Origin of the sequence: Streptomyces sp. NPDC020489 (assembly GCF_044386545.1) — a bacterium.
GTDB lineage: Bacteria > Actinomycetota > Actinomycetes > Streptomycetales > Streptomycetaceae > Streptomyces.
The window spans coordinates 215,524-269,987 of record NZ_JBIRUZ010000013.1 but is presented as its reverse complement, the minus strand read 5'-3'; the positions used below and the strand labels follow the sequence as shown (position 1 = coordinate 269,987).

Below are 54,464 nucleotides of genomic sequence, written 5' to 3'. Positions count from 1 at the left end.
AAGCGGGCCCGGGAGCACAGGAGCCGGGGCGGTCCCGCGATCAGGCCGATCCTGCGGTGGCCCAGCGCCAGCAGGTGCTCGGTGGCCGCCATGCCGCCCGACCAGTTGGCGGCGCCGATGGTGGGGGCGTCCAGCGTGGGGGAGCCCGCCGGGTCGACGACGACCAGGGGGACGCCGAGGATGCGCAACTCCTCGTGCAGCACCGGCTCCAGGACCGAGGTGACCAGGATGACGCCGTCGGAGGCGCGGGCCCGGAGGTTGCGCATCCATTCCCGGGCGTCACCGGAGCGGCCGTGTATCGCCGAGACCACGGTGCCGACGCCGGCCGCGTGCGCCACCTCCTCGACCCCGCGGATGATCTCCACCGCCCAGGGGCTGTCGAGGTCGTTGAAGACGAGGTCGAGCAGTGCGGCCTTGTTGCCGGAGGAGAGCGCGCGCTTGCGGTAGCCGTGGCGTCGGAGCAGTTCCTCGACGCGGGCCCGGGTCCGGGGGGAGACGTCGGAGCGGCCGTTGACGACCCGGGAGACGGTCGGCACGGAGACGCCGGCCTGCCGGGCGATCTCGGTGATGGTGACCCGGCCCCCGGCCCCCGCACCCCCCTCGGTGCCGACCTCGTGTGCTGCCAACTCCCCACCTCCGTCGACGGATCGAAACTTCCAGGAGTCTTCCGGAAAACGGGCGGCGATGGGAAGGGCGTACCGGAACGGAGTGGGAGGGGTGTGTCCGGACCAAGGGGGTGGCTCGGGCCGGAACCGAGGGGGAGCGTGTGCCCGGTGGTGACCGCGCGCCGCACGGTGCGCTACGCGCAGTGATCGCCACCGGACACGTGTCGGGGCCGGTGCGCAGCGTGGCTGCGACCGGCCCCTCGATCGGCCGGGCGGTCGGTCAGCCGCCCGGCGTCGCCTCAGGCGGCGGTCATCACCTTTTCGGTTCCCAGTGGGCGGTGCGGGTCGATGATCTTGCCGTCGGGCAGAAGCTCACCGGTGTCCTCGAAGAGCAGAACGCCGTTGCACAGCAGGCTCCATCCCTGCTCCGGGTGGTGCGCCACGAGTCGGGCGCCCTCCCGGTCGGCGGACTCTGCGGTCGGACACGGTGGCTGGTGCTGGCACATGGGTGGGATCTTTCGCTTTGTCGTGGTTTTCATGGCCGCCCCCGTTGTGATAAGTCGGTCGGAACCAGTGTTGCCCCACGGGCGCCAATCCGCAGGCATTTCGCGGCACCGCCCCTCACAGGTTCATGACGCGTCACCCGGGCGGACGGTTCATCCCAACTGCGCTGTCTGTTCGGGTGGTTCGGGATGGCCGGATGGGGCTAGTCCGGACGGGGTGCGGGCAGGAAAAAGGCTCGTACGAGCCCTGTCGCGCTCGTACGAGCCTGCTTTCTCGATCCGGTGTGCGGCTGGGGCTCCTGCTTTCTCGATCCGGTGTGCGGCTGGGGCTTCGGAGGTCAGGCGAGCTGCCCCAGCAGGGGGGCCGGGGTCGCGCGATGGCTCAGGACGGGGAGCAGTTCCGCGACGCGGTGCGGCCGGTGGGCGGCGATGCCGGGCGGTGCGGGCGCGAGGGGGATCAGCAGGTCGGTGGCGGCGGGGTGGCCGGTCGCGGCGTCGGCGGCGGGGTCGCCGTGCAGCCAGAGGGTGAGCATGTAGAGGCCGGGGACCGACAACAGGCGGGGCTGGTAGGGCTGTTGCATGGTCTCGGCCTGGCGCAGGGCGCGCTCGGTCGAGGCGATGTAGGGGCCCTCGAAGAAGTGCGAGAAGGCCCAGCCGTCCGGGGTCAGCCGGGTCTCGGCGGCGGCCACGGCACGGTCCTGGCAGCGGATCAGAAAGCGCCAGCCGGTCAACCGGGTGGCGGAGGCCCCCGCGGCGGTGATCTCGTCCAGGACGTGGACCGGCAGGGGCAGTTCGGGTGTCAGGGGCCCCTGGGCGGTGCGGAGGGAAGGGGTTCGGGCCTCGCGGACGGCGGTGGGCGAACCGAGTGCGGTGAGGACGGAGCGAAGTGCGGGCGCGGGAGCCGGGGGGACATGCAGCGGCATGATGGGTCGCCTCTCATTCGACAGGCACAGGGGCGCGAGGGCGTGGGCGGACGGCGCTGTCAGCTCGCGGGGTCAGACAGGCGGGGGCCGGGTCCCGGTGCGTGGGGTGTGCGTGAGAGCTGCCGTACGTCACCTCGACGGCAGTTCGAACAGACCGTGGGCGCCAACCTTCTGCCTCGCTCGCGGAGTTTATACGACACGTGTTCAGACGGTGTTTCGTCTAGACGTATCCGGTGTGAAGAGCAAGGGCCCATTCGGTCGGCGATACGCGGAAATCATCCCGATTCTCGGTGGCGACACGCGTGATGACCTGGCTGAATACCGGGCAAGTGGTCGGCTAATTGTCGTCGGCGTTTTTCACGAGGCGTGGGGGGAACCCGAAACTGCGCAGTGCCGCATGCCCGGTGAATGTGCCGCAGGTCACGTGCGACAGCGTAGCGGGCGCCGGGCCGGCGCGGGGACGTTATCGATCGTCTCCACGGGGCATCATCCCACGTGACCCGACATCGGCGGCCGGATCCTCGGCCCGCCGCCCAGCCCAGGAAAGGACGCTTCGATGGGGGAGAAGGTCGCGGCAGGCCGGTTCGACCTGTCCGATCGGCAGCTGTACCGCGACAAGCTCCGCACGTGCCTGACGGGACTGGAGCGCTTGCTGGCGGAGAAGCGGTTCGATCGCCCGAAGAACCTCATGGGGCTGGAGATCGAACTGAATCTCGCCGGTACCGACGGCATGCCGAGAATGCTGAATGCGGAGGTCCTGGAAAGGATCGCCAGCCGAGATTTCCAAACAGAACTCGCCATGTTCAACCTGGAAGTCAACATAGCCCCACACGCTTTGGGGGGCCGGGTATTCGACCGGCTCGCCGAGGAAATCCGCACGTCCCTGGCATATGCCCATCGGAAAGCGGGGGAGGTCGACGCCGGAATCGTGATGATCGGCATTCTGCCGACGCTCGACCGGGACGACGTGGTCTCCTCCAACCTCTCCGACGTCGACCGCTACGCGCTGCTCAACGACCAGATCGTCGCGGCCCGCGGTGAGGACTTCGTCCTGGACATCGAGGGGGTCGAGCACCTCGTCTGCACCTCGAAGTCCATAGCGCCGGAAGCCGCCTGCACCTCCGTGCAACTGCACCTCCAGGTCACCCCGGGCCGCTTCGCGGACGTGTGGAACGCCGCGCAGGCCGTCACCGCCGCGCAGATCGCCGTGGGGGCCAACTCGCCGTTCCTGTTCGGGCGGGAGCTGTGGCGCGAGTCGCGGCCGCCGCTGTTCACGCAGTCCACCGACACCCGCCCGCCCGAACTCCAGGCGCAGGGCGTCCGGCCGCGGACCTGGTTCGGGGAGCGGTGGATCTCCTCGGCGTACGACCTCTTCGAGGAGAACCTGCGCTACTACCCGGCCCTGCTGCCGATCTGCGACGACGAGGACCCGCTGGAGGTCCTCGACGCGGGCGGGATCCCCCGGCTCGCCGAGATGGTCCTGCACAACGGCACCGTCTACCGCTGGAACCGCCCGGTCTACGACATCGCCGACGGCGTCCCGCACCTGCGCGTGGAGAACCGCGTCCTGCCCGCCGGCCCCACCGTCACCGACGTCATCGCCAACGCGGCCTTCTACTACGGCGTGGTCCGCGCCCTCGCCGAGGAGTCACGGCCGGTGTGGACCCGGATGCCCTTCGAGGCGGCCGCCGCCAACTTCGACGCGGCGTGCGAGCACGGCATCGAGGCCCGCTTCGACTGGCCGCGGCGCGGGCGGTACGGCGGCATGGCACAGGTCGACGCCGTCACCCTCGTCCGGGACGAACTGCTGCCGCTCGCCGCGGCCGGCCTGGACGCCTGGGGGGTGGACCCCGCGGACCGCGACTTCTACCTGGGCGTGATCGACGAGCGGTGCCGGCGGCGGGCCAACGGGGCGACCTGGCAGGCGGCCACGTACCACCGGGCGCTGGAGACGGGCCTCGGCCGGGATGCCGCGCTGGCCGCGACCACTCGGCGCTACGCCGAGCTGATGCACCTCGGAGAGCCGGTGCACACCTGGCCGGTGGGGCTCCCGGAGCCGGCGCCGCTCGGGTGAGGCGTGCGGGGGCGAGGGTGCGGCGGCCGGCTCAGCCGAGCCCGCTGCCCTTGGCCCCCGCCGCCACGATCGCCTCCAGGATCACCTCGTGGATCTGCGCCGGGTCCGTGACCTCCTGGCCGGTGCCGCCGGTGGCCCGCGCGATCTGCTGCGCCTCCTCGCGGTCGGCGTCCGGGCCGACCGCGATCATGATGAGGGGGACCGGCCGGTCGGGGTCCACGAGCTGCTGGAGCCGGCTGACGAGGACGCCGCGGGAGATGCTGCCGGGGTCCTGGTTGACGCCGTCGGTCAGCACGACCAGGGCGTTGAACTTGCCCTCGGCGTAGGAGGACGTGGCTTCCTCGTAGGCGGCGAGGGTGGTGTCGTACAGGCCGGTCGCGCCGTTGGGCACCGGGGCCAGGTCGCTGAAGGCCGCCGACAGCCGGTCGCGCTGGGTCGCGCCGTCCTTGCTGTCGCCGAGGCGGCCGGTCGGCACCAGGACGCGGTAGTCCCGGTCACCGTCCAGCTTCGTGGAGAACTGCCACAGGCCGATCTCGTCCTCGGGCGTGAAGGTGGCGAGCGCCTGGAGCAGGGAGGCCTTGGTCACGTCCATGCGGGACCGGCCCGTGCCCGGGACCCGTTCGGACATGGAGGACGAGGCGTCCACCACCGTGGTGATCCGCGCGCTCTGCACCGTGATCGTCCAGGTGCCCAGCGCCTCCTGGAGCGCCACCTCCGAGGCGGGCTTGAGGGCGTACTGCCCGTACGGCTGCGGGGTGCTGCCACCGGCCCGCGTCACCAGTGACCGCGGCACCTCGTCGGCGGAGGTCCGGAAGCCGTACTTCTCCATGAGCCGCCGCTGCTCGGGCTTGTGCAGGTAGTTCATGAACCGCAGCGCCGCGCGGCTCTCGTCGGTGGTCAGCTCCGTCTGGTCGACCAGCAGATAGGGATAGTCGAGCCGGGGCGAGCCGTCCTTGGGGTAGAAGAGGTCGAGGCCCTCGCCGTTCGTGCCGGAGTTGTACGCGAACGCCGCCTGCTCGCTGAGAATGAGCGCCTGGTTGCGCTTGGGGTTGCCCCGCTCGGTGCCCGAGGAGTCGCGCGGCAGGGTGTCCAGGACCTGGGTGTCGCTGTCGACGGTGCGCTGGGAGAGGGCCTTCATCATGGCCGCGGCCTGGGTGTCGCCGCCCTTGACCTTGGCGGCGCCGGAACTGAGCTGGGTGAGCGCCAGCAGCCCGGTCGCACTTCGCGCGGGGTCGGCGGCGCCCAGCTTGACGGAGTCGGCCCGCATCGTGGCGCCGACCAGTTCGATCCAGCTGTACGACTTCCGCGGCCAGCCCAGTGACTTCGCGGCCTGCGGGACCATCGCCACCCCGACCGGGCTGGAGGCGAGGCTGCCGGCCGGGGTGACCTCGGTGGCCCTGGTGTTCGCCGCGATCCGCTTGACCCACACCTCCGAGTCGGGCACCCAGACCTGGACATCGGTCTCGCGGCCCGCCAGCAGGGTGTCGGTGAGCTTGGCGGAGTCGCGGGCGGTCACCTCGACGTCCACGCACCGGCCGTCCGAGGTGAGGCTGCTGTCCCGGGCCCGCTTCGCCGCGGCGCGCAGGGCGGGGGCCATGTCGGGGGAGGCGGCGAGCCTCAGGTCCACCGCGTCGTCCTGGCAGGAGGAACCGAAGGAGAGCAGTCCGCTCTGCACCGCGGCCGCCGTGCCGCCCGCGGCGGCCAGGACGAGCACCGTCACCAGGGCCACCGTACGGCTGCGGGCGCGCGGGCGGGGGTCGCTGCCGCCCGCCCCGTACTGATCGGGCAAGCTGTGACGTCCCATGACGGTGGTGCCCCTCCCTGTCGTACCTGCTGCCGGTCCCACGGCCGTAGGGCAGGCAAAGGGGAGGTCAGCCCCGTACGGTGTCCGTCCCCCAACGGCCTGTCGCGCACGATCTTCGCAACTTCTTTCGAGACCCTAGCGGGGCGGCGATGGGGATGGGACGGGATTACTGAATTGGAGTCAGGTGTGCAGGGAGAGGCGGGCCTCATGGCCGATTCTTTTCCGGAGAAGGGCCTTTCGCGACGGATCCTCCGTGACGAGACACTGCTCGTTCTGGGGCTTTCGCTCGGTGCGAGCGGAGTGTCCGCCCTGATCAGCTTTGTCGGATCGGTCACCAGACCGGGCGGCCTCAAGGACCAGGCGGCCACCCTCAACGCCTCGGCCGCGCCCGGTCGCCCCTGGCTCGATCTGGCCTGGCAGCTCTTCGGGATCGCCTCGTCCCTCGTGCCCGTGGCCCTCGTCGCGCACTTCCTGCTGCGCGAGGGCGGCAGCCTGCGCACCCTCGGCTTCGACCGCACGCGGCCGTGGCCCGACCTCGGCCGCGGCGCGGCGATCGCCGCGGTGATCGGCAGTACCGGAATCGCCTTCTACCTGGCCGCACGCGGCCTGGGCTTCAATCTCACGGTGGTGCCGGAGGCGCTGCCGGAGGTGTGGTGGAAGTACCCGGTGCTGATCCTGTCCGCGATGCAGAACGCGATCCTCGAAGAGGTCATCGTCGTCGGCTATCTGCTGCGCCGACTGGGGCAGCTGGGCTGGACGCCCGTGACCGCGCTGGTGGCCAGTTCCGTACTGCGCGGGTCGTACCACCTCTACCAGGGCATCGGCGGCTTCATCGGCAACATGGTGATGGGCGTGGTCTTCGTCCTCCTCTACCGCCGGTGGGGCCGGGTGGGTCCCCTGGTGGTGGCGCATTCGCTGCTCGACATCGGGGCGTTCGTCGGCTACGCGCTGCTGGCCGGGAAGGTGGGCTGGCTGCCGACGGCGTGAGCGGCCGGCAGCCCGGTGCTCAGACCAGCAGGTCGCCCTCGATGGTGGTGACCGCTCGGCCGGTGAGCAGCGTGCGCTCGCCCACCACCCGGGTGCGGACCCGGCCCGCGCGCGGCGAGGCCTGCAGTCCGGTCAGATCGGTCCGGCCCAGGCGCTCGGACCAGAACGGCGCCAGCGCGGTGTGGGCGCTGCCGGTGACCGGGTCCTCGTCGATGCCGACGTTCGGGAAGAAGCAGCGCGAGACGAAGTCGTAGCCCAGGCCGGGGTTCTCGGCGCGGGCGGTGGCGATGATGCCGCGCTCCGAGTAGGCGCCCAGGGCCCTGTGGTCCGGCGTCAGGGCGTGCACGGTCTTCTCGTCGGCGAGCTCCACCAGCAGGTCGCCCACGTTCGGGCCGGTGTCGAAGGCGGACAGCGGTGCGGCGCCGAGGGCCGTCCCGACGCCGTCCGGGACCTCGACGGAGGTGAGCGGGGCGGTCGGGAAGTCCAGGGTGATCGAGCCGTCCTCGCCCGGCGTCGCGACGAGGACACCGCTGCGCGTCGCGAACCGCACCGGGCCCTCGTGGGCGCCCGTGGTGTGCAGGACGTGGGCCGTGGCCAGCGTGGCGTGCCCGCACAGGGCGACCTCCGTCCTCGGCGTGAACCAGCGCAGCGCCCAGTCGGCCGCGCCGCCCTCGGGAAGGCGGTGCGCGAAGGCCGTCTCCGCGTGATTGACCTCCAGAGCGATGTTCTGCATCTGGTGGTCGTCCGGGAAGGCGTCCAGCAGCAGCACCCCGGCCGGGTTGCCGGCGAAGGGGCGATCGGTGAAGGCGTCGACGATTCGGATACGCATGACGCCGACGCTAGAGGGCCGAGAATCCGCGGGCCAAGGCCAATTCCGGGTCACTGGACCGATTTGAGGACCGGGAGGCCGGTGCGAGCGCCGCGGCACCGCCGTGAGGCAGGTCTGGACGCGCCTCGGGTCGTCAGCGCGTCCCGCTGAGGCACGTCTGGACGCGCCTCGGAGACGGTGCGACCGTCGTCAGCGCGTCCCGCGTCCCGCGTCCACGAGGTTTTCTGGAGGCCGTCATGTCCCAGCCGTCCGTTCTCGCCGCGCTGCTGTCCGGGCTGCGGAGCGGTGCGATCAAGGTCGTCGATCTGACGGCGCCGCTGTCGTCGCGGACGCCGGTGATCCGGTTGCCCGAGGAGTTCGGGCAGACGCAGGTGTTCGAGCTGGAGGAGATCAGCCGGTACGACGACCGGGGGCCCGCCTGGTACTGGAACAACTTCCGCACCGGCGAGCACACGGGCACGCACTTCGACGCGCCGAACCACTGGGTCACCGGCAAGGACCTCGCCGACGTGGCCTCCGTGCCGGTGGGGCGGCTCATCGCGCCCGCGGCCGTGCTGGACTTCTCCGCCCTGGCCGCCGAGGACCCCGACTTCCTCGTCGAGGTGGACCACATCAAGGCGTGGGAGGCCGACAACGGGCCGTTGCCGGAGGGCGGTTGGCTGCTCCTGCGCACCGGCTGGGACGCGCGCTCCCACTCCCAGGAGGAGTTCCTCAACGCCGACGAGAACGGCCCGCACACCCCGGGCCTGTCCCCGGAGTGCGCCCGCTGGGTGGCCGAGGAGTCCCCGGTCATCGGCCTCGGCACCGAGACGGTCGGCACCGACGCGGGCGCCGCCCACTCCTTCGACCCGGTCTTCCCGTGCCACTCCCATCTCCTGGGCAACGACAAGTACGGGCTCACCCAGCTGCGGAACCTGGCCGAGCTGCCCGCCACCGGCGCGGTGGTCGTCGCGGGCCCGCTGCCGATCCTGAAGGGCTCCGGTTCCCCCGCCCGGGTGCTCGCCCTGGTGGAGCGGTCATGAAGGTCGCCGAGGCCGTCGGGCGGGCCCTGACCGCGGCCGGCGTCGAGCAGGTGTTCGGCGTGGTCGGTTCGGGCAACTTCCACCTCACCAACGCCATGGTGGCCGCCGGCTCCCGCTATGTCGCCGCCCGCCACGAGGGCGGCGCCGCCACCATGGCCGACGCCTACGCCCGCACGAGCGGGACCGTCGCCGCGCTGAGCGTGCACCAGGGGCCCGGCCTGACCAACGCCCTCACCGGCATCACGGAGGCCGCCAAGAGCCGTACCCCGCTCCTCGTCCTCGCGGCCGAGGCGACCCGGCGCACCTCCAACTTCCACGTCGACCAGGGGGCGTTGGCGGAGGCGGTGGGCGCGGTCACCGAGCGGGTGACGTCCCCGCACGCCGCGGTCGAGCAGGCCCGCGCCGCCGTACGGCGTACCCTGCACGAGCGCCGTACCGTGCTGCTGAACCTCCCCCTGGACGTGCAGGTCCTGGACGTCCAGGACACCGCCGCGATCGCCGTGGCCCCGCCACCTCCGCGAGCCGCCGTCGAGCCCTCGGAGTCCGATGTGTCGGCCCTGACCGCGGCCCTGGCACGCTCCCGGCGCCCGGTCTTCGTGGCCGGCCGCGGCGCCCGCTCACCCGGTGCCCGAGAGGCACTCACCGTGCTCGCCGACCACCATGGCGCGCTGCTGGCGACCTCGGCCGTGGCCCACGGCCTGTTCCACGACAACCCCTGGTCGCTCGGGGTCTGCGGCGGATTCGCCGCGCCCCTCGCCGCCGAACTGGTCCAGGGCGCCGACCTGATCGTCGGCTGGGGCTGCGCCCTCACCCTGTGGACCACGCGGCACGGCCGCCTCATCGGTCCGGACGCCACCGTCGTCCAGGTCGACGACGACGTCCGCGCCCTCGGCGTCCACCGGGAGATCCACCTCGGCGTGGTCGGCGACGTGGCACGGACCGCGCGGCGCGCCCTGGACGCGGGCGGCGCGCCACGGGAGGGGTATCGCGCCGCGCCCGTCGGCGCACAGGTGCGGTGGCGGGAGGTGGGGCACGAGGACGAGAGCACCCGGGACCGCATCGACCCGCGGACGCTGAGCATCGCGCTCGACGACATCCTCCCGGCGCAGCGGGTCGTCGGCGTGGACTCCGGGAACTTCATGGGTTACCCGACCGCGTATCTGTCGGTGCCCGACGAGAACGGCTTCTGCTTCACCCAGGCCTTCCAGTCCATCGGCCTGGGCCTGGCGACCACCATCGGCGCGGCCCTGGCCCGCCCCGACCGGCTGCCGGTGGCCGCGCTCGGCGACGGCGGCGCGCTGATGGGCGCCGCCGAGCTGGAGACCGTGCGCAGGCTCGGGCTGCCGATGGTGGTCGTCGTCTACGACGACGAGGGGTACGGGGCGGAGGTGCACCACTTCGGACCGGACGGCTTCCCGCTCGGCACGGTCACCTTCCCGCCGACCGACATCGCCGCGATCGCCCGGGGGCACGGCTTCGAGGCGGTCACCGTCCGCTCCCCGGCCGACCTGAAGGCGGTGGCGGACTGGGTGGCGGGGCCGCGGTCGGCACCGCTGCTGGTCGACGCCAAGGTGACGGCGGACCACGGGGCGTGGTGGCTGGAGGAGGCGTTCCGCGGGCACTGACGGGGCGCCGCGACGGCAGAGCAGACGGGCGAGGGGCCGCGTGCCGGGTGAGTCTCCGGCACGCGGCCCCTTCCCATGCCGCGTGAGCATGGCGCTATCGGCAGCGCTATCGGCAGGGGCTTGTCATGCGACCTGTTCCGATATATCGTTGACGCATCGCGACAGATCAACGATGGATGGAGTGATGGCGATGCGTTCCCATGGATTCGAACGTGGACACGGTGGACCCGGGCCGCGCGGTCGTGGTGGTTTCGGTTTCGACGGACGGCGTGGTGCCTTCGGCCCCTTCGGGCCGGGCGGCGGCCCCGGTGGCTTCGGCGGACCGGGCTTCGGTCCGGGACCCTGGGGGCCCCGAGGGCGCGGTGGACCGAGGGGGAGGGCGCGGCGCGGTGACGTACGCGCGTCGATCCTGGCCCTGCTCAGGGACCGGCCCATGCACGGGTACGAGATGATCCAGGAGATCGCCGAGCGCAGCGGTGGGGCGTGGAAGCCCAGCCCGGGTTCGGTGTACCCCACCCTCCAGCTGCTGGAGGACGAGGGCCTGATCGTCAGCGAGAGCGAGGGCGGCAAGAAGCTGTTCGCGCTCACCGACGCGGGCCGCACCGCGGCCGAGGAGGGCCCCGACGCGCCCTGGGAGGAAGCCTCCCGCGGTGTCGACTTCGAGGCGCTGAACGAGATCCGCCAGGCCGGCTTCGGTCTGATGGAGGCCTTCGGTCAGGTCTGGAAGACCGGCAGCAAGGAGCAGCGCGAGAAGGCCCTCGCGGTCATCACCGACGCCCGCAAGAAGCTGTACCTGATCCTCGCCGACGAGGACTGACGGCCGTGACCGCCGGCAAGGCGGGCTTGCGGCGACCGTGCGAAGGCGCCCCGCGGAGCGATCCGCGGGGCGCCTTCGTGTTCCCCTCGGGCCCTGTCGTGCGCGGCTCTCAGGTCACGAGCCCGGCCAGCTTGCGCAGCGACTCGTCGAGCGCGGCGGTCGCCGAGTCCTTGAGCCTGCCCGCCATCAGCGCCACGGCGGCACCCGTGAACTCGCCGTCGATGCGTACCCGCGTGGCGTCGCCGTCCGGGGTGAGGGTGTAGCGGTTGGCGACGGTCACCGCCATCGGCCCCTTGCCGCGAATGGCCAGCACCCGTGCCGTCTCCAGTTCCTCGATGGTCCACTCGACCTCGGCCGGGAACCCCATGAGCCTCATGTTCTCCTGGAAGGTCCCGCCCACCTCGAGGGCGGAGGGGCCGCCCTGCGGGAAGTCGGTGTGCGTGGCGTTCCACTCCCCGTACGAGGGCCAGTCCGTGAGCCGCGCCCACACCTTCTCGGCCGGTGCCTCGATGCGTGCCTCCGCGCTGACTTCGGCCATGCGACCACCCCTTCGACTCGGGCTACGGTGTCGCGGAACGTAGCCGCAGGGCCCGGAACATTCAATGCTGATGAACAGTCAGAAACCGTGGAGGGGGGCGAGGCGGTCGCCGGTGCTCAGCTCACCCGTCGTATCTCCGCCGCGTCGAACAGGTCCCAGGCCCGGGGGAAGGCGGACTCGTCGTGGCAGTGCCACGCCTCCCAGAACAGGTCGGCGAGCAGCGCGTCCTCCGGGGCGTACACCCGGTACACGTACTGTCTGCCGTCGATGGCCGGCAGTGCCACCAGCCAACACCTGCTCTCCATGCACGTGTGGGACGAACGAGGGGGCACGACGGTTGCGCACCGGCACTGCGTGCGGCGCCGCCCGCCGGTGCCGGACGCGGCGTGATCTCCTCCTCAGGGAGGAGATTCCGGCCCTCGGGGTCCACTCTCCGTGGGACGCGAACATGGTTCCCGCCGGGGATGACCCGCGCCGCCGCGACTGATGGAGTGGGGAACGTGCCACCCCACACACCCCGGCAGTCCCTGGACGAGCCGGGCAGCAACCGCTCTGACATCGATGCCAGGCTCGGCGAGACCCTGGCGACGGTGGTCTCCGGAGCGCGTCGGCGAGCGGTCCGGGACGGCGACCGGCAGATCGACACCGCCCACCTCCTGCACTCCCTCCTGGAGCACGACGCCGAAGTGCGCGCCGTCTTCGAGGGCGGACCGCAGCTCGCCCGACTCCTCGGCTATCTCGTGCAGCGCAGCATCGGCTACGGCCTGCGCTGGCAGGGCAGCGTCGAGGACTCCGCCGCCGTCCCCGTGGTGACCGGTCCGGACGGCCTCTCGCCGCTGGCCGCGGCCGCCCTGCGCCACGCCGGTGAGCGTGCCGCCCGCCGCGGCGGCGACGGCGCCACCGGCACCGACCTGCTGGTGGCCCTGGTCGCCGACCCGCAGTCCCGTGCCGTCGAGGTGCTGGCCCGCGCGGGGATCGACGCGGCCGCGGTGTCCGGCGGGCGGGAGGGCGGGGTGCTGGAGGCGCGCTGAGCGACGGACAGGCCGGCCGGTCCAGCCGCTGAGACAGGTGTCATCGGGGATGACGCTCATGTCAGCGCCTGTCATCATGGGCCGGTGCATACGACTGAGAGCAGGGGTGGCCACCACGGCAAGGGCGTCGGGCTCGGGCTCGCGCTCGCGTCCGCGGTCGCCTTCGGAGGATCCGGCGTCGCGGCCAAACCGCTGATCGAGGCAGGGCTCGACCCACTCCACGTGGTGTGGCTAAGGGTGACCGGCGCCGCCCTGGTGATGCTGCCGCTCGCCGTCCGCCACCGCGCCCTGCTGCGCAGTCGCCCCGCGCTGCTCGCCGGGTTCGGGCTGCTCGGCGTGGCCGGTGTCCAGGCGTTCTACTTCGCCTCGATCTCCCGCATACCTGTCGGGGTCGCGCTGCTCGTCGAGTACCTCGCCCCGGCCCTCGTCCTCGGCTGGGTGCGGTTCGTGCAGCGACGGCCGGTCACGCGGGCCGCCGCGGCCGGTGTGGTCCTCGCGGTCGGCGGCCTCGCCTGTGTCGTCGAGGTCTGGTCGGGGCTGAGCTTCGACGCCGTCGGCCTCCTCCTCGCGCTCGGCGCCGCCTGCTGCCAGGTCGGCTACTTCGTCCTGTCCGACCAGGGCAGCGACTCCGGGGCCGACGCCCCCGCCCCGCTCGGCGTCATCGCGTACGGCCTCCTCGTCGGCGCGGCCGTGCTGACCGTCGTGGCCCGCCCCTGGACGATGGACTGGTCCGTGCTCGGCGGCACCGCCGAGATGAACGGCACCTCGGTCGCCGCCGCCCTGCTGCTGTCCTGGATCGTCCTCGTCGCCACCGTCGTCGCCTATGTGACCGGCGTCGTCTCCGTGCGCCGGCTCTCGCCGCAGGTCGCCGGTGTGGTGGCCTGTCTCGAAGCGGTCATCGCGACCGTCCTGGCCTGGGTGCTGCTCGGCGAGCACCTGTCCGCCCCGCAGATCGTCGGCGGCGCGGTCGTCCTGGCCGGTGCCTTCATCGCGCAGTCCTCGACGCCGGCCAGGGGCGCCTCGGAGCCGCTGGCGAGCGGCGGCCCGGAAAGGGAGTTGTCCGCCCGGTCGACGGCTGTCTAGGCTGCCGATCATGCACCTGCTCCGCGTCATCGCGCCGCCCGCCGCCTGAGGCGGGCCCTCCGGAACCCACGCCCGGCCGCCGGCCGGGCGTCACGGTGCTGCCCGCAGACGAAGTCCACGGACCCCGCTGAGCCGGGTCCCTCACTTCTGCGTGTCTGCGGAGACGACAAGTGTCGAACGCTGTTTCCGGCCTGCCCGTCGGGCGAGGCCTTCTCTGTCTGATCATCGCCGGTGTCGCCTGGGGCACCGCGGGCGCGGTCGCCGCGCTGGCCTACGGGGTCAGCGACCTGGGGCCGATCGCCCTGTCCTTCTGGCGGTGCGTGTCCGGGCTGGTGCTGCTGACCGCCGTACGCCTGGTGCGCCCCCGGGCCCGCCTCGCCGTACGCGAGCCGCTCCGCCGCAAGGCGCTGCGGGCCGGAGCGACCGGTCTTGGGCTCGCCGTCTTCCAGACCGGCTACTTCGCGGCCGTGGCGGCCACCGGACTCGCCGTGGCCACGGTCGTCACCCTCGGCGCGGGCCCCGTCCTCGTCGCGCTCGGCGCGCGGCTGACCCTGGCGGAGCGGCTGGGGTCTGCCGGTGCCGTCGCCGTCGGTGGCGCGCTGGCCGGACTCGGGGTGCTGACGCTCGGCGGCACGGGCCCGTCCGTACGGCCGTGGGGCGTGCTGCTCGCCCTGGCGTCGGCGGCCGGGGGTGCCGCGATGACCCTGCTCACCCGCCGCTGGGGCCGCGAGGACGGGGCGGACGGCATCGACACCTCCGTCGGGGTCTTCGCGGTCACCAGCGCGCTGCTGCTGCCGTTCGCCCTGGCCGAGGGGCTGGTGCCGCGCACCACCGAACCCGGGCTGCTGCTCTGGCTGCTGGCCTACCTCGCGGCGGTGCCCACCGCCCTCGCCTACGCGCTGTACTTCGCGGGCGCGGCCGCGGTGCGGGCGGCCACCGTGTCCGTGATCATGCTCCTCGAGCCGGTCAGCGCTGCGGGGCTCGCCGTCGTCCTGCTCGGCGAGCACCTCACGGCGCCGACGGTCGTCGGCACCCTGCTGATGCTGGGCTCCGTGACGGGGCTAGCGGTGGCGGAGGCGCGGGGGGCGGGGTGGGGCTCTGGGTGAGGCCGGGGCTCGGGGGCTTGGTGTCGCCGCTTCCACAGCAGGCGGCGGCACCTGTCGCGTCGAGGGCATGGAGGGGTGAACGTCCAGGGCGCACTCCGCCAGGTCCGCAGGTCGGCACCCTGACATGTGTCAGGGCCGCGGTGCCCCCGGCGCTGTCTATCGTTCGAACTCGCGCCACAGCAGTCCCGGCCGAAGTCGCTCCACCGGTCTCGTCACGAAGCGGGACGCAGGGGGGACGTTCAGGTCAGACACCTCAGGTACCCGCCCCACAGGGCGGAACGGAAGGGCAGGACATGAAGAGCCTCTGGAAGCGCGCAGTCGCCACCGGAACAGCGGGGATCGCTCTCGCCGGCGGACTCGGTCTCGCGGCCGCCTCACCCGCGTCGGCGGCGGAGGGCAACGTGCTGCAGTGCAACACCTGGATCTCGGACAATCGCGCCTACGGCAACTGCTACAACCCCGGGACGCAGCTGCACGCCTTCTCCGTGCGCGCCATCTGCGGCTGGTCCCCGGACTCCTACTCGAACTGGGTGTATGTGTCGCCGCGCACGAGCAGCAGCATCGGTGTCGGCTGCGGCCCGTTGAGCACCGGCGTCGGCGGCGTGGCGATCGAGTACGGCGGCTGATCGTCCCGGGACGCCGAGATCCATCGGGCGTCCGCTGAAAGGACGATGACGATCGTGGTTTCCGGCCCTGTCGCGTGAGCGGCGGGGCCGGACTCGTCACGTGCTGATCGGCGAGCTGGTCGACGCGCTCGTCACGGGCGCGCCTCGGCTGCCTGGCCGCCCGCTGCCCGACCCGCGACTCGGGGCGAGGGCCGTGAACGCGGTGGGCGTCCTGGCCCGGGTCACCGGGCAGGACGTCGAGCAGACCGGCAGGGTGTGGTGCGGGGGGACCGGCTCACAAGGCCCTGAGGTAGTCCGGGAGTTCGGTGTCAGGGGCGAGGAGGGCGTCGGCGACCGGGGTCTCGTAGCCCTTGCGCAGGGGGACCACGCCGGCCCAGTGGGGGAGGTCGAGGTCCTCGGGCTCGTCGTTGACGCCGCCCGTGCGGAGCTTGGCGGAGACCTCGTTCAGGTCGAGCCGGATCACCGCGGTCGCTGCCAGCTCCTTCTTGTTGGCGGGCCGGGAGTCACGCGACCGGCCGGCGACGACGTGGTCGACGAGCGCGTCGAGGGCGAGGCGCTTCTCCTCCGGGTCCGTCACGTCGTGCGCGGTGCCGTGCACCACCACCGAGCGGTAGTTGATCGAGTGGTGGAAGGCCGAGCGGGCCAGGATCAGCGCGTCGACATGCGTCACCGTCAGGCACACCGGCAGGCCCGGTTCGGCCTTGCCGGTCATCCGCAGCGGCCGCGAGCCGGTCGAGCCGTGCACGTACAGGGTCTCCCCGACCCGGGCGTAGAGCGTGGGCAGCACGACCGGGGCGCCGTCCCGGACGAAGCCGAGGTGGCAGACGTAGGCCTCGTCGAGTATCGCGTGCACGAGCTCCTTGTCGTACGCGGCCCGGTCGGGGGAACGGGTGGGGACCGTGCGGGCGGTCGCCGGGTAGGTCGTCGGCTCGGTGGTCGGCTGCTGGGTCCCCTGCATGGTGTGCTCCTGATCCGGTGGTCGAGTCGAGTCGTCCCGAGGCGCGGTGACGGTGGTGCGGCGGTTGCCATCTGTATTGCACTAGTGCATAGTGTGCTTTGTGCTAGGAGGATACAAGATCGAGGGGCGGCGTGCAGCCGAGATTGCGGCGAGCGTCGAGCGCGCGGTCGGTGCCGGTGACCTGAAGGCGGGGCAACTGCTGCCACCGATGCGGGAGTTGGCTGTCGAGCTGGGAGTGAACCCCAACACGGTCGCGGCCGCGTACCGGACCCTGCGGGAGCGCGGGGTGATCGAGACCGCGGGGCGGCGCGGCAGCCGGGTGCGGGCCAAGCCGGCCACGACCGGGCGCGAGTCCATCCGGGTGGATGTGCCGGCGGGCGTGCGGGACGTGGCGAACGGCAATCCGGACCCGGGGCTGCTGCCACCCCTGGCGGGCGTCTTCGCGGCGGCCGCCGAGCGCAACGACCGGGAGCCGGTTCTGTACGGGGATGACGCCGTCGAGCCGGAGCTGGCGCGCCTGACGCGGGCCGCGCTGGACGCCGACGGGGTGCCGGACGGGCCCGTCGAGGTCGCGTGCGGCTCGCTCGACGTGATCGAACGCGTCCTCGCGGTCCACCTCAAGCCGGGCGACACCGTCGCCGTGGAGGACCCCGGCTGGGGGAGCCTGCTCGACCTCGTCCCGGCGCTCGGGCTGCGCACGGCGCCTGTCGGGGTCGACGACGAGGGGCCGCTCCCGGACGACGTACGCCGAGTGCTGGCGGCGGGGGCGCGTGCGCTCGTCGTCACCGACCGGGCGCAGAACCCGACCGGCGCCGCGGTGAGCGCGGCACGCGCGCGTGCGCTGCGGGCGGTGCTGAAGGAGCACCCTGACGTGCTGCTCATCGAGGACGACCATGGCCACGGCATCGTCGACCTCCCGCTGCACCCCCTGGCCGGCACCACCCGCACCTGGGCCTTCGTCCGCTCGGCGGCCAAGGCCTACGGCCCCGACCTGCGGCTCGCCGTGTTCACCGGGGACGCCGTCACCGTCGACCGCGTCCGCGGGCGGCAGCGGCTCGGGCCCGGCTGGGTCAGCCGGATCAGTCAGCGCGCCCTCGCCGCGTTGTGGGCCGACGGCGCGGTCGACCCGAAGACGGTGGCCGGGGCCTACGGGGCCCGCCGGGACTCGCTGATCGCCGCGCTCGCGCAGCGGGGGATCGCCGCGCACGGCCGCAGCGGCATGAACGTGTGGATCCCGGTGCCGGACGAGACCGGTGCCGTGGCCCGGCTGCTGCACGCCGGGTGGGCGGTGGCACCGGGTGCCCGCTTCCGGTTGGGGGCGGCGCCCGGCATCCGGGTCACCGTCTCGACGCTGACGCGGGAGGAGACGGTACGACTGGCGGAGGCCATCGCCGCGGCGGTGGGGGCGGGGCCGGGGCGGGGGGTCGTCTGAGGCCCTGGCGTCACCGTCCCGCGGCGTCCGGTGCGCACTTCTCCAGAGGGGGCGCCCCCGGGCGGTCGGGGAGGTCGGGGGTCGGTTGGGGCGGGGTCGGGACGTCTCCGTTCGGCTCGGGCCGGGCGGGGTGCTCGTTGTCCGGTCGGCGCGGGGTCCGCGTGCCTGTGACCGGGTGCGATCGCGGGCCCCTCGGCCGGGGCTTCGCCTGTGTCAGAGCCGCCCCCGCCAGCACGATCACCGCGCCGACCGGAGTGGACCAGGTGAGCGTCTCGCCGAGGAGGGCGACACCCGCGACGGTCGCGATGACCGGGATGAAGTAGGTGACCAACTGGGCGGTGGTCGGGCCGACTTCCGCGACCAGTCCGTACTGGAGGAGCACCGCGAGCCCGGTGCCCAGGGCGCCCAGGGCCGCGATCGCCAGCAGGGGGGTCACGGCGAGGTGGGTGGGGATGCCGGTGAACAGCGGCGTGACCAGAGCCAGTTGTGCGGTGGCCAGCAGCAACTGCCCGCCCGTCAGGGAGAGGTGGGACAGACCGGACCCGGCGAGGGTGCGACGGACGTAGATCCAGCCGACCGGGTAGCTCAGCGAGGCCAGCAGGGCCAGCGCGGTGCCCCGGGCGTCCAGGCCGTCGAAGCCCTGCCAGGCGCCGAGGACCGTGAGCACCCCGAGGAAGCCGACGCCGAGACCGGCCACCCTCAGCCGCGACGGCCGGTCCTCCGACAGCGCGACCAGCGACAGCGCCATGCCCCACAGCGGCGAGGTCGCGTTGCAGATGCCCGCGAGCGTGGACGGGATGGTCAGTTCCGCGTAGGCGAAGAGGGAGAAGGGGAGCGCGTTCAGGAGGAACGCGGCGACCGCCAGGTGCCCCCAGGTGCGTGCCCCGCGCGGCAGCCGCTCCCGGCGGACCGCCATCGCCGAGGCGAGGACCACCGTCCCGAACGCCAGTCGGCCCAGAGTGACTTGGAAGGGTGCGTAGTCCTCGGTACCCACCTTGATGAGCAGGAAGCTGAAACCCCAGATCAGCGCGAGGGTGGCGAAGCGCAGACGCCAGTCGAGGGCGGGGGGTCGGGGTGCGGTGGTGGTGGCGGTGGTCATGCGGTCCACTCCGGCGGGGTCATGAATGCCTTCTGGCGAGGTCGTGATGTCGTGATGTCGTGGGTGCGTGATGCGCGTGGGCTTGCTGGGCTTGGTGGGGTCGTGAGGTCCACTCTCGCGGTGCGAATCTCGTAGCACAATCGAGAATTTCGACCCGGTATCTCGTAGCATCGCTTACATGTTGAACCTGGAGCGCCTGCGCACCCTGGACGCCCTCGCCCGGCACGGCTCGGTGAGCGGCGCCGCCGAGGGGCTGCACATCACGACGTCCGCCGTCTCGCAGCAGATGGCCAAGCTTGAGCGTGAGGTCGGCCAGCAGCTCCTCGCCAAGAACGGGCGGGGTGTGCGGCTCACGGACGCCGGCCGGCTGCTCGCCGAGCACGCGGCCCGCATCCTGTCCCAGGTCGCACTCGCCCAGTCCGATCTGGAGGCCCAACGCGGCCAGGTGGTCGGCGAGTTGCGGCTCTCGGCGTTCCCGACCGCCGCGCGCGGACTGTTCCCCGTGGCGCTCGCCGCCCTCAGGTCGGACCACCCCGCGCTGCGGGTCCGCTCGTGCGAGCTGGAGCCGGAGCACGCCATCGCGGGCGTGATCCGCGGCGACCTCGACCTCGCGGTGGTGCTCGACTGGTACAACAAGCCGATGCCGCTCCCGGACGGCCTGGTCAAGGCGTCCGTCCTGGACGACCCGGCGGACGTGGCGTTGCCCGTCGGGCACCGGCTCGCCGACCGCGACGAAGTGGATCTCGCGGAGTTCGCCGAGGACGAGTGGATCACCTGGGGCGAGGGCGAGTTCTGTCACGAGTGGCTGATGTTCACCCTGCGCTCCAAGGGCATCGAGCCCGTCATCGGCCACCGCGCCGCCGAGACCCACACCCAACTAGGGCTCGTCGCCGCCGGGTTGGGCGTCTGCATCGCCCCGCTGCTGGGGCGCCACCCGGTACCCGAAGGGGTCGTGACCGTCCCGCTCAAGCAGCGCGTCCGCCGGCATGTGTACGTCGTCTGGCGCGCGGACGCCGACCGCCGCCCGTCGATCAGGGCAGCGGTCGAGGCGCTGCGGAGGGCGGCGACGACCCTCGGCTGACCTCCCCGCAGGCCTCGCGGCTCCTACAGCGCGGCCAGCTTCCGGAAGTCCCACGACACGATCTTCTCCGGCGTCAGCCGCATCCACGCGTGCCGCCCGTCGTGCGGCATCTCGTCGAGCCCGAAGTTCTTGCGCGCGAACAGCGTCTCCGGGACGTCGAGTTCGGCGTAGAGGTCGCCGACCCGCGGCGCCTCGCCCACGAACTCCACGGCCCCGGTCAGCTCGACGCCCCGCAGTTCGTCGTACTCCTCGCCGGTGTCGACCACGATCGCGACCCGGGGATCGCGGCGCAGGTCGGTCCAGCGTTTGCTCTTCACCACCGAGTACAGCCACAGCGAGGTGCCGTCCCAGGCGAACCAGAGCGTGCTGACGTGCGGCGCGCCGCCCGCGGACACGGTGGCGACCCGGCAGGTGCGCTGGCTGGTCAGGAACTCGTCCAGCTCGCCCGGCGTCATCATGATCTTCCGGCCCCGGCGCTGCTGAGTGACGGTCATACGGCCCCCTCTTCCTTCTCCCACGTCGTGCCAGAGGAGAGATCCTCTGACATCACGTCAGAAAAGGATGCGGTGTCTTCCGTCCCCACGCAATGGTGGTTACGCTCGCCCGCCCCACCACCGGCGACCTGGGGGCGACCGTGCCGTCGAACGAACAGCTCCGCGAGCTCCTCGATCCGCGCTCCACCGTGCTGTTGACCGTCGAGTGCCAGCAGGGCGTCGTCGGCACGGACAGCGCGCTGCCCGAACTCGCCGAGGAGGCACGCCGATCGGGCGCCCTCGCCCACGTCGCCCGACTCGTGGCAGCCGCGCACGACAGCGGCGTCCAGGTGATCCACGCGATCGCCGAACGCCGTCCCGACGGCCGCGGCGCCAACCGCAACGCCCGGCTGTTCCGCGCCGCCGAACGGCTCCCCGTCCAGCAGCTGTCGGGCACCGGCGCGGTCCGGGTCGCGGCGCCGATCGAGGTCCGCGAGGAGGACCTGGTCGTACGGCGACTGCACGGGCTGTCGCCGATCCAGGGCACCGACGTCGACCCGCTGCTGCGCAACCTGGGCTGCCGCACGCTCGTCGTCACCGGTGTCTCCGCCAACGTGGCGGTCCCCAACGCCGTGTTCGACGCGGTCAACCGCGGTTACCACGTCGTGGTGCCCGCGGACGCCATCGCGGGGGTGCCCTCCGACTACACCTCCGCGATGATCCGCAACACCCTCGCGCTGGTCGCCACGGTGGCGAGCACGGCGGACGTCCTGGACTGCCTTGCCCGGCGACGCGGCCCGGCCGCGCCCGAGTTCACGCCAGCGTGATCGACTCCCCGCTCACGCTGATCTTCTCCTCGGGCAGCGGCTGGGTCGCGGGCCCCTTCTTCACGCTGCCGTCGGTCACCGAGAACTCGCTCTTGTGGCAGGGACAGGTGATGACCCCGTCGCTGATCCCCGTCACCGCGCACCCCTGGTGGGTGCACTTGGCCGAGAAGGCCTTGAACTCGCCCGCGGTGGGCTGGGTGACCACCACGCCCGCCTCCTTGAAGATCTTGCCGCCGCCCTCGGGTATGTCCGAGGTCTTCCCCAGCTCGGTCCCCGAGGAGGCCGAGGAGGACCCGTCGTCCGACCCGCACGCGTTCAGTGAGAGGGCTAGCCCCGCCGCCCCCACCGCCGCCACGACGGTGCGGCGGCTCGGTGTCGAGGTGGGATGAAGCGTCTCGCCGGCCATGGTCACGTCCCTTCCAGGATGTCTCTGAACTGCCCAGGGGTACGGACCCGGCGTGCCGGTTGTTCAGTCACGCGTCGGTAACCTGGGGCGATGCTCAAGGAAGCCATCGCGACCCGCTACATCACGCCCCTGCGTGAGGGCGGCTCGCTGCCGGGACTCGTCGAGGCCGACGACCTCGGGACGTACGTCATCAAGTTCACCGGCGCCGGTCAGGGCCGCAAGACGCTGGTCGCCGAGGTGGTCGTCGGCGAGCTGGCCCGCCGGCTCGGCCTGCGGGTGCCCGGGCTGGTCACGCTCGACCTCGACCCCGTGCTCGGCCTCGGCGAACCCGAGCAGCAGGTGCAGGACCTGCTGCGCGGCAGCGGCGGCACCAACCTCGGCATGGACTTCCTCTCCGGCGCGCTCGGTTTCGACCCCCTCGCCTTCACGGTGAGCGCCGAGGACGCCGGGCGGATCGTCTGGTTCGACGCGCTGGTCAACAACGTCGACCGGTCCTGGCGCAACCCCAACCTGCTGATGTGGCAGGGCGAGTTGTGGCTCATCGACCACGGCGCCACCATGATCTGGCACCACAACTGGCCCGGCGCCGAGGCCTCCGCCGCCCGCCCCTACGACGCCTCGGACCACGCTCTCGCCGGCTTCCGGCCGGATGTCCGGGCGGCCGCCGCGGAGTTGGCCCCCCTCGTCACCGCGGACCTTCTCGCCGAGGTCACTGCCGAGGTCCCGGACGTCTGGCTGGCCGACGAACCCGGCTTCGACACCCCCGACGAGCTCAGAAACGCCTACGCGCGGCCCCTGCTGGCCCGCGCCACCCTCATCCACGACCGCATCCAGGGGATCAAGTGAGCGAGCGCCACATCCACATGGCCGGCAGTGTGGTCGAGCGGCACATCATCAAGGGGGGCGAGGGCGGCGGCCGGGACGTCTTCGAGTACGCCCTGCTGCGCCTGGTCCCGCGCGTCGAACGCGGCGAGTACGTCAACGCCGGTGTGCTCGTCTACTGCCGGGCCAAGGCCTACGTCGGCGCCCGCACCCACCTCGACGAGGCCCGGCTGCTGGCGCTGGACCCGGCGGCGGACGTGGCCGGGGTGCGGGCCGCGCTGAGCGCGGTGGAGCGCGTCTGCGAGGGCGGCGACGCCGCGGGGCCGGCCGGCGCGGACGACGCCGGGCGGCGCTTCCGCTGGCTGGTCGCGCCCCGCTCGACGGTCGTGCAGCCGGGGCCTGTGCACACCGGGCTCACCGCCGATCCGGTGGCCGAGACGGAGCGGCTCCTCGACCTCCTGGTCAGGTAATGGATCACACCCTGGCCGCGCGGCGTTGACACCGGGTGCCAGGCCTTCTAGCGTCACGTCTGCCGAAGGTACTAAGCGGTCGCTCACCGATCGGGCCGCACATTCTTCAAGGGCGAGGAGAACGAGCAATGTCCACCACTGAGCAGCGGGTAGCCATCGTCACGGGCGCCGCGCGCGGCATCGGTGCCGCCACCGCCGTACGACTGGCCGCCGAGGGCCGCGCGGTCGCCGTGATCGACCTCGACGAGGCCGCCTGCAAGGACACCGTGGAGAAGATCACCGCGGCCGGCGGCAAGGCGATCGCGGTCGGCGCGGACGTCTCCGACGAGGCCCAGGTCGAGGCGGCCGTCGCTCGGGTCGTCACCGAGCTCGGCGCCCCGACGATCCTCGTCAACAACGCGGGCGTGCTCCGCGACAACCTGCTGTTCAAGATGAGCACCTCGGACTGGGACACCGTCCTGGGCGTGCACCTGCGCGGCTCCTTCCTGATGACGAAGGCCGTCCAGAAGCACATGGTCGACGCCGGCTTCGGCCGCGTGGTCAACCTGTCCTCCTCCTCGGCGCTCGGCAACCGCGGCCAGGCCAACTACTCCGCCGCCAAGGCCGGCCTCCAGGGCTTCACCAAGACTCTCGCCATCGAGCTCGGCAAGTTCGGCATCACCGCCAACGCCGTCGCCCCCGGCTTCATCGCCACCGACATGACCGCCGCCACCGCCGCCCGCGTCGGCATGGGCTTCGAGGAGTTCAAGGCCGCCGCCGCCACCCAGATCCCGGTCGCCCGCGTCGGCGAGCCCGACGACATCGCCAACGCGATCGCCTTCTTCACGAACGAGGCCGCCGGCTTCGTCTCCGGCCAGGTGCTGTACGTGGCCGGCGGACCGCTCGACTAGGGATCACGGACATGACTGAACTTCCTGAGCTCTCCGGCAAGGTCGCCCTCGTCACCGGCGCCAGCCGCGGCATCGGCTACGGCATCGCCGAGGCCCTCGTCGCCCGCGGCGACCGCGTCGTCATCACCGGCCGGGGCGAGGACGCCCTGAAGGAGGCCGTCGAGCAGCTCGGCGCCGACCGTGTCATCGGCGTCCCCGGCAAGGCTCACGACGAGGCCCACCAGGCCGTCGTCGTCGAGCGTGCCATGGAGGCCTTCGGCCGCGTGGACTACCTGGTCAACAACGCCGGAACCAACCCGGTGTTCGGCCCGATCGCCGACCTCGACCTGAACGTCGCCCGCAAGGTGTTCGAGACCAACGTGATCTCGGCGCTCGGCTTCGCCCAGAAGACCTGGCACGCCTGGCAGAAGGACAACGGCGGCGCGATCGTCAACATCGCCTCCGTCGCGGGCGTCGCGCCCTCGCCCTTCATCGCCGCGTACGGCGTCAGCAAGGCCGCCATGATCAACCTGACCGCGCAGCTCGCCCACGAGTTCGCGCCCAAGGTGCGGGTCAACGCGATCGCCCCGGCGGTCGTGAAGACCAAGTTCGCGCAGGCGCTGTACGAGGGCCGGGAGGCCGAGGCCGCCGCGTCCTACCCGCTGGGCCGGCTCGGCGTACCGTCCGACATCGGCGGCGCCGCCGCGTTCCTCACCTCCGCGCAGTCCGACTGGATCACCGGTCAGACGCTCGTCGTCGACGGCGGCATCTTCCTCAACGCCGGCGTCGGCTGACCTCCGCCGCGTGGAACACGGGCGCCACCGGACACCGGTGGCGCCCGTCTCCATGCTCAGGACCCGCACAGGCCGTTGACAACGTCGTCACGCAGAGGGGGGCCGGGAACCCGACGGCAGGGCCCGGTTCAGGGCGCGTGAAGCTGCGGTATGGTCTGCCAACCCTTGGTATGGCAGCTCGAGGAGCGTGCGCGTGTTCAACCGGAACAGAGGCCTTCGGCGGATGGCGGCCTTCGCATCCATATCGTCGCTGGTGGCCGGATGTGGCGTCCTGTCGTCGGACTCGTCGGACGAGGGCGGCCCGATCGTCGTGGGGACGACCAGCGCCCCGAGCACCCTGGACCCCGCCGCGTCCTGGGACAGCTCCTGGGAGCTGTTCCGGAACATCTACCAGACGCTGCTCAGCTACCCCTACGGCGCCACCACGCCCCAGCCGGACGCCGCCGAGAGCTGCGCGTTCACCGACTCCTCGAACACCGCCTACCGCTGCGAACTGCGCAAGGGCCTGACGTTCTCCGACGGCGACCCGCTCGACGCGCAGGCCGTCAAGTACTCCATCGACCGCATCGGCAAGATCAACGTCAACGGCGGCCCCGCCGGCCTGCTGGGCAGCCTCGACCGGGTCCAGGTACTGGGCGACCGCGAGATCGTCTTCCACCTCAACAAGCCCGACGCCACCTTCCCGTTCGTGCTCGCCACGCCCGCCATGTCGATCGTCGACCCCGGCGACTACCCGGCCGGATCGCTGCGCAAGGACGACGGCGTCGTCGGCTCCGGTCCGTACACCCTCCAGTCGTACAGCGACTCCCAGGCCGAACTCGTCAAGAACGACTCCTACGACGGGTCCGCCGAGCGCAAGAACGACGCGGTGACCATCCGCTACTTCAAGGACTCCGCGCCGATGGTCGAGGGCCTGCGCGACGGCTCGCTCGACGTCGCCTTCCGCGGTCTCGGCGCCGAGGACATCGTCGAGCTGGACCGGCAGCAGGCCGACGACGAGCTCCAGCTCATCGAGGGCTCCGGCACCGAGATCAACTACCTGGTGTTCAACCCGAAGGACACCTGGGCCGGCAACCCCGCGGTCCGCCGGGCCATCGCCCAGGTCGTCGACCGCGGGGCCATCGCGCACAAGGTCTACAAGGACACCGTCGAGCCGCTGTACTCGATGGTCCCCAAGGGCCTGACCGGCCACACCACCGGTTTCTTCGACGACTTCGGCAACCCCAGTGCCGCCAAGGCGAAGAAGATCCTCACCGAGGCGGGCATCACCCGGACCGTCCCGCTGGAGTTCTGGTACACCACCGACCGCTACGGCTCCGCCACCAAGGCCGAGTTCGAGGAGCTCAAGCGGCAGCTGGAGGGCTCCGGCCTGTTCAGGATCACCCTGAAGAGCCGCCCCTGGAAGACGTACGTGACGGGCTACCAGAACGGCGAGTACCCGGTGTTCGGCCGCGGTTGGTTCCCCGACTTCCCCGACGCCGACAACTTCATCGCCCCGTTCGTCGGCAACCAGAACGCGCTCGGCACGCCCTACCCCGCCACCAAGATCACCGCGGACCTGCTGCCGCGCTCCCGCAGCGAGAGCGACCGCAGCAGCGTCGAGACGGAGTTCGAGGAGGCCCAGCAGATCCTCGTCGACGACGCCCGGCTGCTGCCGCTGTGGCAGGGCCGCCAGTACGTGGCCGCGAGCGACGACATTGCCGGCGGCGAACGCGCGCTGGACCCGTCGACGATCATGCTGATGGGCGAGCTGTACCGCAAGACCAGCTGGTAGCACGGACTTTCCCGGGTGCGGGGGCCGCTGTCAGTGGTCGCCTGTAGGTTCTGAGGCCTGAAGGTTTCCGAGACCTGACGTGGCCGCGCGGCGGTCACCGCACACCGTGAGGAAGTTGACGTGACCGACATCGCCATGCTGCCCGAGTCCTGGCGCGGGGTCCTGGGCGACGAGCTCCAGCAGCCCTACTTCAAGGAGCTGACCGAGTTCGTCGAGGAGGAGCGGGCGAAGGGTCCCGTCTTTCCGCCGCGCGAGGAGGTCTTCGCCGCGCTGGACGCGACGCCGTACGACCGGGTGAAGGTCCTCGTCCTCGGCCAGGACCCGTACCACGGCGAGGGCCAGGGGCACGGGCTGTGCTTCTCGGTGCGCCCCGGCGTGAAGACCCCGCCCTCCCTGCGGAACATCTACAAGGAGATGAAGGACGAGCTGGGCCTGGAGGTGCCCGACAACGGCTATCTGATGCCGTGGGCCCAGCAGGGCGTCCTGCTGCTCAACGCGGTGCTCACCGTCCGGTCCGGCGAGGCGAACTCGCACAAGGGCAAGGGGTGGGAGAAGTTCACCGACGCGGTCATCCGCGCGGTCGCCGACCGGCCCGACCCGGCGGTCTTCGTGCTGTGGGGCAACTACGCCCAGAAGAAGCTCCCCCTGATCGACGAGACACGGCATGTCGTGGTCAAGGGCGCGCACCCCTCACCGCTGTCGGCGAAGAAGTTCTTCGGCTCCCGCCCGTTCACGCAGATCAACGAGGCGGTCGCCCGCCAGGGCCACGAACCCATCGACTGGACGATCCCGAACCTGGGCTGACCACCGCCGGGCCGGTCCCCGTCGGACCGGCCCGGTGCCGCCTGACCGGGATTGCCGGCGGCGGCCGTTAGCGTCGGGTGGTATCGACCGACGAGTGGCCCGGAGGACGCGGTGGCGGAGCGACAGGAGCAGACGGCGCCGGATGCCGTGATGACGCGGATCGGGCAGGTCGTCATGCTGTATCACGCGGGGGACCGCGAGGAGGCCCGGCACCGTTTCCTGGACCTGTGGGCGGAGATCGGGGAGGACGGCGACCCGCTGCACCGCTGCACCCTCGCCCACTACATGGCCGACACCCATGACGACCCCTTCGACGAACTCGCCTGGGACCTGAGGGCGTTGACGGCGGCCGAGGAACTCAGCGACGGCCGCCTCGCCGAGCGCGAGGGAGCGCTCGCGGTGCGCGCGCTGTACCCCTCGCTGCATCTGAACCTGGCCGCCGACTATGTGAAGCTCGGCCGCTCCGACGCCGCCCGCACCCATCTGCGCCGGGCGCGCGGCGCGGCCGAGTCGCTCGGCGAGGACAGCTACGGCGACGGGGTGCGGGCCGCGATCAGCCGACTGGAGCTACGGCTCGGCGAGGGCGGCCCCTCCGACGCCGGAGGGTGGGGGCCGCCGCGCCAGCGGCCGTGAGAGGTCGGGGGCTGCTGGAGGGGGCACGGAAGACCGGGCGAGAGGGCCCCTAGCGGCCGTACGTCCGCTCGCAGATGACCGCCTCCGGGCTGCCCTTGCGCCACGCCCCGTACTGCTTGCCGAGCTTGCAGACGTCGGGGTTCTTCGGCATCTGCTCGGCCACGTCGGGCAGCTCCACGCGCGGTCGCTCCGGCCGGGGGACCTCCGGGCGCCGGTCCTGGGGGCGGTCCGGTCGGGGGTGCGGCTGGGAGCGGGGCGCCGGCTGCTCCGGCGCCGGTGCCGCGGCGGAGGGGGGCGCCTGCGTCGGGGCGGGAGTGCCGCGTCTCGACTTCCGGGACGACTCGATGAGTTGCAGGGCCTCCTGGGCCGGTGCCTGCACCACCTGGGGCTCCGCCCGGCCGTCGGGTCGCGGCGCCGACGGCTGGGTCGGCGCCACCGGCGGCCCCGGCGCGACGGAGGGGTGCTGGACCGTCACACAGCCGGAGAGGGCCGAGACAGCCACGGTGACCAGGAGCGTTGCCGTTGTCGTCGTTCGATGCACCCGCGCAACTCTGCTGGGTCGCGCCGGGTTTGGGACAGCGGACAAGCGGAGGTTGCCCCGCACGGGTGATCTCCGGCCCCGTACGGAGGGTGGTCCCGCCGCGAGGCTGACGTCAGTCGCCCTTCGCGCCGTCGAGACGCTCGCGGATCAGGTCGGCGTGGCCGTTGTGGCGGGCGTACTCCTCGATCATGTGGGTGTAGATCCACCGGAGGTTGAAGCGCTCGCCGGTGCGCCGGTGCTTGCCCGCGGACAGGTCGTCCAGGCCGAAGCGGGCCGCGTTCGCCCGCGCCACGTCGATCTCCGCCTGCCAGGTGGCGTACGCCTCCGCCCAGGTGTCCGCCTCGGTGAGATGGAACTCGCCGTCCGGGTCCTCGTCGCTGTAGTAGATCGGCCCCTGGTCGTCGTCGGCCAGCACCGTGCGGAACCAGCCGCGCTCGCACTCCGCCAGATGCCGTACCAGCCCCATCAGGGACAGCTCGGACGGTTCCACGGCGGCGGTGCGCAGCTGGGCGTCGGTCAGGCCCTCGCACTTCCAGGCCAGGGTCTGCCGGTGGTAGTCCAGCCAGCCCTCCAGCATGGTGCGTTCGTCGGCGGTCGCGGGCGGTTCGGTGCGCTGTGTGGTCATGCTCGCATCGTGTCCCGGCCGACCGGGTTCCCGCCAGGCGTTTTCACGGGCGCAGCATCCCGTCGAGCAGTTCCCGCAGCCCCGCCCGCACCTCGTCGAGGCCCGGCACCCGGTTGCCGAACGAGCCGGCGACGCAGGAGAACATCAGCCCGTCCGCCCAGGCCACCAGCGACAGCACATGCCGTTCCGGGGCGGTCGAGCCCATCGCGGTGACGAGGACCGAGAGCTGGTCGCGGAAGCGGGCGCCCGTCGCGTCGAAGTAGGCCCGCAGCTCGGGGCGGCGGGTGGCCTCCAGGGCCAGTTCGTAGCGGGCGAGGCTGAGGTCGCGGTGGTGGGTCAGGGCGCGGTGCGTCGCCAGGGCGAGCGCGTGCGCCACGACGTCGAGGTCGGTCCCCGGCTCGGGCATCGCGTGCAGCCCCAGCACCTTCGCCTCACGGTCCGCGAGCCGCCGCACTGCCAGTTCCAGCAGCGCCTGCCGGGTGCGGGCGAGATTCGAGGTGGACCCCTGCGGCAGCTCCGCGGCCTCGTCGACCGCCCGGTGCGTGAGACCGCGCATCCCGCGCTCGGCGAGCAGGGCGAGGGCGGTGTCGGCGACGAGGTCGGCGCGATGGGCGGGTGCGGAGGGTGCGGTGCGTGCGGACATGAGCTCAACCTACCCGCCGTACTACAGCTGTAGTACAGTCGAGCCAACCTCGAACTACACCTGTAGTTCGCCGGTCTCCCGACCCGAGGAGCACCCATGGCACAGCCCCCGCGTGTGATCGTCATCGGCGGCGGCATAGGCGGCCTGACCGCGGCCGCCGCCCTGCACCTGAGCGGCCGGCGCGTCACCGTCCTGGAGCGGGCCCGCTCCCTGGAACCGGTCGGCGCCGCCATCTCCCTGTCACCCAACGCCCTGCGCGCCCTGGACGTCCTCGGCATCGGCGACGAGATCCGCGACCTCGCCGCCTGGTCGGGCGACGGGGGACTGCGCACCCCGCGCGGACGCTGGCTCTCCCGCTCCAGCGCCGCCGCAGCGGCCGAGCGCTTCGGTGGCCCGCTCGTCCTGCTGCACCGCGCCACCCTCGTCAACAGCCTCGCCGCGCTCCTCCCGCCGGACACCGTCCGCACCGCCGCCGAGACCACCCTCCTCGACCCCGGCGACACCCGCCGCCCGGCCCGTGTGCGCACCCCCGACGGCGAGCTGGAGGCCGACCTGGTCGTGGCCGCCGACGGCATCCGCTCCGCCGTACGCCGCGCGCTGTTCCCCGATCACCCCGGCGCGGTCTACTCCGGTTTCACCACCTGGCGGGTGGTGATCCCCGTGCCCGGCACGGAGTTCGCCCCGCACGAGACCTGGGGGCGGGGACGGATCTGGGGCACCCACCCGCTCAAGGACGGACGGGTCTACGCCTACGCCGCGGCCCTGGCACCCGCGGGGGAGCGGGCCGCGGACGAACGGGCCGAACTTGTCCGCCGCTACGGCGACTGGCACGACCCGATCCCCGCCGTGCTCGCCGCCACCCGGCCCGTGGACGTCCTGCGCCACGACGTCCACCACCTCGCCGAACCCCTGCCCGCCTTCCACCGCGGCCGGGTCGCCCTCCTCGGCGACGCCGCCCACGCCATGCCCCCGACCCTCGGCCAGGGCGGCAACCTGGCGATCGAGGACGCGGTCGTCCTCGCCCACCACCAGGCCGACCTTCCCGCCTACTCGGCGGCCCGCCTGCCCCGTACCAGCGCCGTCGCCCGCCAGGCCGTCCGCGTCGCACGCCTCAACATGACGCCCAACCGCGCCCTCGCCGCCGTACGCGACACCGCGATCACCGCGCTCTCCCTGGCCGGACCCGCCCTTGTCCTGCGCGGACTCGACGGCATCGCCGACTGGCGGCCTCCGCAGCGGCCGTATGCTTCGGTCCTGTCAGGCGCGGGCGAACGGTAGGGGAAGCAATGAAGGTCGGCTGCATCGGACTCGGGGACATCGCCCAGAAGGCCTATCTGCCGGTGCTCGGCGGCCTGCCCGGGGTCGAACTCCACCTCCAGACCCGTACGCCCGCCACCCTCGCCCGGGTCGCCGACGGGCTGCACCTGCCCGACGCACAGCGCCACCACGACCTCGACTCGCTCCTCGCCCAGGGGCTCGACGCCGCCTTCGTGCACGCGCCCACCGCCGTGCACCCGGAGATCGTGACGCGGCTCCTCGACGCGGGCGTTGCGACCTACGTCGACAAGCCGCTGGCGTACGAACTCGCCGACTCCGAGCGGATGGTGGCGCTCGCCGAGGAGCGCGGGGTGTCCCTCGCGGTCGGGTTCAACCGACGCTACGCGCCCGGGTACGCCCAGTGCGCCGACCACCCGCGCGAGCTGATCCTCATGCAGAAGAACCGGATCGGGCTGCCCGAGGAGCCCCGGTCGATGATCCTCGACGACTTCATCCACGTCGTCGACACCCTGCGCTTCCTCGCGCCGGGCCCGGTGGACGACGTCACCGTCCGTGGCCGCCTCCAGGACGGACTGCTGCACCACGTGGTGCTCCAGCTCTCCGGCGACGGCTTCACCGCGCTCGGGGTGATGAACCGGCTCAGCGGCTCCGCCGAGGAGATCCTGGAGGTGTCCGGGCAGGACACCAAGCGCCAGGTGGTCAACCTCGCCGAGATCGTCGACCACAAGGGGCAGCCGACCGTGCGGCGCCGCGGGGACTGGGTGCCGGTGGCCCGGCAGCGCGGCATCGAGCAGGTCGTCACGGCCTTCCTCGACGCGGTGCGGGCGGGAAAGGTGCTCAGCGCCCGGGACGCGCTGGCGACCCATGAGCTGTGCGAGCGGGTGGTACGCGCGGTTCAGGAGCGGCACGCCTGAGCCGCAGCGCCCTCAGGCCCTGCCCGGCGCACCAGCCGGCCACCACCAGCAGCGCCACGCGGGTCACCCAGTCGCCGAAGCGGACGTACGGGGTGACGCCCGTGGCCAGCGGCACCTGGTACACGGCCGTGGTGCTCGCGTCGGTGCCGAGCCACGAGCCGACGCGCTGCCCCTCGGCGCCGTAGACCGCGGAGACACCGGTCAGCGTGGCGTGCACCATAGGGCGGCCCGTCTCGGCGGCCCGCAGCGCGGCCAGGGAGGCGTGCTGCTCGGGGGCCCAGCTGTGCTGGAACGAGGACGTCGAGGACTGGGCGATCAGCACCTGGGCACCGCTGTCGGCCAGATGGCGGCTCATGTCGGGGAAGGCGGACTCGAAGCAGACCATCGGACCGACCCGCAGGCCGTTCCCGACGTCCATCACGACCTGCTCGCTGCCGTTGCGCCGGTCCTCGCCGGCCGCCTTGCCGACCGAGGTCGCCCAGCCGAGCAGCGAGCGGAACGGGATGTACTCGCCGAAGGGCACCAGTCGCATCTTGTCGTAGCGGTCACCGGTGAGCCCGTCGGGGCCGACCAGCACCGAACTCTTGTAGATGCCGGGCTTGTCCGAGCGCCGGGCGTCCACGTTGACCAGGATGTCGGCGCCGGTCTCGGCGGAGAGCCCGGCGAGCCTGCGGGCGAGGTCCCGCCGCTCGCCGAGGTCGAAGCCGACGCTGCTCTCGCCCCACACGACCAGGTCGACGCCCTGCCCGGCGAGCCGGCGGGTGAGCGCCTCCTCGCGGGCGAACCGCCGGTCGGGTCCGTCGATCACGCCCGCCTGCACGACGGCGATCCGCACCTGGCCGTCCGGGTGCGGGCGGGGCGACCACATCCAGGCCGCCGAGGTGACCGCGGCCGTGGCGAGAAGACCGGCCAGGGCGGGCACCCGCGACCGCCGCACCGTCACCAGCACGGCGACCGCCACGTTCACCGCCACCATCAGGAAGCTGATCAGCCACACCCCGCCCACCGAGGCCAGCCTCAGCGCCGGTTCCACCTCCCACTGACTGGCACCGAGCACGCCCCACGGCCCGCCGAGCCCCTGCCAGGAACGGACCAGTTCCACCAGCAGCCACCCCGAGGGCAGCACCAGCAGGGCGCCGGCGACCCGGGCGCGCGGGGGAGTCCCGGCGAGGAAGTGCCGCACCAGGGCGCCCCACGGCGCCCAGAGCGCCCCGAGCAGGGCGGCGATGACGAAGGTGAACACATGCAGGCTCGGCACCAGCCAGTGGTGCATCGCCAGCATGAAGCCGAACCCGCCGGACCAGCCGTCGTACGCCGCCCTCCGGCCCGTCGGCGCCGAGCGGATCAGCGCGATCCAGGGCACGAGGGCGACGTAGGCGAACCACCACAGGGACGGTTCCGGGAAGGCGAGCACGGGCAGGGCGCCGACCAGCGCGGCGAGGGCGGACCGCCGCCACGAGGAGGCGGGCAAGTGGTCGAACGTCTTCATCACCACGTCTCCCTACCCCGTGCGTCCCTCAGTGTGCCTGGTGCGGGGGTACCGGGGACAGCGGGCGTCGGATCAGTGGATCACGCGCGCGATCCGGGGGCGGGGAGGCGGCGCCACTTCTCCCGTACGACGACCTCGCGCAGCCGCCAGCCGTCCTCGGTGCGCAGCAGCTCGAAGGCGTACCGGCCGCCGCAGACGAAGTCGGGGGCGGAGACCTCGCCCTCCGGGGCCAGACGCATCGGGTTGACGTAGTCGGCCTGCACACCGGCCGTGTCGCCCGTGTCATGGTCCCACCGGCCGAAGGTGACGCGCCGGTTGACGATCAGATGCTGCCGCATCGAGAACAACCGCAGGTTCTCGGCCAGCCACGCGGCGATCTGCCCGGCGTCCCCCTCGACCCCGCCGGCCGAGCGGTAGTCCGCGCGTCCGTCCGGGGTGAACAGCCCTCGGTACCCCTCCCAGTCGCCGTCGTCGACCGCGACGGCGTAGTCGGTGATCAGCTCGTCTACGGCCAGCCGGTCCATCACGGTGGCGAGCTCCACACGCTGCGTCATCGGCTCAGTGTTGGGCATGGGACGAGCGGGGCCAAGAGGCGTGCGGCGACATTCGGTGGCTGCGCGGGGGCCTGCGGTGCGGGGAGGGGCCGGGGCGCCTGCTGCTGCGACGAGGCGCGTCCGCGTGGCGGCTCAGGGTGCCCGGTGCTGTGGAGGGGTCCCCTCGGGGTCCGACTGGTTCACGGCGTCCGATGCCTGGGGCCCCTTCAGGGCTCACAGCGCCCCGTGTGGAGGGAGTCCCGTCGGGGCTCAGGATGCCCGGTGCGGTGCGGTGCGTGGGAGGGAGTCCCGACCGGGTCACGGCGCCCCGCGCGCGGAGGACGCCGCCTCGGGGCCGTCCGGGAGGCGGAACTCCTCGCCGGCGTGGCCGAAGCGGTCCTGCCTCTGGGTGACGTCGCCCGACCGGGCGCGTCGGGGACGTCCGCCGGGGCGGTGTCTCCGTGAGGCCTGTGACGTGCTGGACGCGTGATCCGCCTCAGAGGGCCTCGCGCAGTCGCTCGAACGCCGTCGGTGTCGGACGGTCGGCGAGGAACTCCTTGATGCGCAGGGCGCATTCACGCGGGGGCGCGAGGCTCGTGTCGCACTCGACGTCGTAGATCCCGTGGGCGTGCACCTGCTCCAGCTGGCGGGCCGCGAGCCCCGGCGGCCGGTCGCCCCGCTCATGCTCGCGGCGGGCCAGCTCCTCCGGCGGACAGTGCACGCCGACCAGCACCACGTGCCGGGGCGGGAACAGCGACAGACAGTCCCGGAGCCGCCACTCGGCGCTCAGCACATGGTCGACGACGACGTCGTTGCCCGCGGCCGCCATCCCCGCGACGGCGCGGTGGAAGCCCCGCCAGGTGCGGTGCAGCACGGTGGCCAGCCGCTCCGGCGGCACGGCCGCGCCGGACCGCATCGCGTGGAACGCGTCCACCGGCAGGTAGAAGCAGGGTTCGTCGAGGACCGACAGCAGCTCGGTCGCGATGCTGGACTTGCCGGAACTGGAGGTGCCGTTCAGGAAGATGACGAGCCCCTGGCGCGGGGGGACGCTGTCGAGGTGCTCCATGGGTGGATCCTAGGGGGCCACCGGGTGGGGGATGATGCGGACCATGACGCACGCCGCTTCCTTCCGCCACCAGTTCTGGGGCGAGGGCCTCTACGAGCTGGCCGTCGAGGTCGGTTCGACCGACGATGCCGCGGTCCAGGCCGTGCTGAGCGCGCTGTGGGCCGCGGCCGGCGCGCAGGAGTGCTACGGGTACGGGGACCGGGAGCCGGAGGAGCAGGACCCCGTGCCGTGCACGGTCGCCTCGCTGAAGGAGTTCGGGTGGCTCTTCGGCCGGGTGCGGCTTCCCTCGGGGCGGCTGGTCGCGTGCACCGTCATGGCGGTCCGCGACGATACCGAGGGCGGTGAGGGCGGTGAGGGCGGTGAGGGCGGCGATGGCGGTGGTGGTCGAGGAGGCCGCGACGGCGACGGTGACCGGGACGGCGTCGGCGGCGACGGCGGTGGTGGCCGCGACGACAGCGGCAGCGACTGGGTGGCCTTCGGGGTGTCCCCGGGGACGCTGGAGCGGGCCGGTGTCGCGTTCCAGGAGGGGCCGTTCATCCGGTCCGCCGAGGCGGACGACTGGCTGGCCGGCATCGGCATCGCGGCGTTCCGTGAGGCGCCGTTCAGCCTCGCGGTGATCGGCTGGAACGTCTCCGGGCTCACCGACGCCGCGGAGGTGGGCGGCACGCTGCCCGAGAAGCGGGGGATGGGCTACCTGCTGCCCCGGGACGGCGTCCTCCACCACGGCGCCGTCAACGACTGAGTCGCCGGTCCCGGTGTCAGGCCGCCTCGATGACGCTGCTGCGGATCGCCGCCGCCCACTCGACCACCAGCCGCTCGTACTCCTCGCGCTCCTGGGTCGACAGGGAGCCGCCTGACCGCAGCCACAGCGCACGGATCTGCTCGTTTAACTCGCCGGCAGACCGCACGGAACCAGAGGCCATGGAATCGGGGGACATGCGGACAAGCCTAAGGGCAGGAACTGACACTCCGCTACCAAACGGCTACACACACCGTATGTGATGGGTCACGGGGTTCACTGTGCGAACGTGTGGGATTCGCCGCCGCGGTGAAGTGCTGGGAACGTTCCGCGACGGGGAACGTCAGCCGGCCGACTCCGCCGCGTGCGGGCTGAGGCCGCCGAACGTCACCAGCAGGATGATCACGATGCCGAGCGCGATGCGGTACCAGACGAACGGCATGAAGCTCTTGGTCGAGATGAACTTCATGAACCATGCGATGACGGCATATCCGACCACGAACGCGATGATCGTGGCGAAGATCGTCGGAGGCCAGTCCACGTGCCCGCCCTCCATCGCGTCCTTGGTCTCGAAGAGCCCGGAGGCGAGTACCGCGGGGATGGCGAGAAGGAAGGAGTAGCGGGCCGCGGCCTCGCGCTTGTACCCCATGAAGAGGCCGCCGCTGATGGTGGCGCCGGAGCGGGAGACGCCCGGGACGAGGGCGCAGGCCTGGCAGAGGCCGAAGATCAGGCCGTCCCGGACGCCCAGGTTCTCCAGCGACTTGCGCTGCTTGGGCGCGCGGTGCCTGCCGCCGCTCTCGTCGCGGGCCGCCAGGCGGTCGGCGATGCCGATGACGATGCCCACGACGATCAGCATGGTCGCGGTGATCCGCAGATCGCGGAACGGCCCCTCGATCTGGTCCTTGAGGGTCACGCCGAGCAGGCCGATCGGGATCGAGCCGACGATCACCAGCCAGCCCATCTGGGCGTCGTGGTCGCGGCGCATCTCCTTGTTCACCAGGGAGCGGCACCAGGCCGAGATGATCCGCCCGATGTCCTTGCGGAAGTAGATCAGCACGGCCGCCTCGGTGCCGATCTGCGTGATCGCGGTGAAGGCGGCGCCCGGGTCGTCCCACTGGGCGAAGGCCGCCGTCAGGCGCAGATGCGCGCTGGAGGACACGGGGAGGAACTCGGTCAGCCCCTGGACGAGTCCGAGGATGAAGGATTCAAACCAAGACATGACGGTGGAAGGTCCAAGCGCTGATCGTGGGAGGAGAGGCGGGCGCACCGAGCCGTCCGGCCGCGGTGATCAAAGGTGCGGAGGGCAGCCTAGCGGCCCCGGGTGACAGGCCCGCCACAGGGTGCCCGTGGGGCGTCCGTGAGCAGGGCGTGCGGGCTGTTGACCGGCCAGGGTCCGGCCGCTTAGGTTGCTGCGGAGGAAAGCGCTTGCTGCTCATTCGGCAGGTGTCGGCGCTGTCTGCCGTTCGTTCGAGGAGTGCTGATCACGCCCATGTCACCCACCACTCCCTACGACGGCCGCCGCATCCGGGCCGCCGTCATCGGTACCGGCGCCATCGCCCGCGGCTCCCATCTGGCCGCCCTCGCCGCGCTCGCCGCGGAGGGCGAGGTCGAGGTGGTCGCCGCCGTTGACATCGATGCCAGGGCCGTCGAGGAGTTCTGTACGGCGGGCGGTGTCCCGCACGCCTACACCGACCTGGACCGCATGCTCCACGAGCAGCGCCCCGACCTCGTCAGCATCTGCACCCCGCCGACCCTGCACCGAGACCAGACCGTCGCCGCGCTGCGCGCCGGGGCCTGGGTGTGGTGCGAGAAGCCGCCGGTGCCGACCCTGGCCGACTTCGACGCCGTGGAGTCCGAGGAGAGCGAGGGCGGTCCGTACGCCTCGATCGTCTTCCAGCACCGCTTCGGTTCCGGCACCCGGCACGTGCGCCGCCTGCTCGACTCGGGGGCCCTCGGGCGGCCGCTCGTCGCGCACTGCCAGACCACCTGGTACCGGGACACCGCCTACTACGCCGTGCCCTGGCGCGGCCGGTGGGCGACCGAGGGCGGCGGGCCCGCGATGGGCCACGGCATCCATCAGATGGACCTCATGCTGGACCTGCTGGGCCCGTGGAGCGAGGTGCGCGCCATGGCCGGACGGCTCGTGCACGACGTCGAGAGCGAGGACGTCTCCACCGCCCTGCTCCGCTTCGGCAACGGCGCCATGGCGACGGTCGTCAACAGCGTGCTGAGCCCCGACGAGGTCAGCCGCATCCGCGTCGACTGCGAGCGCGCGACCGTGGAGCTCACCCACCTGTACGGCCACTCCAACGCCAACTGGACCATCACCCCGGCGCCCGGGGTACCGGACGACGAGGTCGCCGCCTGGCGGGACTTCGGCCCGGACGTGCCCAGCTCGCACCTGGAGCAGCTGCGGGAGCTGGTCGCGAGCATGCGTGCCGGGCAGCGGCCGCGCAGCAGCGGGGCCGACGGGCGGGGCAGCCTGGAGCTGATCGCCGCGCTGTACAAGTCGGCTTTCACCGACGTCACGGTCAGGGCGGGCGAGATCGGCCCCGGGGACCCGTTCTACACGGCCATGCACGGGAACGCGCCCGGCTGGGCCCCCGTCGTCAGCGAGGAGGTGCCCGTATGACCGGGCTGCGCATCGTCCACGCGCACGGCGACCGCGTCACCGTCACCGACCCGGGCACCGGTGTGGAGCTGCTGTCCTACGTCTACGCGCCGGAGGCGGCCTGGGAGGCGCCCAAGCCGTACATCCACCCGCTGCGGACGCTGGCCGGTGACGTCGTCACCGACTACCGGCCCAACGACCACCGCTGGCACAAAGGGCTGTCCCTGACGGCCTCGCACCTGTCGGGCGCCAACCTGTGGGGCGGCAACTCCTACGTGCACGGCGAGGGTTACCTCGAGATCCCCGAGCGGGTCGGCTCGATGGCCCACGCCGGCTTCGACGAGGTCCGCGCCGAGGGCGACCGGGCCGTCATCGCCGAGCGGCTGACCTGGCACCCGTACAGCGGCGAGCTGTGGGCCGACGAGGAGCGCCGGATCGAGGTCCACGACGTCGACGAGGAGTCCGGCTCCTGGGCGTTGACCTGGACCAGTGCCGTCACCAACCGGCGCGAGGAGCCGCTGGTCTTCGGCAGCCCGACCACCGCCGGACGCGAACTGGCCGGATACACCGGCCTGTTCTGGCGCGGCCCGCGCGCCTTCCGCGGCGGACGGATCATCGCGCCGGACGCCGAGGGCCCCGCGATGCTGGGCCGGCAGGCGCCCTGGCTGGCCCTCTCCGGTGAGCACGACGGCACGGACGGCCACGCCACCGTGGTCTTCGAGCACGCCCCGGAGAACGACCACCTCGGCGCCGAGGGCGCCCATCCGGCCCACTGGTTCGTCCGCAACGAGCCCTTCGCCGGCGTGGCCCCCTCCTGGGCCTTCTACGAGGAGCTCGAACTCGCCCCGGGCGACACCCTCACCCGCCGCTACCGTGTCGTCGTCGCCGACGGCTCCTGGGAGCGGGAGGAGATCGCCACGTACCTCCAAACCCACCCGTGGTGACCGCCTTCGACGGGCTGCCCGGCGGCGTCGCCGTGTCGCACCTGTGCGTCTACGACTGGCCCGCCGCCGACGGCGTCCGCGGCGGCACACCCCATATGCACCTGACCTGTTCGGAGGCGTACGTCGTCACCGGCGGCCGGGGTTCGGTACAGACCCTCACCACCTCCGGGTACGAGGTCACGCCGCTCGTGCCCGGCACGGTCGCCCGCTTCACGCCGGGCACCGTCCACCGGCTGGTCAACGAGGACGCGTTGCGCATCACGGTCCTCATGCAGAACAGCGGGCTGCCGGAGGCGGGCGACGCGGTGCTCACGCTGCCGCCCGAGTATCTCGCCGACCCGGAGAGGTACGCCGCCGTCACCGCCGTCCCCGCGGACGCGCCCGAGCGGGAGCGGGCCCGGATCGCGCGGGCCCGCCGCGACCTGGCCCTGGAGGGCTACCGGGTCCTGCGGGACGCCCCCGAGGGGCTGGCCGACTTCCATCGCGCCGCCGCCGCGCTCGTCCGGCCACGGCTCGCGCAGTGGCGGGAACGCTGGCGGGCCGGTGCCGCGGCGGCCGCGGCGGCGACGGGGGAGCAGCTCGACCGGCTGGAGCGCGGTGACCTCTCCCATCTCGCCGAGGCCGTCGTGCGGTCGGAACAGCCGTTGGAGCACGGGAAGTTCGGGATGTGCGGGCGGCTGGACGTCTATCGGGATGCCTGAGCCGTCCGTCGCGCGGTAGGCCCCGTCCGGGTGCGTGCCTGGCGGGGGCACGCCGAGTCCCGGGAGAAGGCCCAGAGCCTTGGCGCGCGCACGCGCGTGGTCACGCCGCCGACGGGCCCGCCACCGTCCAGCCCGGGGCCTGCGGATGGGCCGTGAGGTCCTCGTGGCGGACCTGGTCCCCGCAGGTGGCGCAGATGACGGCCGGGGCCAGTTCGTTGCCGCAGGCGTGCTCGACGACCATGGGGCGGTCGTCGTCCGTGCGCAGGTGGCGGTCGCCCCAGGCCATGAGCGTGATCAGCACCGGCTCCAGTTCGAGTCCCGCCTGCGTGGGCCGGTACTCGAAGCGCTGCGGCCGCTCGCTGTAGGCACGTTTGACGAGGATCCCGGCGTCGACGAGCCGGCGCAGTCGCGTGGCGAGGATGTCGCGCGGGGCGCCGATGTTGCGCACGAGCTGGTCGAAGCGCCCGTTGCCGAGGCACACCTCGCGGAGCACCAGCAGGGAGTACTTCTCGCCGACGAGCGCCAGGGTGTCGGCGATGGAACAGGGGCGCGGGTCTTTGGGGGCGGCCATGACACCGATTCTAGAGGAGGGTTTGATTTTCCAACTCACGGGGCTATGGTGAGTTCAGATTTCCTACTGACCGGTAGCCCTGATGGTCCCGACCGTTGTGGAGGCCCGCACCATGCGTGACGCAGTGATCGTCGAAGCCGTACGCACCCCCATAGGCAAGGGCAAGCCCAACGGCTCCCTCGCCCACGTCCACCCCGTCGAACTGCTCGCCCACACCCTGCGCGCCCTCGTCGAGCGCTCCGGGGTCGACCCCGCGCTCATCGACGACGTCATCGGCGGCACCGTCGACCAGGTCGGCGAGCAGGCCATGAACACCACCCGCTACGCCGCCCTGTCGGCGGGCTTCCCGGAGACGGTCCCGGCGACCACCGTGGACCGCCAGTGCGGCTCCTCCCAGCAGGCCGTGCACTTCGCGGCCCAGGGCGTCATCTCCGGCGCCTACGACCTCGTCGTGGCCTGCGGGGTCGAGTCGATGAGCCGCGTGCCCATGTGGTCCAACGTGCCCCCCGGCAAGGACCCCTTCGGCCCCGGCATCGCCGCGCGCTACCCGGAGGGCCTGGTCCCGCAGGGCATCAGCGCCGAGCTCATCGCGGCCAAGTGGTCGATCACGCGCGAGCAGATGGACGCCTTCGCCGTGTCCTCCCACCACAGGGCCGCCCGGGCCTGGGAGCAGGGGCTGCTCGACGCCGAGGTCGCGCCCCTGGACGGGGTCGCGCGGGACGAGTGCGTACGGCCGTCCAGCACGCCCGAGGTCCTCGCCGGCCTCAAACCCGCCTACTACGACCCGGCGTTCGCCGAGCGTTTCCCGCAGATCGAGTGGAACGTCACCGCGGGCAACGCGAGCCCGATCAACGACGGTGCGTCGGCCGTGCTGATCACCTCCAGCGAGACGGCGGCCCGACTCGGCCTGCGGCCGCTGGCCCGGCTGCACAGTTTCGCCGTCACCGGGTCCGACCCGGTGCTCATGCTCACCGGCGTCGTACCGGCCACGGAGAAGGTGCTGCGCAGGGCCTCGCTGTCGCTCGACGACATCGACCTGTTCGAGGTCAACGAGGCCTTTTCCAGCGTGGTCCTGGCCTGGCGGCAGGAGACCGGGGCCGACCTGGCCAAGGTCAACGTGCACGGCGGCGCCATCGCGATCGGGCACCCCCTCGGGGCGAGCGGCACCCGTCTGACGACCACCCTCGTGCACGCCATGCGCGAACGCGGCGCGCGGTACGCGCTCCAGACCATGTGCGAGGCCGGTGGCCTGGCCAACGCGATGATCCTGGAGAGCGTGTAGGAGTCGGCGAGCGCCCCCGCCGGCCGTGGAACTCGGCCGTAAAACTCAGCGGTTCCGCAGCTGGTGACGCTTGCGCCACGCCACCACGGCCCCGGCCAGCGCCGGTACCGCGATCGCCGCCATGGCGATCAGGAACGCCGGGGAGGTCGGTGTCGAGGCGCGGGCGCCCGCGACGACGTACGCGGCGGTGTTCGGGATCGAGCCGAGCGCCGTCGCCAGCAGGAACGGGACGTACCCCATCCGGGAGACGGCGGCACAGTAGTTGGCGGCGGCGAACGGCACGCCGGGGAACAGCCGGACCGCCAGCATCGACCGGAAGCCGTGCCGGCTGAGCTGGCCGTCAGCCGCCTTCAGCCAGCGGCCCCGCAGCAGCGGCCGCAGGGCGTCCTGGCCCAGCACCCGGCCCAGCGTGAACGAGATGCCCGCGCCCAGCACGGTGCCCGCGACGGCGGCGCCGAGCCCGATCTGCCAGCCGAAGAGCGCGCCCGCCGCGAGGTTCAGCAGCGGCCGCGGCACGAACGCCACCGTGCACACGCCGTACGCCACCGCGAACACCAGCGCCGCCGCGGCGCCGCCGAGCTGGGGCGGCCAGCCGTCCGCCAGCAGCCGCTGTGGCTCGAGCAGCAGCACACTCGTGCCGGCCGCCACGAGCAGCGCGACGAGCAGGGACAACCGCGACCAGGGCGAGAGCAGCACTCTGGAGCAGCGGGCGGCGAGACCGACCGGGACGGGAGCGGCGAGGGCGAGCTGCGAGGCGGCGGCCGGGGGAGCGGCAGTGGCGGTGCCCCCAGAGCGGGTGGTGGCATCGAGCATTCGGTGACACTAACCGACCCATGTGTGTGATCGCCGTATGGTTCGTCTCATGAGCGTCACAGGTGTGGGATCTCCCTCACTGCCGGGCAGCCCCCTTGCGGACATCGTGCTGCGGCGACTCACGGCCGTCTACGGCGCCGCCGCCGACCCCGCCCGGGCCGAGCCCATGCGGGCGTACATGAAGGACGTGGCGCCCTTCCTCGGCCTGACCGCGCCCGTGCGCCGCTCCCTGTCCCGGACCGTCCTGGAGGGCACAGCCCGCCCGGACGAGGCCGACTGCACCGCGATCGCCCTGCGTTGCTGGGAACTGCCCGAGCGCGAGTACCAGTACTTCGCCGTCGACTACCTGCGCCGCCACGCGCGCGTGCTCTCCTCCGGCTTCCTCCCGGTGACCCGGCACCTCGTCCTGACGGCCTCCTGGTGGGACACCGTCGACCCGCTGGCCGCCCACGTGGTCGGCGCGCTCGTCACGGCCGACCCGAAGCTGAAGGCGGACATGGACGCCTGGATCGCGGACGACGACCTCTGGATCGCCCGCACCGCCCTGCTCCACCAGCTGCGCCACAAGCAACGCACCGACACCGAGCGCCTCTTCGCCTACTGCGTCCGCCAGTCGGGCCACCCCGACTTCTTCGTCCGCAAGGCGATCGGCTGGGCACTGCGCGAGTACGCCAAGACCGACCCCGAGGCCGTGCGGTCCTTCCTCGCCCGGGAGAAGGACCGCTTCGCGCCGCTGTCCGTGCGCGAGGCCCTGAAGAACGTCGGCCCCTGACGTCCCGTAGGGCGAAAAACCATTCGACGCCCGGCGAGGCGTCGGCAATGATCTGCGTCATGTTCCGGTACGCCTTCCACCTCGCAGCATCCGCAGTCGCGGATGCGCCGAAGGCTGCCGTTGAGATCCTCCTGGCCGCAGCCGACGGCGCCCGAAGCTGACCCTCTCCGGATTGTCCGGCGGACCCCGCAGGGGGAGGGTCGGTGAGTATCCGGGGTCCCCGTCTCCCCTCTGGAGACTTTCACGCTCTCACCGAGACCTCGAGGTACAGCCATGCCCAAGACGGCATACGTGCGCACCAAGCCGCACCTGAACATCGGCACCATGGGCCACGTCGACCACGGCAAGACCACCCTGACCGCCGCCATCACCAAGGTCCTCGCCGACCGCGGCGCCGGCACCTTCGTCCCGTTCGACCGCATCGACCGGGCCCCGGAGGAGGCCGCGCGCGGGATCACCATCAACATCGCGCACGTCGAGTACGAGACCGACACCCGCCACTACGCGCACGTGGACATGCCGGGCCACGCCGACTACGTCAAGAACATGGTCACCGGGGCCGCGCAGCTCGACGGGGCGATCCTCGTCGTCTCCGCGCTCGACGGGATCATGCCGCAGACCGCCGAACACGTGCTGCTCGCCCGGCAGGTGGGCGTCGACCACATCGTCGTCGCCCTCAACAAGGCCGACGCGGGTGACGAGGAGCTCATCGACCTGGTCGAGCTGGAGGTCCGCGACCTGCTCACCTCGCACGGCTACGGCGGCGACGCGGTGCCCGTCGTCCGGGTCTCCGGGCTCCGGGCGCTGGAGGGCGACCCGAAGTGGACGGCGTCGATCGAGGCGCTGCTCGACGCGGTGGACACCTATGTGCCCATGCCGGAGCGGTACGTCGACGCCCCGTTCCTGTTGTCCGTCGAGAACGTGCTCACCATCACCGGCCGGGGCACGGTCGTGACGGGTGCCGTCGAGCGGGGCACCGTCCGGGTGGGCGACCGCGTCGACGTGCTCGGCGCCGCCGTGGAGTCGGTGGTGACCGGGGTGGAGACGTTCGGCAAGCCCATGGAGGAGGCGCAGGCCGGGGACAACGTGGCGCTGCTGCTGCGGGGCGTGCCGCGGGACGCCGTACGGCGTGGGCACGTGGTGGCCGCCCCGGGTTCGGTCGAGCCGCGACGGAGGTTCTCGGCGCAGGTGTATGTGCTGTCCGCGCGGGAGGGCGGTCGTACGACGCCCGTCTCGACGGGGTACCGGCCGCAGTTCTACATCCGGACCGCGGATGTGGTCGGGGACGTCGACCTGGGCGAGGTGGCGGTGGCCCGGCCCGGGGAGACGGTGACGATGACCGTCGAGCTGGGGCGGGAGGTGCCGCTGGAGCCCGGGCTCGGGTTCGCCATCCGTGAGGGTGGTCGGACCGTCGGTGCGGGGACCGTGACAGCCGTCGTGTGAGGGGCTGACGGGGGTGGGGGACCGCGGGGCCGTCGTGGCCGGCCGCGCGGTTCCCCGTGCCCCTGGGCGGTCCGGGGCACAGGCACAATGGCCCGGTGACCGATCCCCTCCCCGTCGCCCGTGCCGTCGACCACGGGTTCGCCAAGCTCATGCCCGACATCGACCGGAAGCGGGCCTGGCTGCTGACCGTCGACGGGGCCCCGCAGTCCTACGTCGACCTCGACGAGCCGGCGCATCTGGAGTTCGAGTACACGCGGCGGCTCGGGCATGTGCTGGACACGGTCGCGGAGCCGGGACGGCCCTTGGACGTGCTGCACCTCGGGGGCGGGGCGCTCACCCTGCCCCGGTACGTCGCCGCCACCCGGCCCGGCTCCCGGCAGGACGTCGTGGAGTTCGACCGGGGGCTGCTGGAGCTGGTCGTGGAGCAACTGCCGCTGCCCGACGGCGGTGCGGGGATCACGCTGCACACCGCCGACGCCCGGGCGTGGCTCGACGCTGCCCCGGGTGACTCCGCGGACGTCCTGGTCGCCGACGTCTTCGGTGGGTCCCGGGTGCCCGCGCAGCTGACGTCCGTCGACTGCACGCGGCAGGTCGCACGGGTGCTGCGGGACGGCGGTGTCTATCTGGCGAACCTCGCCGACGCCGCTCCCTTCGCGTTCCTGCGGTCCCAACTCGCCAACGCCGCCGCGCTCTTCGAGGAGCTGGTGCTGATCGCCGAGCCGGGGGTGCTGCGCGGGCGGCGGTTCGGCAACGCGGTGCTGGTGGCCGCCCACCGCCCCCTGGACACGGCCGCGCTGACCCGACGGACCGCCTCCGACGCCTTCCCGGCGCGCGTCGAACACGGGGCGGCGCTGCGGGAGTTCATCGGCGGCGCGCGGCCCGTGCGGGACGAGGACGCCGTGCCCTCACCCGAGCCCCCCGACGGGGCGTTCGGCATCGGCTGAGACGCCCGCGGCGGACTGCGCCACCGGGGTGCTCCGCCGCCTGAGGTTGCGCACGTCCGGTACGCACAGCACCGCCGCGGTCACCACCACGACCAGCGCCGCGCAGCCCCATAGCGCGGGGGAGCGGCCGAACGCCGACTCCGCCGGACCGGCCAGCGCGGTCGCCAGCGGCACCATGGCGACGGAGCCGAACCAGTCGTACGCCGCCACCCGGGAGAGCTTGTTCTCCGGGATCTCCTGATGGAGGGCCGTCATCCAGCTCACCCCGAAGACCTCCACCGTCACGCCGGTCAGGAACATCACCGCGCACAGGACCCCGGCCGACGTGGGCACCGCGAGGGCGGCCGAGGGGAGGGCCAGGGGGAAGACACCGAGGGTGCCCCAGAGCAGCAGGCGGCGTGGCCTCCAACGGGTCATGAGCAGGGCGCCGGCGACCGTGCCCGCGCCGAAGAAGCCCAGGGCCAGGCCCCAGGGACCCGCGCCGCCCAGGTGGTCGCGGGCGACCAGCGGGCCGTAGACCGCGTCGGCGGCGGCCACGACGGCGTTCGCGAGCGAGAACTGTACGACGATGCCCCACAGCCACGGCCGGCTGCTGAACTCCTGCCAGCCCTCCCGGAGGTCGGCGAGCAGGCCGCCGCCCGGTGTGCGGGGCGCGATATGGCTCACGTCGAGGAAGGCGCGCAGGGCTCCGGCCACCGCGAACGCCGCCGCGTCCGCCGCCAGCACCCAGCCCGGGCCGATCGCGGCGACCATCGCGCCCCCCAGCGCGGCCCCGCCCACGGTCGCCCCCTGCATGGCCATCCGGAACACCGCGAAGGCCCGGCTCGCCTGCTCGCCGGAGACCGAGGACATCAGCATGCCCTCGGCCGCCGGGCTGAAGAACGCCTGGCCGGTGCCGCCCAGCGCGGTGAGCAGCATCATCTGCCACAGCTGCGGATCCCCGGCGAGGACGAGCACCGCGAAGACGCCCTGCGACACACAGTTGAGGGCGTTCGCCGCGACCATCACCCGGTGCCGGGGGAGCCGGTCCGCGATCGCGCCCCCGATCAGCAGGAACACCACCAGCGGCAGCGTCCGCGCGGCGGCCACGAGCCCCACGTCACCGCTGTCGCCCCCGGTCTCCAGGACGGCGAACGCGGCGGCGATCAGCGCGCCGTGGCTGCCGAGGCCGGTGACGACCGCCGAGGCGGTCAGCAGGCTGTAGTTGCGGCCGGCCCACTCGGGTCGGCGGCGGCGTATCGGGGCGTCGGCGGAGGTCACCGGCCGACTATCGCGGTACCGGCGCCGACTTGCCAAACGGATTCCGGCCGGTCTCGATCCTCAGCCGGGTCCCACCGGGGGGCTGCTGACCAGAGGGGGCCGGGAGGCCGGTGCCACGGGGACCCGGGACGGGTCCGAGGAGTGGGACCGGCCTGACGTCCCTCAGCCCGTCGGCTCGCCGTGGACGCGGACCGTGCTCAGGATCTTCATGATCGTCGCGTCCGGCAGCTCGTCCTTGACCCCGGTGGCCCCGTAGAGGCTGAAGGCCACGAAGTCACCGGCGGCGTTCTTGAACCCGAAGGTGACGGCCTTGCCGTCGGTCGCGCACTTGCCCTTCTGGGGCGTGTTCTTCGAACGGGCCCAGGCGAGGCTGCCCTTGACGCCGGAGGCCGTGGTGTACGGCTTGGCCTTCTCGTCGAAGGTGATGCTCTTCTTGTCCGGCTGCGTGTACCCGCCGAACACCCACCACGGGACCTGGTTCACGGCCACCTCGTCGGTGTTCTTGGCACCGTTGGCGCCCTTGGTGCCCGCCGTGGCGAGGGCGGTCTCCTCGGTGTCACCGTCCTTGTCGTCGTCGGACGTGCACCACTTCTCCTGGAGGTAGGCGGGTGCGGACATGGTGATGATGGGCTTGTCGCCGGCCTTGGCGTTGTCCTTCTCGAAGCCGATGAGCATGCCGGGCGACTCGACCTGCCAGTCCGCCGGCACGTCGAAGGCGGTGCCCCACTTGGGGTTGATGACGACCTTCCAGCCGTCGATCGTCGCCTTCTCCTCCTCGCCGCCGCGCGGGTTGTCGTCCGAGCCGGACGCGGACGGGTCGGTCGACGCGGACTTCGAGGGCGGCGCCGTCTGACCGGTCTCCTTGCCCGAGCCCCCGTCCGCCTCGTCGTCCTTGTCGCCGCCGAGCACGAGGAAGCCGGTCACACCGGCGGCCACGACGACGGCCAGAGCCGCCACGATCGCGGTGATCTTCGTGCGGTTGCCACCATCACCGCCACCGCCACCGCCGCCGGGCTGTGGCGCCTGGGGCGTGTCCCACTGGGTGGGCTGCCCGTAGGGGCCGGGCTGCTGCTGATAGCCCGGCTGGCCGGGCTGCTGCTGGTATCCCGGCTGCTGGTAGGGATTCGGCTGCTGGTATCCCGGCTGCTGGTACGGGTTGTGCGCGTCCTGCGGGTTCTGCTCGCCCCCGGGCGGCTGCTGTCCTGGCCACATGGGCAGTCACCTTAGTGGCGTGTGTGCATCGATTCGGTCACCGCCCCTTGTCAGGGCCGTACCAAGTCGGGACTCCTCGGGCCTGCCGTGGCCGCAATCGCGCTCCGGCACGGGCCGCAGGCGTGACTCAGGCCCGCCGCCGCCCCTGTCGTCGTCGCTGTTCCCGGAGGACCGCGGACGCCTTCACGGCGAGGCGCGGAGCGATACGACGAACATCACACCGACCTGGTCCTTTGCGGCTACTCGTGGGTAACATGCCGCCCATGAGCGCAGAACAGATGTCCATCGGCGAGATGCTGTCCGCCACGGTGCCCATGGCCCGGACCCTGAACCTCGACTTCCTGGAGACCACGCCGGAGAAGGCCGTGGTCGCCCTCCCGGACCAGAGCGAGTACCACAACCACGTGGGCGGACCGCACGCCGGCGCGATGTTCACGCTCGGGGAGTCCGCCAGCGGCGCCATCGTCCTCGCCGCGTTCGGGGACCAGTTGGCGCGGGCCGTGCCGCTCGCGGTCAGCGCCGAGATCGCGTACCGCAAGCTCGCGATGGGCGCCGTCACGGCCACCGCGACCCTCGGTCGTCCCGCCGCCGAGGTGGTGGCCGAGCTGGACGCGGGGCAGCGCCCCGAGTTCCCGGTGGCGATCGAGATCCGGCGCGCCGACGGTGCGGTGACCGGTGAGATGACCGTGGTCTGGACGCTGCGCCCCAACAACTGAGCGGAACCGTTTCGCGAGGCCCCGGTCGTCTTCCGGCCGGGGCCGAGTCATGCCGTCGTACGCGCCCCGGGCTCCCGAAAAGTGGGAGATTTCGTGTGCCACCCGTCCCCGCGCGTCCACAACTCGGGAGGCGGGCCCACCCGGTTATCGAATATGGGTGCGGATACCGCCGGTAACTTATCTGAATTCGAAGCGTTTTGAACTTCGGTCACTCGAACTTCTTGTTTCCTGTCAATCGCGTGTGCGAAAGTGACCGCCCCGAATGACCGCACCGTACCTGACGCGGCATAGGTATGCACCAATCACGCACCTGCTTTCCGACGGACGCACAATGCCGTGCCGTCCAGCGGCTTGGAAGGAAATTGGTTCAGTGCACTCCCCATACCCCCCACGGCCTCCTTATCCGCCGCGCCCCGGAGCCGGTCCGGGAGAGTCCGACCGTAATCTCGTCGCGCAATTGGGCGGTGCCGAAGGTGGTGAGCGGGCGGTCGCCCTGCTGCTGGCCCGGCATTGGCGGGCCACGCACGAGTACGCGGTCATCTGCCTCGCCTCTTCCTCCGGTTCCGCGGAACTCGTCGCCGCCGCCGCTTTCCACCGTGTGTTCGCCCAGGCGAACGGCGGCGCCGTGCGACCCCAACTCCTGGCCTCCGTGCGGGACACGGTGAAGGAGTGGTCCGGGCAGCAGCGGATTTCCGCCGTACTGCCAGAGTTGGGCAAACCGACCGGCGGCCGCGGACTGCGTGCGGCGCGGGGAGTGACTCCCGAAAGGCGGAAGCTCGCCGAGCGCGCATTCCGTGCCCTTCCGGGTGCTTCGCAAACCCTGTTGTGGCATGTCGAGGTCGAGGCCGAGCACATATCCGTACCGGCCGGTCTGTTGGGGGTCGACGTCGCCCGCGCGGCGGCCGCCCTGGAACAGGCCCGCGACCAATTGCGGGAGGGCTGTGTACGGGCCCACCGGGAACTCGCGCCCTCGAAGGACTGCCGCTTCTACAACCGTCTCCTGGATGTCCCGATGCGCCGCGGGGGCGGTCTGCTGCCCGATGTCCGGCAGCATCTGACGGAATGCCGCTACTGCCGGCACGCCGCCGAGCAGCTGAGCCATTTCGAGGGCGGGCTCGACGTGCTGCTCGCCGAGACCGTCCTCGGCTGGGGCGCCCGCCGCTATCTCGACTCGCGGCCCGGCCGCGGCGGTTCGAACCAGTCGCCGACCGCGCGCCCCCGCGGTGGCGGCCGGCACCGGCCCGCCCGCCCCGCCCGCCCCGCACCCCCGAAACGGCAGACCAAGGCCGCGGTGGTGGTCGGCCTGACCTCCCTCGCCCTGCTCGCGACCGTCCTCGTCACCAAGGGCTGGTCCGATGACAGCGGTGGCCCCGACCCCCGGGTCACCTGGGGCGCCGCCAGCGGCCATGACGTCGTCCCCGGCCTCGACCCGGCGCCCTCGTCCGCGGGCTCCCCGTCGGCGGCGTTCGCGAGTGATCCCGTGGCCATCGGCCAGGGGCGGCTCCGCAGCCGGGCCGACGACCTCTGCCTGGACATCCGGGACAAGCGGGTCAGCAACGGCGCCGAGACGATCCTCGCGGTCTGCTCGGCCGCTCCGACCCAGCAGTGGTCGTACCAGGACGACGGTCTGCTGCGCAGCCTCTCCGACCCCACCCTCTGCCTCGGCTCCGACACCGACGCGGGCTCGGTCGTCCTCGACGGGTGCCTGGTGCACGCCGGCGAGGTGCAGTACGACCTCACGGTCGGCGGCGAGATCCTGCTGCGTTGGCACAAGGGGCTGGTCCTCGCCCCCGGCCGGGACCGGGAGGTCGTGGTGGCCGAGCGGGACGGTTCCGACGACCAGGGGTGGCTGTTCGAAGCGGTGGACGGCCTCACGTCCGGGACGCGGAAGAAGGCGCAGACGCAGGAGAAGCAGGAGAAGCAGGAAAAGGGCGACAAGGCGGAAGGGGCGGTGGAGGAGGAGAAGAAGGGGACGGAAGGGAAGGGGGAGACAGGGGGCCGGGACGGCCGCCTCCTCCCCGAGGCCGTCCCCGCGTCGCCCACCGCGGAGCCCCCGGGCGCCGGGGAACCGGACGAGCCGGCGCCGCAGGAGAGCGCGCCGCGCCTGGCCCAGGTCGACCACCGGGACGAGCCCGAGGAGTCGGGCGGCGCGGGCGAGGTGCCGATCGTGGACACGGCCGTCGCCGCCGTCGCGTCCGTCCTTCACTGACAGGGGGCCGCTCGCCGGGGCGGCCCCCTGTGCGGTTCCCGCCGATTCCTGGGGGCCGCCGCCGGGTCCCACCGACCCGGTAGGCTTCCCGGGCGTACGGGCCGACGGTCACGTACGCCCGGGAACGCAGGGACGCGAGGAGGAACCGGCTGTGCACGTCCAGGAATGGCTCGAGACCGTGCCCGCGGTCAGCATCTATCTGCTGGTGGGGCTGGTCATCGGCCTGGAGAGCCTGGGCATCCCGCTGCCGGGCGAGATCATCCTCGTCTCGTCCGCGCTGCTCGCCTCCCAGCACGGCGACATCGACCCGTTCATCCTCGGCGCCTGCGCCAGCGCCGGAGCGATCATCGGCGACTCCATCGGCTACGCGATCGGCCGCAAGGGCGGGCGCCCGCTGCTGGCCTGGCTGGGCAGGAAGTTCCCCCGCCACTTCAGCGAGGGCCACATCGCCACGGCGGAGCGGTCCTTCGAGAAGTGGGGCATGTGGGCCGTCTTCTTCGGCCGTTTCGTCGCCCTGCTGCGCATCTTCGCGGGCCCGCTCGCGGGTGTGCTGCGGATGCCGTACTGGAAGTTCCTGACCGCCAACGTGCTGGGCGGCATCCTGTGGGCGGGCGGTACGACGGCCGTCATCTACTACGTCGGTGTCGTCGCCGAGTCCTGGCTGAAGCGGTTCTCGTGGCTCGGGCTGGTGCTCGCCGTGCTCATCGGCCTGACGTCGATGCTGGTGTTGAAGCGCAAGGCCAGGAAGGCCACCGAGCAGCGGCAGGCGGCCGAGCCGGAACCGGTGCCGGCCGCCGACTGAGCCTCACGCCGTGCCGTGCACCTCGTCGTGCGCCTTCGCCAGGTCCGCGTACAGGGTGCCGTTCAACGTGACGCCCTGACGCTCCTCCTCCGACAGCTCCCGCCGCACCTTCGCCGGAACCCCGGCGACCAGTGACCCCGGCGGCACCCGCATCCCCTGCGGGACCAGCGCCTGCGCCGCGACCAGCGAACCCGCGCCGATCACCGCGCCGTTGAGGACGGTCGCGCCCATCCCGATGAGGCAGTCGTCCTCGACCGTCGCCCCGTGCACCACCGCGTTGTGCCCCACCGACACCCGCTCGCCGATGGTCACGGGGAACCCCGGATCGGCGTGCAGCGTGCAGTTGTCCTGGATGTTGCTGTGCGCTCCGACGGAGATCCGCTCGACGTCGCCGCGCGCCACCGCGCCGTACCAGAGGCTCGCGCCCGCCTCCAGGGTCACGTCCCCGATCACCGAGGCCGTGGGCGCCACGAAGACCTCCCCGTGGATCTTCGGTTCCCGGCCGCCGATGCCGATGATCAACGCCTTGTGCGTCATCGCCCTCTCCTCGTCGTCGCCAACCCCCGCACCGTACGCCACCCGCGTGGGGCGAAGATCACAGGCCCGCGCGCTCATCGCCCCGGCGCACTCTGAGTACGGTGACCTCGTGCCGAAGAAGAACACGTTCTCATCCTGGCGTCGGGGCCTCACCCAGCGTGCCGTCCACGCGGGCTGGGCCTGGGTGCAGCGCACCGGGTCCGTGACCGCCGAACACCCCGGACGGTTCCGCTTCGGCGCGCTGGGCGAGCACACCCGGCTCGCGTTCCCGCTCGGCACGGTCTTCGGGGAGCCGTGGATCCAGGTGGGCTCGCACTGCATCGTCGGCGAGCAGGTCACGCTGACCGCCGGACTGATGCCCGACCTCGACCTGGGTCCGGAGCCGATCCTGCGCATCGGGGACGGTGTCGTCCTCGGTCGCGGCAGCCATGTCATCGCGGACACGACGGTCACCATCGGCAGCGACTGCTACTTCGGGCCGTACGTCTACGTGACCTCCACGAACCACTCGTACGACGATCCGCACGAGCCCATCGGCAAGCAGTGGCCGCGGATGGAGCCGGTGGAGATCGGCTCGGGCTGCTGGATCGGCACCGGCGCGGTGATCCTGCCGGGGGCCCGGATCGGGCGGAACGTGGTCGTCGCGGCCGGTGCCGTGGTGCGCGGAGTGGTGCCGGACCACGCCGTGGTGGCGGGGGCGCCCGCCCGGGTCGTACGGCGGTGGACCGCCGAGGCGGGCTGGCAGCCTCCGCTGCGGACCCCGGCGCCGGTGCCGATTCCGGAGGGGGTCACGCCACAGCAGCTGAACGCGCTGGCGGGGCTGGACGAGGAGAGCGTGGCGAGACTCGCCGAGCTGGACTGAGTCAGCCGGTCGCCAGCAGCAGGGTGCCGATCAGGGCCAGGCCCGCGCCGACCGCCTGGACCGCCCGCAGCCGTTCGCTGAGGAAACCGCGCGCGGCGAGGGCGGTCACCACCGGGTACAGCGAGGCGAGCACCGCGGCGACGGTGACCGGGCCGAGCCGGGCGGCGATCGCGTAACTGCCGTTGGCGGCGACGTCGGCGAGGCCGACGAAGGCCAGCGCCGGGAGCGCGGTCCAGGGGAAGCCGTCCGCGGGCAGGACGACGGCGCCCCTGCGGGCGGTGGCGTACAGGGCGGCGCCGCCCGCGACGACGTTGGTCACGCGCTGTACGAAGAGCGCGAGGAACAGGCCGGTGACGGTGGTCGAGGCCGCCGCGATCAGCGCGAGCACGGCGCCGAAGCACAGGGCCGCGACCAGGGTGAGCACGATGGCCTGGCGCTGCACGGGGGCGCCCCGCAGCTGCGGCCCACCGGCGAGGACGACACCGACGACGGCGACCGCGATGCCCGCGACCTGGGTCAGTCCGGGGCGCTCACCGAGGACCAGGCCGACGCCGATCGGGACGGCGACGGCGAGGGTGCTGAGCGGGGAGACGACGCCCATGGGGCCGAGGGCCAGCGCCTTGTAGAAGCACATCAGGCCGAGCGGCCCCACCAGACCGGCGCCGACCGCGAACCACAGCCGGGGGTCGGCCTCGCTCCAGCCGCCGGTGGCGAGCACGACCACCGCGAGCGCGGCCGCCGCGATGGCCTGCGAGACGACCACCACCGTGAGCGCCGGGACGCGTCGGGTCAGCAGTCCGCCGCCGAAGTCGGCCAGACCCCACAGGAGGCTGGTGGCCAGAGCGAAGAGTGCTGTCACGGCGGGCCTCGCAGTACAGTTCGGTGGATGATCGGGTGCACCCGACAATAGTTCAGTCAGTTGGACTTCGGATACAGAATATT

58 protein-coding genes (1 of these 58 running past the window's edge) are annotated in these 54,464 nt (G+C 72.4%); 33 read left to right on the top strand and 25 right to left on the bottom strand.

Annotated elements, in window-relative coordinates; all coding sequences use genetic code 11:
* The 3 genes from ACH41F_RS31565 to ACH41F_RS31555 form a co-directional block, all read right to left on the bottom strand.
* Positions 1-626 carry the 5' portion of a substrate-binding domain-containing protein gene (locus ACH41F_RS31565; protein ID WP_391237135.1) on the bottom strand. Its footprint begins 421 nt before the window's first position, so 626 of the gene's 1,047 nt are visible here — the first part of the coding sequence; the start codon lies at positions 624-626; the stop codon falls past the left edge of the window.
* Positions 627-904: 278 nt separating this feature from the next.
* The gene (locus tag ACH41F_RS31560; protein WP_391237132.1) at positions 905-1,111 is read right to left on the bottom strand and encodes a DUF5999 family protein; all 207 of its coding nucleotides are present in this window, start codon (positions 1,109-1,111) and stop codon (positions 905-907) included.
* 335 nt (positions 1,112-1,446) lie between these two features.
* Complete coding sequence (locus ACH41F_RS31555; RefSeq protein WP_391237129.1) at positions 1,447-2,031, bottom strand: hypothetical protein; 585 nt, start codon at positions 2,029-2,031, stop codon at positions 1,447-1,449.
* 556 nt (positions 2,032-2,587) lie between these two features.
* Here ACH41F_RS31555 and ACH41F_RS31550 point away from each other — a divergent pair.
* Positions 2,588-4,105 (top strand): glutamate--cysteine ligase, encoded by a 1,518-nt coding sequence (locus ACH41F_RS31550; RefSeq protein ID WP_391237126.1) that lies wholly within the window; start codon positions 2,588-2,590, stop codon positions 4,103-4,105.
* Positions 4,106-4,136: 31 nt separating this feature from the next.
* Here ACH41F_RS31550 and ACH41F_RS31545 read toward each other — a convergent pair whose 3' ends face one another.
* Positions 4,137-5,909, bottom strand: coding sequence for a substrate-binding domain-containing protein (locus tag ACH41F_RS31545; RefSeq protein ID WP_391237123.1), 1,773 nt, complete (start codon positions 5,907-5,909; stop codon positions 4,137-4,139).
* A gap of 186 nt (positions 5,910-6,095) precedes the next feature.
* Between ACH41F_RS31545 and ACH41F_RS31540 the strand changes: the two genes are divergently transcribed.
* On the top strand, positions 6,096-6,896 hold the full coding sequence (locus ACH41F_RS31540; RefSeq protein WP_391237120.1) for a type II CAAX prenyl endopeptidase Rce1 family protein: 801 nt from the start codon (positions 6,096-6,098) through the stop codon (positions 6,894-6,896).
* A gap of 19 nt (positions 6,897-6,915) precedes the next feature.
* On the opposite strand, the gene ACH41F_RS31535 is transcribed toward ACH41F_RS31540, so the two are convergent.
* Positions 6,916-7,725, bottom strand: coding sequence for a PhzF family phenazine biosynthesis isomerase (locus tag ACH41F_RS31535; protein ID WP_391237117.1), 810 nt, complete (start codon positions 7,723-7,725; stop codon positions 6,916-6,918).
* Between the two features lie 236 nt (positions 7,726-7,961).
* Here ACH41F_RS31535 and ACH41F_RS31530 point away from each other — a divergent pair, with 236 nt between their 5' ends.
* The 3 genes from ACH41F_RS31530 to ACH41F_RS31520 all read left to right on the top strand — a co-directional run bounded on the left by ACH41F_RS31530 (position 7,962) and on the right by ACH41F_RS31520 (position 11,189).
* Positions 7,962-8,747 (top strand): cyclase family protein, encoded by a 786-nt coding sequence (locus tag ACH41F_RS31530; RefSeq protein ID WP_391237114.1) that lies wholly within the window; start codon positions 7,962-7,964, stop codon positions 8,745-8,747.
* Positions 8,744-10,372, top strand: coding sequence for a thiamine pyrophosphate-binding protein (locus ACH41F_RS31525; RefSeq protein ID WP_398838529.1), 1,629 nt, complete (start codon positions 8,744-8,746; stop codon positions 10,370-10,372). Before ACH41F_RS31530 ends, ACH41F_RS31525 begins: the two co-directional genes overlap by 4 nt.
* 190 nt (positions 10,373-10,562) lie before the next feature.
* Positions 10,563-11,189, top strand: a complete 627-nt coding sequence (locus ACH41F_RS31520; RefSeq protein WP_391237108.1) for a helix-turn-helix transcriptional regulator — start codon at positions 10,563-10,565, stop codon at positions 11,187-11,189.
* A gap of 109 nt (positions 11,190-11,298) precedes the next feature.
* Here the strand turns inward: ACH41F_RS31520 and ACH41F_RS31515 are convergent, their stop codons facing one another.
* Together ACH41F_RS31515 and ACH41F_RS31510 are read right to left on the bottom strand one after the other, a co-directional pair.
* Complete coding sequence (locus ACH41F_RS31515; protein WP_391237105.1) at positions 11,299-11,727, bottom strand: SRPBCC family protein; 429 nt, start codon at positions 11,725-11,727, stop codon at positions 11,299-11,301.
* Between the two features lie 116 nt (positions 11,728-11,843).
* Positions 11,844-12,011 carry a hypothetical protein gene (locus ACH41F_RS31510; RefSeq protein ID WP_391237103.1) on the bottom strand — a complete coding sequence of 56 codons (168 nt, stop codon included), beginning with the start codon at positions 12,009-12,011 and terminating at the stop codon, positions 11,844-11,846.
* A gap of 216 nt (positions 12,012-12,227) precedes the next feature.
* Here ACH41F_RS31510 and ACH41F_RS31505 point away from each other — a divergent pair, with 216 nt between their 5' ends.
* The 4 genes from ACH41F_RS31505 (at position 12,228) to ACH41F_RS31490 (ending at position 15,573) form a co-directional block, all read left to right on the top strand.
* Complete coding sequence (locus tag ACH41F_RS31505; protein ID WP_391237100.1) at positions 12,228-12,758, top strand: Clp protease N-terminal domain-containing protein; 531 nt, start codon at positions 12,228-12,230, stop codon at positions 12,756-12,758.
* An 84-nt stretch (positions 12,759-12,842) separates the two neighbouring features.
* Positions 12,843-13,841, top strand: a complete 999-nt coding sequence (locus ACH41F_RS31500) for an EamA family transporter (RefSeq protein WP_391237098.1) — start codon at positions 12,843-12,845, stop codon at positions 13,839-13,841.
* Between the two features lie 170 nt (positions 13,842-14,011).
* Entirely contained in the window at positions 14,012-14,947 is a 936-nt protein-coding gene (locus tag ACH41F_RS31495; protein ID WP_391237095.1) for an EamA family transporter, read from the top strand.
* A 293-nt stretch (positions 14,948-15,240) separates the two neighbouring features.
* Positions 15,241-15,573, top strand: a complete 333-nt coding sequence (locus tag ACH41F_RS31490; RefSeq protein ID WP_391237092.1) for a hypothetical protein — start codon at positions 15,241-15,243, stop codon at positions 15,571-15,573.
* A gap of 274 nt (positions 15,574-15,847) precedes the next feature.
* Here ACH41F_RS31490 and ACH41F_RS31485 read toward each other — a convergent pair whose 3' ends face one another.
* A complete protein-coding gene (locus tag ACH41F_RS31485; RefSeq protein WP_391237089.1) occupies positions 15,848-16,531 on the bottom strand; it encodes a pyridoxamine 5'-phosphate oxidase family protein in 684 nt (227 codons plus the stop codon).
* Positions 16,532-16,631: 100 nt separating this feature from the next.
* Here ACH41F_RS31485 and ACH41F_RS31480 point away from each other — a divergent pair, with 100 nt between their 5' ends.
* Positions 16,632-17,963 carry an aminotransferase class I/II-fold pyridoxal phosphate-dependent enzyme gene (locus ACH41F_RS31480; protein WP_398838524.1) on the top strand — a complete coding sequence of 444 codons (1,332 nt, stop codon included), beginning with the start codon at positions 16,632-16,634 and terminating at the stop codon, positions 17,961-17,963.
* A gap of 10 nt (positions 17,964-17,973) precedes the next feature.
* Here ACH41F_RS31480 and ACH41F_RS31475 read toward each other — a convergent pair whose 3' ends face one another.
* A complete protein-coding gene (locus tag ACH41F_RS31475) occupies positions 17,974-19,062 on the bottom strand; it encodes an EamA family transporter (RefSeq protein ID WP_398838522.1) in 1,089 nt (362 codons plus the stop codon).
* Positions 19,063-19,240: 178 nt separating this feature from the next.
* Here ACH41F_RS31475 and ACH41F_RS31470 point away from each other — a divergent pair, with 178 nt between their 5' ends.
* Entirely contained in the window at positions 19,241-20,143 is a 903-nt protein-coding gene (locus tag ACH41F_RS31470; protein ID WP_398838520.1) for a LysR family transcriptional regulator, read from the top strand.
* 23 nt (positions 20,144-20,166) lie between these two features.
* Here ACH41F_RS31470 and ACH41F_RS31465 read toward each other — a convergent pair whose 3' ends face one another.
* Positions 20,167-20,637: a pyridoxamine 5'-phosphate oxidase family protein gene (locus ACH41F_RS31465; RefSeq protein WP_391237076.1), complete on the bottom strand. Its 471-nt coding sequence runs from the start codon at positions 20,635-20,637 to the stop codon at positions 20,167-20,169.
* A 140-nt stretch (positions 20,638-20,777) separates the two neighbouring features.
* On the opposite strand from ACH41F_RS31465, the gene ACH41F_RS31460 reads away from it, so the two are divergent.
* Positions 20,778-21,443: a cysteine hydrolase gene (locus ACH41F_RS31460; RefSeq protein WP_398838561.1), complete on the top strand. Its 666-nt coding sequence runs from the start codon at positions 20,778-20,780 to the stop codon at positions 21,441-21,443.
* Here the strand turns inward: ACH41F_RS31460 and ACH41F_RS31455 are convergent.
* Positions 21,430-21,849: a Rieske 2Fe-2S domain-containing protein gene (locus tag ACH41F_RS31455; RefSeq protein ID WP_391237074.1), complete on the bottom strand. Its 420-nt coding sequence runs from the start codon at positions 21,847-21,849 to the stop codon at positions 21,430-21,432. The two genes, ACH41F_RS31460 and ACH41F_RS31455, sit on opposite strands and share 14 nt — an antisense overlap.
* Before the next feature lie 90 nt (positions 21,850-21,939).
* Between ACH41F_RS31455 and ACH41F_RS31450 the strand changes: the two genes are divergently transcribed.
* From ACH41F_RS31450 to ACH41F_RS31420, 7 genes are all read left to right on the top strand, one after another.
* Positions 21,940-22,695: a HipA family kinase gene (locus ACH41F_RS31450; RefSeq protein ID WP_398838517.1), complete on the top strand. Its 756-nt coding sequence runs from the start codon at positions 21,940-21,942 to the stop codon at positions 22,693-22,695.
* Positions 22,692-23,141, top strand: a complete 450-nt coding sequence (locus ACH41F_RS31445) for a DUF3037 domain-containing protein (RefSeq protein ID WP_398838515.1) — start codon at positions 22,692-22,694, stop codon at positions 23,139-23,141. The genes ACH41F_RS31450 and ACH41F_RS31445 overlap by 4 nt, the downstream gene beginning before the upstream one ends.
* A 128-nt stretch (positions 23,142-23,269) precedes the next feature.
* Complete coding sequence (gene fabG, locus ACH41F_RS31440; protein WP_391237065.1) at positions 23,270-24,031, top strand: 3-oxoacyl-ACP reductase FabG; 762 nt, start codon at positions 23,270-23,272, stop codon at positions 24,029-24,031.
* A gap of 11 nt (positions 24,032-24,042) precedes the next feature.
* A complete protein-coding gene (locus ACH41F_RS31435; RefSeq protein WP_391237062.1) occupies positions 24,043-24,804 on the top strand; it encodes a glucose 1-dehydrogenase in 762 nt (253 codons plus the stop codon).
* A 223-nt stretch (positions 24,805-25,027) separates the two neighbouring features.
* Positions 25,028-26,578, top strand: coding sequence for an ABC transporter substrate-binding protein (locus ACH41F_RS31430; RefSeq protein WP_391237059.1), 1,551 nt, complete (start codon positions 25,028-25,030; stop codon positions 26,576-26,578).
* Positions 26,579-26,698: 120 nt separating this feature from the next.
* Entirely contained in the window at positions 26,699-27,382 is a 684-nt protein-coding gene (locus ACH41F_RS31425; protein ID WP_391237056.1) for a uracil-DNA glycosylase, read from the top strand.
* Positions 27,383-27,493: 111 nt separating this feature from the next.
* Positions 27,494-28,015 carry a hypothetical protein gene (locus tag ACH41F_RS31420; protein ID WP_398838511.1) on the top strand — a complete coding sequence of 174 codons (522 nt, stop codon included), beginning with the start codon at positions 27,494-27,496 and terminating at the stop codon, positions 28,013-28,015.
* A 49-nt stretch (positions 28,016-28,064) separates the two neighbouring features.
* On the opposite strand, the gene ACH41F_RS31415 is transcribed toward ACH41F_RS31420, so the two are convergent.
* The 3 genes from ACH41F_RS31415 to ACH41F_RS31405 form a co-directional block, all read right to left on the bottom strand.
* On the bottom strand, positions 28,065-28,517 hold the full coding sequence (locus ACH41F_RS31415) for a hypothetical protein (RefSeq protein ID WP_398838509.1): 453 nt from the start codon (positions 28,515-28,517) through the stop codon (positions 28,065-28,067).
* A gap of 151 nt (positions 28,518-28,668) precedes the next feature.
* A complete protein-coding gene (locus ACH41F_RS31410; protein WP_391237047.1) occupies positions 28,669-29,181 on the bottom strand; it encodes a DUF664 domain-containing protein in 513 nt (170 codons plus the stop codon).
* Between the two features lie 43 nt (positions 29,182-29,224).
* On the bottom strand, positions 29,225-29,824 hold the full coding sequence (locus ACH41F_RS31405) for a TetR/AcrR family transcriptional regulator (protein WP_398838507.1): 600 nt from the start codon (positions 29,822-29,824) through the stop codon (positions 29,225-29,227).
* A gap of 96 nt (positions 29,825-29,920) precedes the next feature.
* On the opposite strand from ACH41F_RS31405, the gene ACH41F_RS31400 reads away from it, so the two are divergent.
* Positions 29,921-31,102: an FAD-dependent monooxygenase gene (locus ACH41F_RS31400; RefSeq protein ID WP_398838505.1), complete on the top strand. Its 1,182-nt coding sequence runs from the start codon at positions 29,921-29,923 to the stop codon at positions 31,100-31,102.
* An 8-nt stretch (positions 31,103-31,110) separates the two neighbouring features.
* The gene (locus ACH41F_RS31395; protein ID WP_391237038.1) at positions 31,111-32,016 is read left to right on the top strand and encodes a Gfo/Idh/MocA family oxidoreductase; all 906 of its coding nucleotides are present in this window, start codon (positions 31,111-31,113) and stop codon (positions 32,014-32,016) included.
* On the opposite strand, the gene lnt is transcribed toward ACH41F_RS31395, so the two are convergent.
* From lnt to ACH41F_RS31380, 3 genes are all read right to left on the bottom strand, one after another.
* Positions 31,940-33,505 carry an apolipoprotein N-acyltransferase gene (lnt, locus tag ACH41F_RS31390; RefSeq protein WP_398838502.1) on the bottom strand — a complete coding sequence of 522 codons (1,566 nt, stop codon included), beginning with the start codon at positions 33,503-33,505 and terminating at the stop codon, positions 31,940-31,942. The genes ACH41F_RS31395 and lnt overlap by 77 nt on opposite strands.
* An 80-nt stretch (positions 33,506-33,585) precedes the next feature.
* Complete coding sequence (locus ACH41F_RS31385; protein ID WP_398838500.1) at positions 33,586-34,059, bottom strand: nuclear transport factor 2 family protein; 474 nt, start codon at positions 34,057-34,059, stop codon at positions 33,586-33,588.
* 475 nt (positions 34,060-34,534) lie between these two features.
* Positions 34,535-35,104: a chloramphenicol phosphotransferase CPT family protein gene (locus ACH41F_RS31380; RefSeq protein WP_398838498.1), complete on the bottom strand. Its 570-nt coding sequence runs from the start codon at positions 35,102-35,104 to the stop codon at positions 34,535-34,537.
* Between the two features lie 43 nt (positions 35,105-35,147).
* Here ACH41F_RS31380 and ACH41F_RS31375 point away from each other — a divergent pair, with 43 nt between their 5' ends.
* Positions 35,148-35,846, top strand: a complete 699-nt coding sequence (locus ACH41F_RS31375) for a hypothetical protein (RefSeq protein ID WP_398838496.1) — start codon at positions 35,148-35,150, stop codon at positions 35,844-35,846.
* Between the two features lie 16 nt (positions 35,847-35,862).
* Here the strand turns inward: ACH41F_RS31375 and ACH41F_RS31370 are convergent, their stop codons facing one another.
* Positions 35,863-36,042 (bottom strand): hypothetical protein, encoded by a 180-nt coding sequence (locus ACH41F_RS31370; protein ID WP_391237024.1) that lies wholly within the window; start codon positions 36,040-36,042, stop codon positions 35,863-35,865.
* Between the two features lie 144 nt (positions 36,043-36,186).
* Complete coding sequence (locus ACH41F_RS31365) at positions 36,187-37,062, bottom strand: undecaprenyl-diphosphate phosphatase (RefSeq protein ID WP_391237021.1); 876 nt, start codon at positions 37,060-37,062, stop codon at positions 36,187-36,189.
* Positions 37,063-37,332: 270 nt separating this feature from the next.
* Here ACH41F_RS31365 and ACH41F_RS31360 point away from each other — a divergent pair, with 270 nt between their 5' ends.
* The 3 genes from ACH41F_RS31360 to ACH41F_RS31350 are packed head-to-tail and all read left to right on the top strand — an operon-like array spanning position 37,333 to position 40,099.
* Entirely contained in the window at positions 37,333-38,475 is a 1,143-nt protein-coding gene (locus ACH41F_RS31360) for a Gfo/Idh/MocA family oxidoreductase (RefSeq protein ID WP_391237018.1), read from the top strand.
* Positions 38,472-39,398 (top strand): DUF6807 family protein, encoded by a 927-nt coding sequence (locus ACH41F_RS31355; RefSeq protein WP_391237015.1) that lies wholly within the window; start codon positions 38,472-38,474, stop codon positions 39,396-39,398. Before ACH41F_RS31360 ends, ACH41F_RS31355 begins: the two co-directional genes overlap by 4 nt.
* A complete protein-coding gene (locus ACH41F_RS31350; RefSeq protein ID WP_391237012.1) occupies positions 39,392-40,099 on the top strand; it encodes a cupin domain-containing protein in 708 nt (235 codons plus the stop codon). Before ACH41F_RS31355 ends, ACH41F_RS31350 begins: the two co-directional genes overlap by 7 nt.
* Before the next feature lie 100 nt (positions 40,100-40,199).
* Here ACH41F_RS31350 and ACH41F_RS31345 read toward each other — a convergent pair whose 3' ends face one another.
* Positions 40,200-40,670: a winged helix-turn-helix transcriptional regulator gene (locus ACH41F_RS31345; RefSeq protein WP_391237009.1), complete on the bottom strand. Its 471-nt coding sequence runs from the start codon at positions 40,668-40,670 to the stop codon at positions 40,200-40,202.
* Positions 40,671-40,782: 112 nt separating this feature from the next.
* On the opposite strand from ACH41F_RS31345, the gene ACH41F_RS31340 reads away from it, so the two are divergent.
* A complete protein-coding gene (locus ACH41F_RS31340) occupies positions 40,783-41,952 on the top strand; it encodes a thiolase family protein (RefSeq protein WP_398838492.1) in 1,170 nt (389 codons plus the stop codon).
* Between the two features lie 45 nt (positions 41,953-41,997).
* Here ACH41F_RS31340 and ACH41F_RS31335 read toward each other — a convergent pair whose 3' ends face one another.
* Entirely contained in the window at positions 41,998-42,765 is a 768-nt protein-coding gene (locus ACH41F_RS31335) for a VTT domain-containing protein (RefSeq protein ID WP_391237003.1), read from the bottom strand.
* 49 nt (positions 42,766-42,814) lie between these two features.
* Here ACH41F_RS31335 and ACH41F_RS31330 point away from each other — a divergent pair, with 49 nt between their 5' ends.
* The 3 genes from ACH41F_RS31330 (at position 42,815) to ACH41F_RS31320 (ending at position 45,924) form a co-directional block, all read left to right on the top strand.
* Positions 42,815-43,537 carry a DNA alkylation repair protein gene (locus ACH41F_RS31330; RefSeq protein ID WP_398838489.1) on the top strand — a complete coding sequence of 241 codons (723 nt, stop codon included), beginning with the start codon at positions 42,815-42,817 and terminating at the stop codon, positions 43,535-43,537.
* 273 nt (positions 43,538-43,810) lie between these two features.
* Positions 43,811-44,980, top strand: a complete 1,170-nt coding sequence (gene tuf, locus ACH41F_RS31325; protein ID WP_391236997.1) for an elongation factor Tu — start codon at positions 43,811-43,813, stop codon at positions 44,978-44,980.
* Between the two features lie 95 nt (positions 44,981-45,075).
* Entirely contained in the window at positions 45,076-45,924 is an 849-nt protein-coding gene (locus ACH41F_RS31320) for a spermidine synthase (RefSeq protein ID WP_398838486.1), read from the top strand.
* Here ACH41F_RS31320 and ACH41F_RS31315 read toward each other — a convergent pair.
* A complete protein-coding gene (locus tag ACH41F_RS31315; RefSeq protein WP_398838484.1) occupies positions 45,886-47,184 on the bottom strand; it encodes an MFS transporter in 1,299 nt (432 codons plus the stop codon). The genes ACH41F_RS31320 and ACH41F_RS31315 overlap by 39 nt on opposite strands.
* A gap of 162 nt (positions 47,185-47,346) precedes the next feature.
* Positions 47,347-48,396, bottom strand: a complete 1,050-nt coding sequence (locus ACH41F_RS31310; RefSeq protein ID WP_391236990.1) for a hypothetical protein — start codon at positions 48,394-48,396, stop codon at positions 47,347-47,349.
* Between the two features lie 263 nt (positions 48,397-48,659).
* Here ACH41F_RS31310 and ACH41F_RS31305 point away from each other — a divergent pair, with 263 nt between their 5' ends.
* From ACH41F_RS31305 to ACH41F_RS31295, 3 genes are all read left to right on the top strand, one after another.
* Positions 48,660-49,112 carry a DUF4442 domain-containing protein gene (locus ACH41F_RS31305; RefSeq protein WP_391236987.1) on the top strand — a complete coding sequence of 151 codons (453 nt, stop codon included), beginning with the start codon at positions 48,660-48,662 and terminating at the stop codon, positions 49,110-49,112.
* Between the two features lie 457 nt (positions 49,113-49,569).
* Complete coding sequence (locus ACH41F_RS31300; protein WP_391236984.1) at positions 49,570-51,321, top strand: ricin-type beta-trefoil lectin domain protein; 1,752 nt, start codon at positions 49,570-49,572, stop codon at positions 51,319-51,321.
* A 151-nt stretch (positions 51,322-51,472) separates the two neighbouring features.
* Positions 51,473-52,123: a DedA family protein gene (locus ACH41F_RS31295; protein WP_398838481.1), complete on the top strand. Its 651-nt coding sequence runs from the start codon at positions 51,473-51,475 to the stop codon at positions 52,121-52,123.
* A gap of 3 nt (positions 52,124-52,126) precedes the next feature.
* On the opposite strand, the gene ACH41F_RS31290 is transcribed toward ACH41F_RS31295, so the two are convergent.
* The gene (locus tag ACH41F_RS31290; RefSeq protein WP_398838479.1) at positions 52,127-52,660 is read right to left on the bottom strand and encodes a gamma carbonic anhydrase family protein; all 534 of its coding nucleotides are present in this window, start codon (positions 52,658-52,660) and stop codon (positions 52,127-52,129) included.
* A 109-nt stretch (positions 52,661-52,769) separates the two neighbouring features.
* Here ACH41F_RS31290 and ACH41F_RS31285 point away from each other — a divergent pair, with 109 nt between their 5' ends.
* Entirely contained in the window at positions 52,770-53,522 is a 753-nt protein-coding gene (locus ACH41F_RS31285) for a DapH/DapD/GlmU-related protein (protein WP_391236975.1), read from the top strand.
* Between the two features lies 1 nt (position 53,523).
* On the opposite strand, the gene ACH41F_RS31280 is transcribed toward ACH41F_RS31285, so the two are convergent.
* Entirely contained in the window at positions 53,524-54,381 is an 858-nt protein-coding gene (locus ACH41F_RS31280; RefSeq protein WP_398838476.1) for an EamA family transporter, read from the bottom strand.
* Positions 54,382-54,464 lie beyond the last annotated feature (83 nt).

Coding starts and splice junctions, on each gene's coding strand:
- ACH41F_RS31560 (WP_391237132.1), bottom strand. CDS start 1,111: ATGTGCCAGCACCAGCCACCGTGTCCGACCGCAGAGTCCGCCGACCGG.
- ACH41F_RS31555 (WP_391237129.1), bottom strand. CDS start 2,031: ATGCCGCTGCATGTCCCCCCGGCTCCCGCGCCCGCACTTCGCTCCGTC.
- ACH41F_RS31550 (WP_391237126.1), top strand. CDS start 2,588: ATGGGGGAGAAGGTCGCGGCAGGCCGGTTCGACCTGTCCGATCGGCAG.
- ACH41F_RS31545 (WP_391237123.1), bottom strand. CDS start 5,909: ATGGGACGTCACAGCTTGCCCGATCAGTACGGGGCGGGCGGCAGCGAC.
- ACH41F_RS31535 (WP_391237117.1), bottom strand. CDS start 7,725: ATGCGTATCCGAATCGTCGACGCCTTCACCGATCGCCCCTTCGCCGGC.
- ACH41F_RS31530 (WP_391237114.1), top strand. CDS start 7,962: ATGTCCCAGCCGTCCGTTCTCGCCGCGCTGCTGTCCGGGCTGCGGAGC.
- ACH41F_RS31525 (WP_398838529.1), top strand. CDS start 8,744: ATGAAGGTCGCCGAGGCCGTCGGGCGGGCCCTGACCGCGGCCGGCGTC.
- ACH41F_RS31520 (WP_391237108.1), top strand. CDS start 10,563: ATGCGTTCCCATGGATTCGAACGTGGACACGGTGGACCCGGGCCGCGC.
- ACH41F_RS31515 (WP_391237105.1), bottom strand. CDS start 11,727: ATGGCCGAAGTCAGCGCGGAGGCACGCATCGAGGCACCGGCCGAGAAG.
- ACH41F_RS31490 (WP_391237092.1), top strand. CDS start 15,241: ATGAAGAGCCTCTGGAAGCGCGCAGTCGCCACCGGAACAGCGGGGATC.
- ACH41F_RS31485 (WP_391237089.1), bottom strand. CDS start 16,531: ATGCAGGGGACCCAGCAGCCGACCACCGAGCCGACGACCTACCCGGCG.
- ACH41F_RS31475 (WP_398838522.1), bottom strand. CDS start 19,062: ATGACCACCGCCACCACCACCGCACCCCGACCCCCCGCCCTCGACTGG.
- ACH41F_RS31470 (WP_398838520.1), top strand. CDS start 19,241: ATGTTGAACCTGGAGCGCCTGCGCACCCTGGACGCCCTCGCCCGGCAC.
- ACH41F_RS31465 (WP_391237076.1), bottom strand. CDS start 20,637: ATGACCGTCACTCAGCAGCGCCGGGGCCGGAAGATCATGATGACGCCG.
- ACH41F_RS31455 (WP_391237074.1), bottom strand. CDS start 21,849: ATGGCCGGCGAGACGCTTCATCCCACCTCGACACCGAGCCGCCGCACC.
- ACH41F_RS31450 (WP_398838517.1), top strand. CDS start 21,940: ATGCTCAAGGAAGCCATCGCGACCCGCTACATCACGCCCCTGCGTGAG.
- fabG (WP_391237065.1), top strand. CDS start 23,270: ATGTCCACCACTGAGCAGCGGGTAGCCATCGTCACGGGCGCCGCGCGC.
- ACH41F_RS31435 (WP_391237062.1), top strand. CDS start 24,043: ATGACTGAACTTCCTGAGCTCTCCGGCAAGGTCGCCCTCGTCACCGGC.
- ACH41F_RS31430 (WP_391237059.1), top strand. CDS start 25,028: ATGGCGGCCTTCGCATCCATATCGTCGCTGGTGGCCGGATGTGGCGTC.
- ACH41F_RS31410 (WP_391237047.1), bottom strand. CDS start 29,181: ATGACCACACAGCGCACCGAACCGCCCGCGACCGCCGACGAACGCACC.
- ACH41F_RS31405 (WP_398838507.1), bottom strand. CDS start 29,824: ATGTCCGCACGCACCGCACCCTCCGCACCCGCCCATCGCGCCGACCTC.
- ACH41F_RS31400 (WP_398838505.1), top strand. CDS start 29,921: ATGGCACAGCCCCCGCGTGTGATCGTCATCGGCGGCGGCATAGGCGGC.
- ACH41F_RS31395 (WP_391237038.1), top strand. CDS start 31,111: ATGAAGGTCGGCTGCATCGGACTCGGGGACATCGCCCAGAAGGCCTAT.
- lnt (WP_398838502.1), bottom strand. CDS start 33,505: ATGAAGACGTTCGACCACTTGCCCGCCTCCTCGTGGCGGCGGTCCGCC.
- ACH41F_RS31385 (WP_398838500.1), bottom strand. CDS start 34,059: ATGACGCAGCGTGTGGAGCTCGCCACCGTGATGGACCGGCTGGCCGTA.
- ACH41F_RS31380 (WP_398838498.1), bottom strand. CDS start 35,104: ATGGAGCACCTCGACAGCGTCCCCCCGCGCCAGGGGCTCGTCATCTTC.
- ACH41F_RS31375 (WP_398838496.1), top strand. CDS start 35,148: ATGACGCACGCCGCTTCCTTCCGCCACCAGTTCTGGGGCGAGGGCCTC.
- ACH41F_RS31370 (WP_391237024.1), bottom strand. CDS start 36,042: ATGTCCCCCGATTCCATGGCCTCTGGTTCCGTGCGGTCTGCCGGCGAG.
- ACH41F_RS31365 (WP_391237021.1), bottom strand. CDS start 37,062: ATGTCTTGGTTTGAATCCTTCATCCTCGGACTCGTCCAGGGGCTGACC.
- ACH41F_RS31360 (WP_391237018.1), top strand. CDS start 37,333: ATGTCACCCACCACTCCCTACGACGGCCGCCGCATCCGGGCCGCCGTC.
- ACH41F_RS31355 (WP_391237015.1), top strand. CDS start 38,472: ATGACCGGGCTGCGCATCGTCCACGCGCACGGCGACCGCGTCACCGTC.
- ACH41F_RS31345 (WP_391237009.1), bottom strand. CDS start 40,670: ATGGCCGCCCCCAAAGACCCGCGCCCCTGTTCCATCGCCGACACCCTG.
- ACH41F_RS31340 (WP_398838492.1), top strand. CDS start 40,783: ATGCGTGACGCAGTGATCGTCGAAGCCGTACGCACCCCCATAGGCAAG.
- ACH41F_RS31335 (WP_391237003.1), bottom strand. CDS start 42,765: ATGCTCGATGCCACCACCCGCTCTGGGGGCACCGCCACTGCCGCTCCC.
- ACH41F_RS31330 (WP_398838489.1), top strand. CDS start 42,815: ATGAGCGTCACAGGTGTGGGATCTCCCTCACTGCCGGGCAGCCCCCTT.
- tuf (WP_391236997.1), top strand. CDS start 43,811: ATGCCCAAGACGGCATACGTGCGCACCAAGCCGCACCTGAACATCGGC.
- ACH41F_RS31310 (WP_391236990.1), bottom strand. CDS start 48,396: ATGTGGCCAGGACAGCAGCCGCCCGGGGGCGAGCAGAACCCGCAGGAC.
- ACH41F_RS31305 (WP_391236987.1), top strand. CDS start 48,660: ATGAGCGCAGAACAGATGTCCATCGGCGAGATGCTGTCCGCCACGGTG.
- ACH41F_RS31290 (WP_398838479.1), bottom strand. CDS start 52,660: ATGACGCACAAGGCGTTGATCATCGGCATCGGCGGCCGGGAACCGAAG.